Annotated in this window: 55 protein-coding genes and 1 riboswitch (2 of these 56 cut by a window edge); of the genes, 32 read left to right on the forward strand and 23 right to left on the reverse strand. The window is 50.7% G+C overall.

Annotated features, from left to right (window positions below; genetic code table 11):
- From Q8W22_RS03295 to Q8W22_RS03305, 3 genes are all read left to right on the forward strand, one after another.
- Window positions 1-921 carry the final stretch of an ABC transporter permease gene (locus tag Q8W22_RS03295; RefSeq protein WP_305451590.1) on the forward strand. Its footprint begins 1,590 nt before the window's first position, so only the last 921 of its 2,511 coding nucleotides appear in the window; the start codon falls outside the window, past its left edge; its stop codon occupies window positions 919-921.
- A 182-nt stretch (window positions 922-1,103) separates the two neighbouring features.
- A complete protein-coding gene (locus tag Q8W22_RS03300; RefSeq protein ID WP_305451591.1) occupies window positions 1,104-2,246 on the forward strand; it encodes a GTP-binding protein in 1,143 nt (380 codons plus the stop codon).
- Window positions 2,247-2,398: 152 nt separating this feature from the next.
- Window positions 2,399-4,834, forward strand: coding sequence for an ExeM/NucH family extracellular endonuclease (locus Q8W22_RS03305; protein ID WP_305451592.1), 2,436 nt, complete (start codon window positions 2,399-2,401; stop codon window positions 4,832-4,834).
- Between the two features lie 12 nt (window positions 4,835-4,846).
- Here the strand turns inward: Q8W22_RS03305 and Q8W22_RS03310 are convergent, their stop codons facing one another.
- From Q8W22_RS03310 to Q8W22_RS03320, 3 genes are all read right to left on the reverse strand, one after another.
- Window positions 4,847-5,425 carry a hypothetical protein gene (locus Q8W22_RS03310; RefSeq protein ID WP_303431763.1) on the reverse strand — a complete coding sequence of 193 codons (579 nt, stop codon included), beginning with the start codon at window positions 5,423-5,425 and terminating at the stop codon, window positions 4,847-4,849.
- Between the two features lie 14 nt (window positions 5,426-5,439).
- Window positions 5,440-5,901 carry a hypothetical protein gene (locus Q8W22_RS03315; RefSeq protein ID WP_303431764.1) on the reverse strand — a complete coding sequence of 154 codons (462 nt, stop codon included), beginning with the start codon at window positions 5,899-5,901 and terminating at the stop codon, window positions 5,440-5,442.
- Between the two features lie 71 nt (window positions 5,902-5,972).
- Complete coding sequence (locus Q8W22_RS03320; RefSeq protein WP_303431765.1) at window positions 5,973-6,341, reverse strand: hypothetical protein; 369 nt, start codon at window positions 6,339-6,341, stop codon at window positions 5,973-5,975.
- Window positions 6,342-6,975: 634 nt separating this feature from the next.
- Here Q8W22_RS03320 and rpsF point away from each other — a divergent pair.
- The 10 genes from rpsF (at window position 6,976) to Q8W22_RS03370 (ending at window position 13,473) form a co-directional block, all read left to right on the forward strand.
- Window positions 6,976-7,407 carry a 30S ribosomal protein S6 gene (gene rpsF / locus Q8W22_RS03325; RefSeq protein WP_303431766.1) on the forward strand — a complete coding sequence of 144 codons (432 nt, stop codon included), beginning with the start codon at window positions 6,976-6,978 and terminating at the stop codon, window positions 7,405-7,407.
- Between the two features lie 14 nt (window positions 7,408-7,421).
- On the forward strand, window positions 7,422-7,652 hold the full coding sequence (gene rpsR, locus Q8W22_RS03330; protein WP_303431767.1) for a 30S ribosomal protein S18: 231 nt from the start codon (window positions 7,422-7,424) through the stop codon (window positions 7,650-7,652).
- Between the two features lie 66 nt (window positions 7,653-7,718).
- Window positions 7,719-8,582, forward strand: a complete 864-nt coding sequence (locus Q8W22_RS03335) for a hypothetical protein (protein WP_305451593.1) — start codon at window positions 7,719-7,721, stop codon at window positions 8,580-8,582.
- Window positions 8,583-8,611: 29 nt separating this feature from the next.
- Window positions 8,612-9,058, forward strand: a complete 447-nt coding sequence (gene rplI / locus Q8W22_RS03340) for a 50S ribosomal protein L9 (RefSeq protein WP_303431769.1) — start codon at window positions 8,612-8,614, stop codon at window positions 9,056-9,058.
- A 183-nt stretch (window positions 9,059-9,241) separates the two neighbouring features.
- Window positions 9,242-10,627 carry a replicative DNA helicase gene (dnaB, locus tag Q8W22_RS03345; RefSeq protein ID WP_303431770.1) on the forward strand — a complete coding sequence of 462 codons (1,386 nt, stop codon included), beginning with the start codon at window positions 9,242-9,244 and terminating at the stop codon, window positions 10,625-10,627.
- Window positions 10,628-10,708: 81 nt separating this feature from the next.
- Entirely contained in the window at window positions 10,709-11,269 is a 561-nt protein-coding gene (locus Q8W22_RS03350; RefSeq protein ID WP_305451594.1) for a GNAT family N-acetyltransferase, read from the forward strand.
- On the forward strand, window positions 11,266-11,838 hold the full coding sequence (locus Q8W22_RS03355; protein ID WP_305451595.1) for a GNAT family N-acetyltransferase: 573 nt from the start codon (window positions 11,266-11,268) through the stop codon (window positions 11,836-11,838). The genes Q8W22_RS03350 and Q8W22_RS03355 overlap by 4 nt, the downstream gene beginning before the upstream one ends.
- Before the next feature lie 77 nt (window positions 11,839-11,915).
- The gene (locus Q8W22_RS03360) at window positions 11,916-12,530 is read left to right on the forward strand and encodes an RNA polymerase factor sigma-70 (RefSeq protein WP_370693330.1); all 615 of its coding nucleotides are present in this window, start codon (window positions 11,916-11,918) and stop codon (window positions 12,528-12,530) included.
- Window positions 12,531-12,532: 2 nt separating this feature from the next.
- Window positions 12,533-12,760, forward strand: coding sequence for a zf-HC2 domain-containing protein (locus Q8W22_RS03365; protein WP_303431774.1), 228 nt, complete (start codon window positions 12,533-12,535; stop codon window positions 12,758-12,760).
- Window positions 12,761-12,864: 104 nt separating this feature from the next.
- Window positions 12,865-13,473, forward strand: coding sequence for a DoxX family protein (locus tag Q8W22_RS03370; RefSeq protein ID WP_305451596.1), 609 nt, complete (start codon window positions 12,865-12,867; stop codon window positions 13,471-13,473).
- 106 nt (window positions 13,474-13,579) lie between these two features.
- Here the strand turns inward: Q8W22_RS03370 and coq7 are convergent, their stop codons facing one another.
- Window positions 13,580-14,233 (reverse strand): 2-polyprenyl-3-methyl-6-methoxy-1,4-benzoquinone monooxygenase, encoded by a 654-nt coding sequence (gene coq7 / locus Q8W22_RS03375; RefSeq protein ID WP_303431776.1) that lies wholly within the window; start codon window positions 14,231-14,233, stop codon window positions 13,580-13,582.
- A gap of 146 nt (window positions 14,234-14,379) precedes the next feature.
- Between coq7 and Q8W22_RS03380 the strand changes: the two genes are divergently transcribed.
- The gene (locus Q8W22_RS03380; RefSeq protein ID WP_303431777.1) at window positions 14,380-15,879 is read left to right on the forward strand and encodes an AAA family ATPase; all 1,500 of its coding nucleotides are present in this window, start codon (window positions 14,380-14,382) and stop codon (window positions 15,877-15,879) included.
- Between the two features lie 25 nt (window positions 15,880-15,904).
- Here Q8W22_RS03380 and Q8W22_RS03385 read toward each other — a convergent pair whose 3' ends face one another.
- The 7 genes from Q8W22_RS03385 to prmA all read right to left on the reverse strand — a co-directional run bounded on the left by Q8W22_RS03385 (window position 15,905) and on the right by prmA (window position 25,666).
- Window positions 15,905-18,244: a response regulator gene (locus tag Q8W22_RS03385; protein WP_305451597.1), complete on the reverse strand. Its 2,340-nt coding sequence runs from the start codon at window positions 18,242-18,244 to the stop codon at window positions 15,905-15,907.
- A gap of 124 nt (window positions 18,245-18,368) precedes the next feature.
- The gene (purD, locus tag Q8W22_RS03390) at window positions 18,369-19,655 is read right to left on the reverse strand and encodes a phosphoribosylamine--glycine ligase (RefSeq protein ID WP_303431779.1); all 1,287 of its coding nucleotides are present in this window, start codon (window positions 19,653-19,655) and stop codon (window positions 18,369-18,371) included.
- A 52-nt stretch (window positions 19,656-19,707) separates the two neighbouring features.
- The gene (gene purH / locus Q8W22_RS03395) at window positions 19,708-21,336 is read right to left on the reverse strand and encodes a bifunctional phosphoribosylaminoimidazolecarboxamide formyltransferase/IMP cyclohydrolase (protein ID WP_305451598.1); all 1,629 of its coding nucleotides are present in this window, start codon (window positions 21,334-21,336) and stop codon (window positions 19,708-19,710) included.
- A 90-nt stretch (window positions 21,337-21,426) separates the two neighbouring features.
- Window positions 21,427-21,741 carry a DNA-binding transcriptional regulator Fis gene (gene fis / locus Q8W22_RS03400; RefSeq protein ID WP_370693329.1) on the reverse strand — a complete coding sequence of 105 codons (315 nt, stop codon included), beginning with the start codon at window positions 21,739-21,741 and terminating at the stop codon, window positions 21,427-21,429.
- Window positions 21,738-22,727: a tRNA dihydrouridine synthase DusB gene (dusB, locus tag Q8W22_RS03405; RefSeq protein WP_303431781.1), complete on the reverse strand. Its 990-nt coding sequence runs from the start codon at window positions 22,725-22,727 to the stop codon at window positions 21,738-21,740. Before dusB ends, fis begins: the two co-directional genes overlap by 4 nt.
- 130 nt (window positions 22,728-22,857) lie before the next feature.
- Window positions 22,858-24,579 carry a DUF3426 domain-containing protein gene (locus Q8W22_RS03410; RefSeq protein ID WP_305451599.1) on the reverse strand — a complete coding sequence of 574 codons (1,722 nt, stop codon included), beginning with the start codon at window positions 24,577-24,579 and terminating at the stop codon, window positions 22,858-22,860.
- Between the two features lie 187 nt (window positions 24,580-24,766).
- On the reverse strand, window positions 24,767-25,666 hold the full coding sequence (gene prmA / locus Q8W22_RS03415; RefSeq protein WP_305451600.1) for a 50S ribosomal protein L11 methyltransferase: 900 nt from the start codon (window positions 25,664-25,666) through the stop codon (window positions 24,767-24,769).
- A 271-nt stretch (window positions 25,667-25,937) separates the two neighbouring features.
- On the opposite strand from prmA, the gene Q8W22_RS03420 reads away from it, so the two are divergent.
- Entirely contained in the window at window positions 25,938-26,522 is a 585-nt protein-coding gene (locus tag Q8W22_RS03420; RefSeq protein ID WP_305451601.1) for a copper chaperone PCu(A)C, read from the forward strand.
- 80 nt (window positions 26,523-26,602) lie between these two features.
- Here Q8W22_RS03420 and yacG read toward each other — a convergent pair whose 3' ends face one another.
- The 9 genes from yacG to Q8W22_RS03465 all read right to left on the reverse strand — a co-directional run bounded on the left by yacG (window position 26,603) and on the right by Q8W22_RS03465 (window position 37,578).
- A complete protein-coding gene (gene yacG / locus Q8W22_RS03425; RefSeq protein WP_370693331.1) occupies window positions 26,603-26,779 on the reverse strand; it encodes a DNA gyrase inhibitor YacG in 177 nt (58 codons plus the stop codon).
- Between the two features lie 106 nt (window positions 26,780-26,885).
- Complete coding sequence (gene coaE / locus Q8W22_RS03430; RefSeq protein WP_370694159.1) at window positions 26,886-27,524, reverse strand: dephospho-CoA kinase; 639 nt, start codon at window positions 27,522-27,524, stop codon at window positions 26,886-26,888.
- A 6-nt stretch (window positions 27,525-27,530) separates the two neighbouring features.
- The gene (locus tag Q8W22_RS03435) at window positions 27,531-28,421 is read right to left on the reverse strand and encodes an A24 family peptidase (RefSeq protein ID WP_303431786.1); all 891 of its coding nucleotides are present in this window, start codon (window positions 28,419-28,421) and stop codon (window positions 27,531-27,533) included.
- A gap of 2 nt (window positions 28,422-28,423) precedes the next feature.
- Window positions 28,424-29,656, reverse strand: coding sequence for a type II secretion system F family protein (locus Q8W22_RS03440; RefSeq protein ID WP_305451602.1), 1,233 nt, complete (start codon window positions 29,654-29,656; stop codon window positions 28,424-28,426).
- Window positions 29,657-29,711: 55 nt separating this feature from the next.
- Window positions 29,712-31,406, reverse strand: a complete 1,695-nt coding sequence (gene pilB, locus Q8W22_RS03445; RefSeq protein WP_305451603.1) for a type IV-A pilus assembly ATPase PilB — start codon at window positions 31,404-31,406, stop codon at window positions 29,712-29,714.
- 125 nt (window positions 31,407-31,531) lie between these two features.
- The gene (locus Q8W22_RS03450; protein WP_305451604.1) at window positions 31,532-32,005 is read right to left on the reverse strand and encodes a prepilin-type N-terminal cleavage/methylation domain-containing protein; all 474 of its coding nucleotides are present in this window, start codon (window positions 32,003-32,005) and stop codon (window positions 31,532-31,534) included.
- Between the two features lie 616 nt (window positions 32,006-32,621).
- Window positions 32,622-33,899: a hypothetical protein gene (locus Q8W22_RS03455; protein WP_305451605.1), complete on the reverse strand. Its 1,278-nt coding sequence runs from the start codon at window positions 33,897-33,899 to the stop codon at window positions 32,622-32,624.
- A gap of 57 nt (window positions 33,900-33,956) precedes the next feature.
- Window positions 33,957-36,143, reverse strand: coding sequence for a TonB-dependent siderophore receptor (locus tag Q8W22_RS03460; protein WP_305451606.1), 2,187 nt, complete (start codon window positions 36,141-36,143; stop codon window positions 33,957-33,959).
- A gap of 146 nt (window positions 36,144-36,289) precedes the next feature.
- A riboswitch (cobalamin riboswitch) is annotated at window positions 36,290-36,544 on the reverse strand.
- A 98-nt stretch (window positions 36,545-36,642) separates the two neighbouring features.
- The gene (locus tag Q8W22_RS03465) at window positions 36,643-37,578 is read right to left on the reverse strand and encodes a ketopantoate reductase family protein (protein ID WP_305451607.1); all 936 of its coding nucleotides are present in this window, start codon (window positions 37,576-37,578) and stop codon (window positions 36,643-36,645) included.
- Window positions 37,579-37,725: 147 nt separating this feature from the next.
- Between Q8W22_RS03465 and Q8W22_RS03470 the strand changes: the two genes are divergently transcribed.
- Together Q8W22_RS03470 and Q8W22_RS03475 are read left to right on the forward strand one after the other, a co-directional pair.
- Entirely contained in the window at window positions 37,726-38,211 is a 486-nt protein-coding gene (locus tag Q8W22_RS03470; RefSeq protein ID WP_303431794.1) for a YajQ family cyclic di-GMP-binding protein, read from the forward strand.
- Complete coding sequence (locus tag Q8W22_RS03475; RefSeq protein WP_305451608.1) at window positions 38,211-39,644, forward strand: AmpG family muropeptide MFS transporter; 1,434 nt, start codon at window positions 38,211-38,213, stop codon at window positions 39,642-39,644. Before Q8W22_RS03470 ends, Q8W22_RS03475 begins: the two co-directional genes overlap by 1 nt.
- A 103-nt stretch (window positions 39,645-39,747) precedes the next feature.
- On the opposite strand, the gene Q8W22_RS03480 is transcribed toward Q8W22_RS03475, so the two are convergent.
- The 3 genes from Q8W22_RS03480 to Q8W22_RS03490 all read right to left on the reverse strand — a co-directional run bounded on the left by Q8W22_RS03480 (window position 39,748) and on the right by Q8W22_RS03490 (window position 42,511).
- The gene (locus tag Q8W22_RS03480) at window positions 39,748-40,407 is read right to left on the reverse strand and encodes a metallophosphoesterase (RefSeq protein WP_303431796.1); all 660 of its coding nucleotides are present in this window, start codon (window positions 40,405-40,407) and stop codon (window positions 39,748-39,750) included.
- The gene (locus Q8W22_RS03485; protein ID WP_305451609.1) at window positions 40,404-41,771 is read right to left on the reverse strand and encodes an O-antigen ligase; all 1,368 of its coding nucleotides are present in this window, start codon (window positions 41,769-41,771) and stop codon (window positions 40,404-40,406) included. Before Q8W22_RS03485 ends, Q8W22_RS03480 begins: the two co-directional genes overlap by 4 nt.
- 125 nt (window positions 41,772-41,896) lie before the next feature.
- A complete protein-coding gene (locus Q8W22_RS03490; protein WP_305451610.1) occupies window positions 41,897-42,511 on the reverse strand; it encodes a hypothetical protein in 615 nt (204 codons plus the stop codon).
- 584 nt (window positions 42,512-43,095) lie between these two features.
- Between Q8W22_RS03490 and Q8W22_RS03495 the strand changes: the two genes are divergently transcribed.
- From Q8W22_RS03495 to Q8W22_RS03565, 15 genes are all read left to right on the forward strand, one after another.
- Window positions 43,096-44,880, forward strand: a complete 1,785-nt coding sequence (locus Q8W22_RS03495; RefSeq protein ID WP_305451611.1) for an SLC13 family permease — start codon at window positions 43,096-43,098, stop codon at window positions 44,878-44,880.
- A gap of 28 nt (window positions 44,881-44,908) precedes the next feature.
- Window positions 44,909-45,541, forward strand: coding sequence for an adenylyl-sulfate kinase (gene cysC / locus Q8W22_RS03500; RefSeq protein ID WP_305451612.1), 633 nt, complete (start codon window positions 44,909-44,911; stop codon window positions 45,539-45,541).
- The gene (gene cysQ, locus Q8W22_RS03505; RefSeq protein ID WP_305451613.1) at window positions 45,525-46,346 is read left to right on the forward strand and encodes a 3'(2'),5'-bisphosphate nucleotidase CysQ; all 822 of its coding nucleotides are present in this window, start codon (window positions 45,525-45,527) and stop codon (window positions 46,344-46,346) included. Before cysC ends, cysQ begins: the two co-directional genes overlap by 17 nt.
- A 36-nt stretch (window positions 46,347-46,382) precedes the next feature.
- On the forward strand, window positions 46,383-47,297 hold the full coding sequence (gene cysD, locus Q8W22_RS03510; protein WP_370693328.1) for a sulfate adenylyltransferase subunit CysD: 915 nt from the start codon (window positions 46,383-46,385) through the stop codon (window positions 47,295-47,297).
- 304 nt (window positions 47,298-47,601) lie between these two features.
- A complete protein-coding gene (cysN, locus tag Q8W22_RS03515) occupies window positions 47,602-49,020 on the forward strand; it encodes a sulfate adenylyltransferase subunit CysN (RefSeq protein ID WP_370694160.1) in 1,419 nt (472 codons plus the stop codon).
- Window positions 49,017-49,241, forward strand: a complete 225-nt coding sequence (locus tag Q8W22_RS03520; protein WP_305451614.1) for a glycosyltransferase family 2 protein — start codon at window positions 49,017-49,019, stop codon at window positions 49,239-49,241. Before cysN ends, Q8W22_RS03520 begins: the two co-directional genes overlap by 4 nt.
- Entirely contained in the window at window positions 49,238-49,393 is a 156-nt protein-coding gene (locus Q8W22_RS03525) for a hypothetical protein (protein ID WP_305451615.1), read from the forward strand. The genes Q8W22_RS03520 and Q8W22_RS03525 overlap by 4 nt, the downstream gene beginning before the upstream one ends.
- 2 nt (window positions 49,394-49,395) lie before the next feature.
- Window positions 49,396-50,913, forward strand: a complete 1,518-nt coding sequence (locus tag Q8W22_RS03530; RefSeq protein WP_305451616.1) for a hypothetical protein — start codon at window positions 49,396-49,398, stop codon at window positions 50,911-50,913.
- Window positions 50,910-52,511: an aldolase catalytic domain-containing protein gene (locus Q8W22_RS03535; protein ID WP_305451617.1), complete on the forward strand. Its 1,602-nt coding sequence runs from the start codon at window positions 50,910-50,912 to the stop codon at window positions 52,509-52,511. The genes Q8W22_RS03530 and Q8W22_RS03535 overlap by 4 nt, the downstream gene beginning before the upstream one ends.
- A 9-nt stretch (window positions 52,512-52,520) precedes the next feature.
- On the forward strand, window positions 52,521-53,261 hold the full coding sequence (locus Q8W22_RS03540) for a 3-deoxy-manno-octulosonate cytidylyltransferase (protein WP_305451618.1): 741 nt from the start codon (window positions 52,521-52,523) through the stop codon (window positions 53,259-53,261).
- Window positions 53,254-53,910, forward strand: a complete 657-nt coding sequence (locus Q8W22_RS03545) for an HAD family hydrolase (RefSeq protein WP_305451619.1) — start codon at window positions 53,254-53,256, stop codon at window positions 53,908-53,910. Before Q8W22_RS03540 ends, Q8W22_RS03545 begins: the two co-directional genes overlap by 8 nt.
- Window positions 53,907-54,764, forward strand: coding sequence for a 6-hydroxymethylpterin diphosphokinase MptE-like protein (locus tag Q8W22_RS03550; RefSeq protein ID WP_305451620.1), 858 nt, complete (start codon window positions 53,907-53,909; stop codon window positions 54,762-54,764). Before Q8W22_RS03545 ends, Q8W22_RS03550 begins: the two co-directional genes overlap by 4 nt.
- Before the next feature lie 78 nt (window positions 54,765-54,842).
- On the forward strand, window positions 54,843-55,451 hold the full coding sequence (locus Q8W22_RS03555; RefSeq protein WP_305451621.1) for a hypothetical protein: 609 nt from the start codon (window positions 54,843-54,845) through the stop codon (window positions 55,449-55,451).
- Window positions 55,444-56,664: a glycosyltransferase family 4 protein gene (locus Q8W22_RS03560; RefSeq protein WP_305451622.1), complete on the forward strand. Its 1,221-nt coding sequence runs from the start codon at window positions 55,444-55,446 to the stop codon at window positions 56,662-56,664. Before Q8W22_RS03555 ends, Q8W22_RS03560 begins: the two co-directional genes overlap by 8 nt.
- Window positions 56,661-57,671, forward strand: the 5' portion of a protein-coding gene (locus Q8W22_RS03565) for an O-antigen ligase family protein (protein ID WP_305451623.1). It continues 339 nt past the right edge of the window; the window shows 1,011 of its 1,350 coding nt (coding positions 1-1,011); its start codon is at window positions 56,661-56,663; the stop codon falls past the right edge of the window. The genes Q8W22_RS03560 and Q8W22_RS03565 overlap by 4 nt, the downstream gene beginning before the upstream one ends.

Genomic DNA, 57,671 nt, shown 5'->3' on the forward strand with positions numbered 1-57,671 from the left:
CAAAGCGGGCTGGTAGAACGCGGCTTTGATGCCCAGACCATTTATCCCATGGTGCCGGGACGATTACTGACCATTAATGGTCGCAGTATCCAGGAGCTGGGGCTGGAGAATATAGGTGCGATTGATCGCGATCTGGCGCTGACGGCTGATCATCAGTTGCCGTCCTCCAATCGTATTGTGGCTGGGGACTGGCAAGCGATGAGTGGTTCCGGCCAACTGTCGATAGAAGTTGAACTGGCGGAGCGGTTAGGTGTGCGACTGGGGGATACCCTGGCTTTCCGAGCCGCCGGTGTTGAGTTTGAAACCAGTGTCAGCAGTTTGCGGGAAGTCGACTGGACTTCACTCAGTCCTAACTTTTTTATGATGTTTTCCTCTGACCTGATGGAACAATTGCCGCCCAGCTACATCACCAGCTTTAACGTCCCGGAGCAATCCCAGGCCGAATTGACCAGCCTGATCCGGGAATTTCCAGCGATCAATATCCTTGATATGCAGGCGTTGCTGGGGCAGTTGCAATCGTTGTTGTATCAGGTGAGCCTGGCGGTGGAGCTGATCCTGGCGGTGGTGTTGATCGCCGCGATGCTGGTAATGGTCTCGGCGCTGGTGGCGAGCCTGAGGGAACGCTTGCAGGAAGGTGCCCTGCTAAGAACCCTGGGAGCCAGCAGTGGGATGATACGCAAGGCCCAGCTTTGTGAGTTTTCTCTGATGGGACTGATTGCCGCGTTGCTGGCGTTGCTGGCCGCCGAAGCCTTGTGCTGGGCCTTGTACACCCAGGTACTGGCTATTCCGTACAGTGGTCTGGGCTGGATCTGGTTGTGGTTACCCTTGCTGTCGGCTTTGGTACTCTCCGGGCTGGCGACGCTGCTCTTGCGCAAAACCATTCGTGTTGCGCCCTTGATTGTGATGCGCGAGTTGAGCTGACTTGCAGTACATGATCGGCATATGCCAGATCATTCGTTGATCTGGCGCTGCCAAAAGGTGTTGCCCAATGGCCTGATAAGCTGCCCGGCCTAAGCTGTGCAAGCGGCCAGGGCGAGGCGCAACAAGTCAAAATACAGCGTCTATGTTAATCTGCAACGTTTTGACCTGCTGCGGATTTTGCTATGGCCCTTCCTGACACACCAGCCACTGATCAATCTTGCTCTGCTTCCGACAAGGGAGATTCCGGTACCACGGGTTCGGTCTCTCGTGCTGGAACAGCATCAAGACCGCCACTTCCCCAGGTGCGGGTGTCTGTTATTACCGGTTTTCTGGGGACAGGCAAAACCACCACGATCTTGAATTTGTTACAGCATCGTCCAGCCGGAGAAAAATGGGCGGTACTGGTGAATGAGTTTGGCGAAGTCGGGGTGGATGGCACCATATTGAAAACACTGGGAGACGGAGTGGTGGTACGGGAAGTCCCTGGCGGCTGTCTGTGCTGTGTCTCGGGGTTGCCGTTCCAGATTGGCATGAACAGTCTGATCAGTCGGGAAAAGCCGGATGTCTTGCTGATTGAGCCAACCGGGCTGGGTCATCCGCGCCAGATTCTGAAAATACTCTCCCAGTCGGGTTATCAGGATGTGCTGAAAGTGGCAAACACGGTGACGCTGGTCGACCCGCGCCATCTGAGTCAGCCGAAATATCGCCAGCATGAGATTTACGCCGATCAGATTGCGGTAGCGGATGTGCTGGTGGCCAATAAAATCGATGTCTGTCAGCCGGAAGATCTGCGGCTGTTTGATGCCTTGGTGGCCGAACGACAATTAGAGAATCCGCAACTCCAGGCTGTCCGGATTACCCAGGGACAGCTGTCTCCCGACTTGCTGATCGCAGCCGGTGCTGAGACTGGAGCATCAGAAGCAACCGTAACGGCAAGTAATACAACACTCAGGCTCCCGCCGGTGCTGGATCTGACTCAGCCGTTGCAGTTGGAAGCTGGTGAATCTTTTCGGGCTTTGCCACATCAGGGTGATGGCTATCATGCGTTAGGCTGGTTGATTGCGCAGCCATGGCTGTTTTCGTTGGCGGCATTGCGGAACTGGTTGTATAGCCTGGAGATTGAACGAGCCAAGGCGGTACTGGCAACCGACGCCGGGGTAGTGGCATTCAATCTGCGCGAAGGCACTCTGACGGAGCAGCTGCTGGGAGACGCCAGTGTCATTGCTTTTGAAAACCGGCTGGAATTGATCGATCTGGACGTGTTGCCACAAGCGGCGCTGGAAGCTGGTTGGCAGGCCTGCGCGTTAAGCGGGATGGCATCCTAGCGTAGTGGCATCGGGCTGACGTTATCCATTGTCTGTTTATCCCGATGGCACAGGACTGCCATCGTTACCATCGCTCGTTTGGCATGCCGTAGCCTGGTGTGCCATGTCGCGGTATCCCATTCTCTTCATCTTCTGATAATAAGCAGGTCGCGATGATGCGCACGTTTTATTCGGTACTGGCGGCGGTTGGCCTTTTGCTGCTGGCACTGAGCTGTCAGGCAACACTACTGATCAATGAGGTAGATGCCGACACCGAAGGCAATGACAACGCCGAATTTATCGAGCTGTACAACGGTGGTCGTGGCGCGACGTCATTAACCGGCTACGTACTGGTGCTGTATAACGGCAGCAACGACCGCGCCTATCTGGCGCTGGATTTGTCGGCCAGGCGCACAAATGCGGAAGGGTATTTTGTGGTCTGTGGTAGCGCTGCCACGATCGCTGGTTGCGGCCTGGAAATAGGGAACAATATTCTGCAAAACGGTGCCGATGCCGTTGCCCTGTACCATGGTTCGGTGGCTGATTTCCCCAAAGGTACGGCTGTCACCGCCAGCAATCTGGTGGATGCTCTGGTGTACGGTACCCGTGATGCGGACGATCGCGGACTATTAAGCGTCCTGATGCTGGCTGACCCGGTGCAGGTCGATGAAGGTTCAGCGGGCGACAAAGACAGGCATTCTTCCCAGCGCTGTGCCACCTCCGCTCGCTCCGGTGCCGCCTTTCAGGTTGACGAAGCGACTCCCGGTGCGCGGAATTCGTGCCACGATCAGCCGGAACAATCCCGGTCCGGGCAGTGTGGTGATCCAACGGGCGTTACCCGGATCAGTGCTATCCAGGGCCGTATTCGCCATGTCAGTGACGATACCAGCCCATTGAATAATCGACGGGTGCTGGTGGAAGCCGTGGTCACACTGGATGCCCGGGTGGGCTATGGGGGCTTCTGGATACAGGAAGAAGACGCCGATGCCGATAACGATGCCCGCAGTTCAGAAGGGATATTTGTTAAAAGCAAAGGGGCGGATATTCGTGTCGGTGATACCGTACGGCTGGAGGGAACCGTGGGGGAAACGTCAGGAGTGACGCGGCTGGGTAATATCCGTGACCTGACGGTGTGTCGTCGGGATACAGCGTTACCTCGGGCGCAGCCGCTGGTCTTGCCGGTGAGGGATCTGGCCGACTGGGAAGCCCTCGAAGGCATGAGAGTGCACAGTCACACCCGGCTGCTGGTTGCCGACCTGTATGGTTCCGGTTATGGGTTAGGCAATTATGGTCAGCTGGTGGTGTCTTCCTCTTTGCATTTTCAGCCGACCGATGTCGTACCGCCAGGGTCAGAGGCCGCGGATGCACTGCTTGAACGTTATGCGCTGGACCGGTTGTTGGTGGATGACGGCATGAGTGGCCGTTACCCCACATTTATTCCTTTTCCTGATGCGACAACCGGCTACCGCGCCGATAACCCGGTACGGATCGGTGATTCATTTACCACCTTGAGCGGCGTGATCCATCATTTCAAAAACGATTTTATGCTGATTCCCGAACGATACCGTATGGCTGCCAGTCATGCCCGTACCTCGACACCAACGGTGAGTGCGGATGCCAATTTGCGTATCGCTTCCATGAACGTGCTGAACTATTTTAACGGTGATGGCCAGGGTGGCGGCTTTCCTGCCTCCCGTGGTGCCAGTACCTACGCCGCCTTCCAGTTACAAAGCAGCAAGGTGGTCGCGGCGATGGCTGCCATGGATGCGGATATCATTGGTTTGATGGAAATCGAAAACGACGGCTACGACAAGCACAGTGCCATTCAGCAATTGCTGGATGCCATGAATGCCTTGCAGGCTCCCGGCGATGAGTATGCGTTTGTGGACCCGGGCACGCCGCGTATTGGTACGGATGCCATTACGGTCGGATTGCTGTATCGGCCTGGACGTCTTCGGTTACGGGGCACGACCCAGGTGCTGTCATCGGCCAATTCGCCACGTGACCGGCAGGGCGTGTTATTCAACGACCGCAAACACCGGCCATCCCTGATCCAGTCGTTCGAGTTTCATGACTTTGTGTTTACGCTGTCGATCAATCATTTCAAATCAAAAGGCTCGGCTTGTCATGAGCAACACGAAGGTGCCGATGGCCAGGGTAACTGCAATCTTATGCGTACCCGGGCGGCTACTGGCTTGTTGCAGTATTTGCAAACACAGCCAACGGGGGTGACATCCACCGCTGTCCTGGTGATGGGGGATTTGAATGCTTACAGCCAGGAAGACCCGCTGCAGGTATTGCTGGCAGGGGGATACCACGACCTCAAGCGCTCGGATGTGGCAACCGAAGCGAAACCTTATACCTACAGTTACAACGGCTTGCTCGGCAGTCTGGACCATGCCTTGGCAACGGCCACCTTTGCGGATCACGTGGTCAGTGCGGGCGCCTGGCATATCAACTCGGTAGAAGATGCACTGATGGGTTATGAAACCGACGCCAATGGTCAGAGCTATGCGTCAGTTGATCACTATGGTCAGGCCGATAGCTATCGTTCATCCGATCATGACCCGGTAGTGATTGGATTGCGGGTCGGCAGCAGTGGTCAATAAGGGAATCGGGTGTCAGTCCAGCCTGTTGGGGTGAGGTCGTGCCATGGGCATGGTGCCACTGGATTGGTAGCGCAGCCGAATACGTTCGACCAGTGCTTCCAGCTCTTTGTCGTACAGTGGTTGTTGTCGGGTTGACAGGCCATCGGAGTAGATCAACCGGGTTTGCGGTTGCCAGCGGCATGGGTGCTGTTGTGTCAGCCATTGGTTCAGCAGCGTCATGGGCATATCGGTCAGCCCTTCGAGCAATTCAGCCCCTAGCTGTTGTAGTTGAGTACTGAGCTGCGCCAGGGCGTGCAGGCGGTCATCGTCATAGCAGAATTCGTTGCCCGTGCCGCACAGCACTACTTGTTTACCGTGATAACTCAACTCTTCCAGAATAGGCCAGGCGTCTGCCCAAGGGGTTTCTGGAGTGCCAAAAGCATGGATTGGCAGCGCCATCACCAGGGTGTGGTAGGGCTGGATATCTTCCGGAATACAGCTAAGCAAATTGCACAGCGCGACCGGAGCCCAATGGATATGGTGCTCCAGTGCGCAGGCGGTCGCCGTCGAACAACGACAGCTGCTGTCGTACAGAATAGCGATATCTGTCATTGATGTGGCTCCAGTTAAATCAGGTAGCGGGTAGAGGCTGATAAATCCTGACTCAGGCGGCGGATACAGAGACGCCCTTGTGGCTGCTGCCGATATAAATAGCGCAGGGCAAAAAAGGGCTGATACAGGCTTTCGAGGCACAGTTGCCGACATTGAGGGCTGCAGTCATCGGCAAAAGCTGTGTTACGCAGGTGGCTGTAAAGGCGACGCAGCCAGCTTTCCTGCAAGGCTGGCAGGTGACGGCTGCCGGCCTCTTCTGCCAGTTCCAAGCCGATATCCAGATATTCATTCACCCAGAGTGTCAGTAACACATCGCTGTGTTGCTGCGGAATCAACTGCTCCAGTTGTTCCAGTCGCCGGCTGTTGCTGGACCCGGAAGTCAGTTGTGGCCAGGGGTTATTGCTGCGGCTGCCGGAGTCAGGGATGGCATTGATCTGGGCAGGTTGCGTCGGAAAGGCGAGTAGCGTGGCGGACATAAGCGTGGTCTCTTTCTGATCAGGTCAAGACCACTCTAATGATAATTATTCTTATTTGCAATAGAGAATGATTATTTCCATTCGAATGGCTTTTCCTGTCCATGGGTCAGCTTGACCCAGCCTGGCTGGTCTTCGGTTTCAGATTCTTTCCAAACGCGGGCAGCACAGCGAATCTCGGTTTCCAGCACATGATGGGCCGAACGGGCACATTCGAGATCATCTGCCCATGGCGTATGGTTCTGCTTGATCCATAGACTGTCGAAATTACCTTCTGCCCGGACGGTAAACACCATGTCCATATTTTCACAACGCCAGAAGTGGCTGTTACCCTTGAGGGTTGTGTCGGTGACGGGGCCAATACTGGATTCGAGCCAGGCACGTACTTGCTCCGGTTCGGCTTTTAACAGGTAAATTTCGATATCAGGGAGAGTGGAAGTCATCGTTGTAGCTGTGCCTCTGAAGAGTCGGGATCTATTTGCGCAATATACCCCAAGGCTGTGCAGATTGCGCCGTTTGGCGTTATCCTGAATGTGACGGTGCTGGTATGAAACGCAGCGTGTGGCGAGCGGAAAGAACAAGAAAGAAAAAGGTAAAACGGTGAGAAAGCGGCAAGAAAATCGCCCGTAACCAATAACAGTGCCATTGTTGTTGGTTACGGGCGTTGCTTAGCGCAAAGGCTGAAAGCGCTGACGGAATCAGATCAGTGCCCCAGCAGATGGGAATCGAGCTACCCTCATAGCCCGCAAGCAGAATAACTCCCGGGTTATGTAGCAGCAATGTGACTGGATGCCGCAGCAAGGCCTGTGCGGTACCTGTGCTGGGTTGGCCAGCCATACCAAACACAAAAATCCGGAATAAGGGGCCGTGCATCCCGCCGCGATCACAGCACTCGCAAGGAATACGTTTCCTGTTTGTTTTTTCACCGTTATTCTGGTAAATTCCGCGCTCCTTTTTATCCGTACACTATTGTTAAATCCGCGGTGCTGTTTACAGCGCCACTGCGGCTGATAATAAAAACGGACTCCTTGTCTTACCGGATTGGCCGGAAGGCTTTTTACCCATAAGGAGCTGACAATGCGTCACTACGAAATCGTTTTTCTGGTTCACCCAGATCAAAGCGAACAAGTTCCAGCGATGGTTGAGCGTTACACCGCGACTATCGAAGGCACTGCAGGATCTATCCACCGTTTCGAAGATTGGGGCCGTCGTCACCTGGCTTACCCGATCAACGATGTTCATAAAGCACACTATATTCTGATGAACGTAGAGTGTACCCAGGAAGCCCTGGACGAACTGACCACCAACTTCCGTTACAACGATGCCATTCTGCGTAACCTGGTGATCCGTCGTAATGAAGCGGTGACTGATGTTTCTCCGATCAAAGCTGCTGAAAGCCGCGAAGATCGTCGTCGTCCTGAGCCGCGCGAAGACAACCGTGAAAAAGCGGTTGAGACTGAAGAATCTGCTACTGAAGATTCTGCCGATTCCGCCAAAGACGAAGATTAAGAGAGGAGTTACTCATGGCACGTTTTTTCCGTCGTCGCAAGTTCTGCCGTTTCACTGCTGAAGGTGTCACAGAGATCGATTATAAAGATCTGGATACCCTGAAAGGCTATGTCACTGAAACCGGCAAGATTGTTCCAAGCCGTATCACTGGTACGCGCGCCAAGTATCAGCGTCAGCTGTCTACTGCTATCAAGCGTGCACGTTATATTGCACTGCTGCCGTATTCAGACGCGCACGATAATTGATTGGTCTTGTTGGTTGGATAAACTGAGCCACAAGCCCGTTTACCTTAATCAACATGAGCATCAAGCATGAAAAATCTGGCTCAATGGGCCATGCAAAGCCGCCAGAGGGTAACTCTGGTTGCGGCCATTGCTTACGCTGTCCCCATGCTGTTTTGGCTGGGAGCAGCGTTCCAGGCGCTGGTGCTGTTGCGTCAGCCCTCCAGGGACAGTCTGCCGATGGTCCTGTGGTCTTCCTTGCCAGCATTGGCATGGATGGCAGCAGGTGATCCGACCCCTGTTCTGGTAGCAGCAGGAACAATCCTGGCTGCTCAGGTACTTCGTTATTCGATTCGTCTTGATTGGGCGATTCTGACGGCGGTGGTACTGGGAGAATTGATTTATTGGTGTTTGCCCTTGTTGTTGGCCGATGTACTGCCGTTGGTAGTGTCCAGTAGCGAGGTTGCCGTCAGTGAAGCGTTAAAATCCAGTCCGGATTTACAAGCGCGCTTGCAACCTCTGGTTGCCCCCATGATTCATGGGGTACTGGCCGCTTTGCACACACTGGTTATTATCTTGTGTCTGTTATTGGGACGCTATTGGCAGAGTGCCTTGTATAACCCGAAAGGGTTTGGCATTGAATTTCGACAGTTGCGTTTGCCGTTGGCATTCACACTGCCTGCCGTACTGGTTGTGTTTACCGCAGGCCAGTTGTTGCCGGGATTGTCTGGCATGGTACCGGTGTTAACCGTGGCCATGATGTTGGCAGGCCTGGCAGTGTTCCATGGCGTGGTGCATGGCACTAACGCCAGCTCGAACTGGCTGTTGCCGATTTATATCGGTCTGGTCGTGTTTGGGCCTTACATGTACACATTACTAATTTTCGTAGCGGTGCTGGATAGCGTACTAGATATCCGCATGCGACTAAAAGACACGGCGTCTGGTGACAAATAGCACCGACTCCCTGTAATGAGGAATCCAAGATGCAAATTATTCTGTTAGAAAAAGTCGCTAACCTGGGTGAACTGGGTGATCAGGTTAACGTTAAGCCTGGTTATGCACGTAACTTCCTGATCCCTAAAGGCAAGGCAGTTCCTGCAACCAAAGCAAACGTTGAACACTTCCAGGCGCGTCGCGCTGAACTGGAAGCGACTGCAGCAGCCAAATTGGCTGAAGCTGAATCCCGTAAAGAGAAAATCGAAGAAATCGAACTGTCTGTTGCCGTTAAAGCCGGTGATGAAGGCAAACTGTTCGGTTCTCTGGGTAATCGCGATATTGCCGACCTGGCTTCTCAAGCCGGCGTTGAATTGGCCAAGGCAGAAGTTCGTCTGCCAACAGGTCCAATCCGCGCAGTTGGTGAATTTGATGTGGCGATTCACCTGCACCCAGAAGTAGAAGCGGTACTGAAACTGCACGTTGTGGCTGAATAAGTAACTGCTGTCAGTCTGTGGATACGGGTTATACCGGTTCACCGGCTGCAAGGAAAAAGGCACTATAGGGAAAGACTCTATAGGGCCTTTTTTTATGCCTGATGCCTGGGCGCCAGGTTGCGTTTCAGCATGCCCGCGACGAGCACAGCGTGTATTGATCAGACAGTATTCAGGAAGGATGGTATGACTGACGACTATCACAACGATGACACGGCAACCACCAGCCAGCGTACCCCTCCGCATTCGGTAGAGGCGGAGCAATCGGTACTGGGGGCCTTGATGCTGGATGAGCGCGCCTGGGAGTCGGTCAGTGAAACACTGCGGGACAACGACTTCTATCGCCATGATCATCGCTTGATTTTTCGTGCTATCCAGCATTTGTCTTCGGTTGAACAAGCCATTGATGTGGTGACGGTAGCAGAAGAACTGGAAGAGCGTGGCCAGCTGGAAAGCATCAAGGGTGGTTCTTATCTGGCCCGTTTGGTCGATATGACACCGTCGATCGAGAACTGCGATGCCTATGCCGAAATTGTTCGTGAGCGCTCGCAGCAGCGCCGCCTGATCGAAGCCGCCAGCGACATCATGCAAAAAGCCTACGAGCCAGGTGGGGATGAAACCCTGACCCTGATCTCGGATGCTGAAAAAGCCATTGCCGAAATCGCCGAAGGCAATCGCAAAGACGGTGGCCCTGAAAAAATTGCCCCGATTCTGAAAAACACCCTCGATCAACTCGATCAGATGTTCAACCAGCCCGATGGCCTGACCGGGCTGACCACCGGGTTTGATCACATTGACCAGCGTACCTCCGGTTTCCAGAAAGCCGATCTGGTGATTGTGGCCGCGCGGCCATCGATGGGGAAAACCACCTTTGCAATGAATCTGGTCGAAAATGCCTTGCTGGCCAGCAAGCGCCCTTGCCTGGTGTTCTCGATGGAAATGCCATCAGAATCGATTGTGATGCGGATGTTGTCGTCGATTGGCAAGATTGATCAGAGCCGGATTCGTAGCGGCAAGCTGATTGAAGAAGACTGGCCCAAGCTCTCCGCCGCTGTCACCATGTTGAAAGACTTGCCACTCTATATCGATGACACCGCCGCCCTGACACCGCAGGAGATGCGTGCCCGCGCTCGCAAGATTTACCGTGAAAGCGGCGATCTGGCCTTGATCATGGTGGATTATCTGCAGCTGATGCAGGTATCAGGAAAATCGGAAGGCCGTACCCAGGAAATTTCCGAAATCTCACGCTCACTCAAAGCCATTGCCAAGGAATTTGAATGCCCGGTGATTGCCTTGTCGCAGTTGAACCGCTCGCTGGAACAACGGCCGAACAAGCGCCCGGTGATGTCAGATCTGAGGGAATCCGGTGCGATCGAGCAGGATGCTGATATTATTCAGTTTATCTACCGCGACGAAGTCTATAACGAAGACACGCCGGAAAAAGGCGTGGCTGAAATTATTACCGGCAAACACCGTAACGGCCCTATTGGTACCGACCGCCTGGCCTTTATTGGCAAGTACACGCGGTTTGAAAATCTGGCCCATGGTTATGATGACTATGGAGATGAATAAAGCGGTGATTGACTGCAGATATTAATACCCGTCACAGCCCGGCAGCAACAGCGCCTGTGACACGTCACTCAGGAATATTGAATGAAATTTACCCCGACGCTGAAATTTAACGGCGGCCGCCTGCGGCCTCTGGAAGCGACAGACCGAGACGCACTGTTTGTGGTTTATCAACAGCCGGAATTACCGGGCCAGCGCCCGCTGGAGCAACCTGAGCAGCTGGATCGCATGATCGAACTCAGTGTGCAAATGGCCGCCACCCAGCGCGGCATGATGTGGGCAATCGAACTGGGTGATGACAACAGTGGTTATCAGTTGCTGGGGATGGCCAGTGCCTATGACTGGCAGCCATCCCTGTTGAAAGTGGCATTACGAATCGACGGTTTACCCCGTTTAACCATGGCTGACCGGGCGGCGGCATTGACTGCCTGTATAAACTTTATGGCGGAAAAATATCACCTGCGCAGCGTTGCGTATGCCTGGATTCAGGGGCAAAGCGACGCCATTCCGGCAATGCTGGAAAGCATCGGTTTCCAGCGCTCCGTGGTGATGCGGGATGGTTGGCGTCTGGGGCAGGATGACTACTGTGACCAGACGCTTTATCACCATATTTTGCCAGCAACAACGGCGGAGGTACGGCTATGAACTGGAATCTGCAAGCGGGGCCTTTTGTAATCCGGTTACCGGTTATTGATCAGGATGGCGATGCCTTGTATGGCTTGCTCAAAGACCCTGATGCCAGTGCCCATATTCCCAAACCACCGATGTATGCATCGGTACAGTCACTGGATGAATTACGTCGTGCCTCGATGAAATTCAAAAGCCGTGAAGGGGCCTGCTGGCTGGTGGAGTGTCACAGCGGCGATGTCGATGCCCTGGCAGAACTGCTGGCGCGTGTCACACTGGACAGTATCAACTGGATGCTGAATAGCGCTCGACTGCAGTGGGAAGTCAGCCCATCCGTTGAGGTTGACGAGCTGGAAACCATTATCGGCGCGATAGAGGCTTTTTGTTTTAATGAGCTGGGATTACATCGACTGGAAGTGGCGCTGTTACCTGGTTCGACCCGGCATGAAGCCTTTCTGGATCAGCTAGGTTATCAGTATGAAGGTTGCTTGCCAGCGCAGCTGGAATTTGACGAGCAATGGCGGGATCTGAACTTGTATGCCCGATTGGCAACTGATGCAATGGTTGAGGCACCAACACCGCTCTGATTGGGCGGTGAGACAACAGGGAGCGTGTTTTTGTCTTTCCGTTTTTATGAACAGAACCAATAAATGTTCCCAGATGGATGAATACATTGACTGACACTCCTAGCAATACGCTCGCTGATCGCCATTTCCTGGAACAATTACGTCACCAGATGTTGTCGTTCGCCCGTCTGCAGTTGAATGACGACCATCTCGCTGAAGATGCCGTACAGGAAGCGCTGGCTGGTGCCCTGAAAAATGCCGATGCATTCAAACGCCAGGCGGCTTTAAAAACCTGGGTCTTTGCCATTCTCAAGAACAAAATCACCGATATCTTGCGGCAGAAGTATCGTTTGCAGGAACATATGCTGCCAGATGATGACGATGGCTGTAAGAATGGTGAGGAGTTGGACGACCAATTGTTTGACCATCGGGGGCATTGGCAAGCTGACGAACGCCCACAGCATTGGGGTGCCCCGCAGCGACTGGTTTATGAGCGGCAGTTCTGGCAAGTTTTTGATGCTTGCCTGAATCATTTGCCCGCACAGCAGGCTCGTGTCTTTATGATGCGGGAATTTCTCGAACTGAGCAGCAACGAAATCTGTTCTGCCCAGTCGGTCAGTGTCAGCAATTTGCACGTCTTGCTGTATCGGGCGCGGCTGCAGTTACGGGAATGCCTGGAAAATAACTGGTTCTCAGGGGCACAGGAGGCATAATCATGATGAATTGTCGTGAAGCAACACGGCTGATGTCGGAAGCACAAGAACGCAAGTTATCGTTGGGAGAAACGGCAGAGCTAAAAATTCATACGATGATCTGCGCTGGCTGTAAAAATTTTGGCCAGCAAATGCAATCATTACGCGGCATGATGCGTTCTTTTGCGCAGGGTGATGACCCGGAAGACAAGCCACCGGGTTGGCAGGGCCACAACAAAGACAACGAATAACGCCGTTCCAGCACTTCTTGTCAGAGGCCAAATGGTGTCGACAGCTTGATAACCCAATGAGGATTGGTACGCGCTGATCCTCTATTTATCAGACAGGAATTTTCATGAGTCTTATCGATATACTCTATCGTCCAGCCGACCGGGTCTTGCGATCGGCGCAACCACTGGATGGCCTTGCCCCTCTGTTGATGCGCCTCTATCTCGCTCCGGTCCTGATGCAGTCCGGCTGGGACAAAATGATGACATTTGATAAGACAGTCAGCTGGTTTGGCAATACAGGCTGGGGGCTGGGCCTGCCCATGCCGGAAGTGCTGGTCGCACTGGTATCGGGCTTTGAATTTTTTGGAGCCTGGCTATTGATTGTCGGCCTGGCCGTTCGCTGGATATCGATTCCGCTGATGTTAATCATGATAATGGCAGCGCTGTCAGTACATTGGCAGTACGGTTGGCTGGCCATTGCCGATGCTTCCAGCTGGTTGGCCAATGAGCGGATTATGGCATCGGCAGAACGGCTGGAAGCCGCTCGTACGATTCTGCAGGAACACGGTCATTACGACTGGCTGACAGGTCGCGGTGCCTTTGCCATATTGAATAATGGCATCGAATTCGCTGCGACCTATTTTATTATGCTACTGAGCCTGTTTTTTACCGGTGGTGGCCGCTATCTGAGTATGGATTACTGGATTGCACGCCGTCATAACCTGTTGCGCTAACGACCGACCGAATAACCCTGGTTGTTATGATGACAGCGGTTATGGCCAGAGGTATGGGCAAACACCGGATACCCCCATACACGGCCACGATAACAAACAACAAGGATCAGATCCGGTACGTCGCCCCGGTCATAACCCTGGACACGGCGCTCATGGCCATCTTGATAGGTAAGGGGAATTTGTGACCACCGGCTTCCAGAGCCGTGGTTGCGTGTCTGGCTTCGTCTTCCAGCATCTGTAATAACACCGCCTTGCTGCGTTCATCCTGCACTGGCAAGGCGCTGAGGTGAGACGTCAGGTGTTTGCATACCTGCTGCTCTGTTGCGGCAACAAATCCCAGACTGACCTTGTCACCGATCTTTCCTGCTGCGGCACCAATACCGAGGGACAAACCATAAAACAGTGGGTTGAGCAGGCTGGTATGGCCGTCCAGTTCCTTGATTCGGGCTTCACACCAAGCCAGGTGATCGATTTCTTCTGCCGCGGCTGTTTCCATTGCCTCGCGCACATCAGCCAGCTTGGCAGTTAATGCCTGCCCCTGATACAAGGCCTGGGCGCAAACTTCACCGGTATGATTAATACGCATCAAGGCGGCGGCATGCTGTCGTTCGGCGTCGGTCATCTCATGCTGCTCACGCTGTTGGGCCGGCGATGGACGTGACGCGGCCGCGGCTCCCGGTACCAGAGTACGCAGGGCCTGGTCGGCACTGGCAAGCAAACGGTCAGGCAAGGAATATTGGCGAGTGGTTGGCTGGCTCATAAAAAGTCTCTCCGCAATGCGGGTATGGCAGGCCATCCCCGGAAAACTGAATCTGCTGACAGTTTACGTTTTTCTGCGTTCTGATGCATGATTCGTATCATCGATATTCCTCCCCTTACTGACAGCCTGACAGAGAGAATCAAAGTATGCAGGATGTACACGACCTGGCCCTGATGCTGGAGCGCCATACGCCCATTCTGGTGATAGAAACCCACGAAGAACCACGGGCGCTGGATTTACTGACGCGGTTGGCGATCAAACGGGGTATGGCACTGCAACAGTGGACCCTGACCGATGGCTTGCGGCGACTGGGGTTTGGTGAAGACCCGGGACTGGAGCAGAGTGAAGTACCGGACCGGGCGCTGATGCATATCAAGCAGCAGCAGCAGGGGGGGATTTTTGTTTTTTGTGATTTGCACCCGTTTCTCTCTGAACCGGCAACGGTCCGCTTGCTGAAAGATATTGCCTTGCAGCATGCCAATGGCGGCAAGACACTGGTCTTGCTCAGTCACCGCCTCACTGTACCGGATGAGTTGATGCGACTGAGCGCACGCTTCCAGCTGCAATTGCCGAATGAGCAGCAACTGATGACCCTGGTGCAGGAAGAAGCGCGTCGTTATACCGCTCAAAGCGGGATGCGGGTCAAAACCGATGAAGCGACGCTGAAGCGGTTGGTTGCCAACCTCCGGGGCTTGACCTATTCCGATGCGCGGCGCTTGATTCGCGGGGCAATTGTGGATGACGGTGCGATTACGGCAGACGATGTGCCCGAAGTCAGCCGGGCCAAACTCCAGTTAATGGATATGGATGGCGTGATGGGGTTTGAGTACGACACCGCCCGCTTTGGCGATGTGGCCGGACTGGATACCATGAAACAATGGCTGCAACGACGGCAGCAGGCGTTCTTGCAAGCTGATGCCAATATGCGGCCCAAGGGAATGCTGCTGTTCGGGGTACAGGGCAGTGGTAAAAGTCTGGCGGCAAAAGCCGTGGCGGGGAGCTGGGGAGTGCCCTTGTTACGGCTCGATATGGGTGCCTTGTACAACAAGTTTTTTGGTGAAACCGAACGTAATTTGCGAGAGGCCCTGCAGCTGGCGGAGCTGATGTCACCATGTGTAGTCTGGATTGATGAAATCGAAAAAGCATTGGCGGGTGAAGGTGGCCAGGACAACGGCGTCAGCCAGCGTTTGCTGGGCACCTTGCTGACCTGGATGGCGGAGCGGCAACAACCGGTGTTTGTGGTCGCAACCGCCAACAATATTCATGCCTTGCCACCGGAGTTGATGCGTAAAGGTCGTCTGGATGAAATCTTTTTTGTCGACTTGCCCGATGCCGGTGTGCGAGAGGCAATTTTCCGCATTCATCTGGGCAAGCGGGGCCATGATGCCGATGCCGTTGATCTGGGATTGCTGGCAGCAGCAACAGAAGGTTTTTCTGGGGCTGAAATTGAGCAGGTGGTGGTAGCAGCCTGGTATGCCAGTTCGGAATCCGGAGTGGCCGACGGTGCCAGCTCCCGACATCAACCGCTGACCACTGCGCAATTGATCGATGCCGCCAATGCTACCCAGCCACTGTCGGTGACGATGGCGGAGCAATTACAGCATTTGCGCCGGTGGGCAACCGGGCGCTCTGTGCTGGCACATTAAGATTAAGTCTATCCAGTAAGTCTGTTCAGTCTTGTTGCGGGTGGTATTTCAGCTCCAGTAACGCCCGTTTCAAGCGTTCGCCACTGGCTGGCTTGGCCAGCAAGTGATAAATACCAACCGCATGTGCCTGCTTTCTGACGGAGCTGATACTGAGACCCGTCAGCATCAATACCCTGGGTTTGTGGGTAATGGCCGAGTCATCCTGAATACGTTGCATCAGCTCAAGACCATTCATGACCGGCATATCCTGGTCGATAATGGCAGCATCAAAAGCCTGCCCTGTGGCGGCCTGGTTGCGCAGCATCGCCAGTGCTTCCTTGCCACTGTAGGTGCTTTCCACTCGAATCCCCCAGCGTCGCACCTGTTTTTCAATCACATTCCGCAGGGAGGCATTGTCATCAACAATCAGAACGCTCATGCCAATCAGGTTGTCGTCATGATCCCGCTTTATCTGAGTCGCGGTATCTTCAGGTTCCATCGGCAGATACAGGGTGAGGGAAGCGGAGTGGTTGGACAGGCTTTCCATCTCCAGTGAGGCTTTCATAAAACGAATCAGATGCCAGCAGACACCCTGATCCCAGGGCGTGTGACTGCTGGCTTGGTTGGCATTGCTAAGCCGCTCCAGAATAATGCGCAAATCATCACGGTGAGTGATGGTGCCCTGGATCTGGATCTGGATTGATACACCATAGATCTGGCTGCGGTTATTCAGCTGTGGACTCAAGTGGGTACGGATTTCCCCCAGCTCTGTGTACGCCAGCAACTGGGAATAGAGGTTGTGCAGCAAGGTATGCAGATGATTACGGTCACCTATCAACCGGGCTGGTAGATCATCGGCCTGGTCTACCATCAGCTCAATCTGTTTGCGATTGGCTCCCAGCTGGAGGTGTTCCAGAATCTTGTTGGTGAGTGCTACCAGATCAAACGGGCGCTGATCCAGCTCCAGATATTCATCCTGAATCTTGGCCAGTACGGAAATTTCATTGGTGATATGCAGCATTTCCTGGCCAGCTTGAGTAATGGTTTCGGTGAAATCCCGCTGGACGTCTGTCAGCGGGGAGTCGGATAGCAGTTCATTCATACCGAGCACGCCGTTGATGGGAGTGCGCAGTTTGTGGGCAATCTGCGACAGAATCTCTGGGTGAATAACACCACCACGATTGGGATACTCGAGAAATTGATCACTCTGGCGGGTGATGCACAGTACCGCCATCACCATGCAGGCGGTCATGATGGACGGCAGCCACAGCGCTATCCATTGGCTGACCGAATCGAGTTCGAGCAGATTGTGATTGATCAGCAGGCCCAGTGAGATACCGATCAGGGTTATCAGGGTGCCGGCCAGCAGCCAGCGTTGTGCCGGCTTGTGATGGCTGCAGCCGGTACCCAGCAAGATTGCCAGCAGCAGCTGCAGCAGCAGTGGTGCCAGGATTTCATTGTAGCTGTATGGCAAGAAAACCAGCAGGATGGCACTCGCTATCGAGCCAATGGCCATGGCTTTCAACAGCTGTCGCACCAATTGGGCATGAGGTCCTTTCCAGCCAAGGAAGTAGGCCGTGAGCACCTGACAGCTGATGGCCGTTCCGGTCATCAGGTCGGTGATGATATTGGATTGTTCAAGCTCAAGATCAAACAGCAAGCCGAGCTGACCGAGCCAGCTGGCAATAAAAATGGTAGAGGCCAGGCAGTAGCCCGACATGCACCAGGCCAGCCAGGAGTTTCGGGTTAATGCCATATTGATAAAATAAGCCGCTGTCGCCAGCAGCCAGCCAGCAACCAGGCCGATGGAGATCGATTGTGATTGCTCGTTCTGCAAAAAATATTGTGGCGTCAGTAGACGGATATCGGTGTTCAGCAGGCTGTTACCGGAGATGGATAATAAATAGCTGCTGGTCGACATGGCGGGCAGTGTCAACAAAAACGGGTGTGCTTGCTGATAACTGCCGGACGACTCGGTAAAACCCTGGATAAACTGGATATTATCGCGATCACTGATATCAAACATCGACACTGTGGGAATGTGATTATTGGAGAGTGCCAGGATGGCCTGCTTTTCAGACGGAAACGGGTTGTACAGACTGATACGTAGCCAGAATGTAGAGCGGCTGGTACCAAAGTGCAGATGCTCGGCATGACTGGGCGTAAAGCGCAGTTGCACCGATTGACTGAGGACATCGTGAATACCCAGCAAGGAATCCGGGTCTTCCAGAATAGAAGCGTAACTGCTGATGGAGTGATTAAAATCCCCCTCAGGGATCAATACCGGACTGCTGGCCCAGCTGCTGTGATTGTAGCTGAGCAGCAGCAGACAAAGCAGCTGTACCAACCAGGATAAATCAAGTCGCCTTGTTGCCATATCAGTCATGGGGGTACCTTGGAGTCTGGCAGTGCAAGCAATGCCCTGCCAGACGGTGATAACGGTGTGGCGGTTGATATTACCACGGCCGTATCACCATTGATTATTACGTTCGGGGGAGTTTGCCGGAATTTTATTGCTGCTCGCGGGCAATGGCACGATAGCCAATATCGGTACGGTAAAACATATCTTGCCAGCTGACTTGCTGCGCCAGCTGATAAGCGGCCTGCTGGGCCTCACTCACGGTATTGCCCAACGCCGTGGCGCAAAGTACGCGGCCACCAGCGGTCAATACATCGCCATTATCCGCTGTTTTGGTACCGGCATGGAACACCTTGCTGGTGTGACTGTTGTCGGCAGGCAAGGAGATGACATCGCCTTTGCGGTAGTCCGCCGGATAGCCGCCAGCCGCCAGTACAACACCGAGGGCCGGGCGTTCATCCCAGTCGGCAATTTCCGTGTCCAGCGTACCTTCCAGCGCTGCCAGACAATGGGCAACGATATCGGATTTCATCCGCAGCATGATTGGTTGGGTTTCCGGGTCACCAAAGCGGCAGTTGTATTCAATAACCTTGGGCGTTCCGTCGGCATCGATCATCAAACCAGCGTAGAGAAAACCGGTGTAATCATTGCCTTCAGCGGCCATGCCTTGCACGGTCGGGTAAATCACCTCGGACATAATGCGATCATGAATGGCCGGTGTTACCACAGGAGCAGGAGAGTAAGCGCCCATGCCGCCGGTGTTGGGGCCGGTATCGCCATTACCAACGCGTTTGTGATCCTGGCTGGTGGCCATGGTCAACACGTTTTTGCCATCCACCATAACGATAAAGGAGGCTTCTTCACCGCTGAGGAATTCTTCGATAACCACGCGGCAACCGGCATCACCAAAGGCATTGCCAGACAGCATGTCTTGCACGGCCTCTTCGGCCTGGGCCAGGGTTTCTGCCACAATCACGCCTTTACCTGCCGCCAGACCATCGGCCTTGACTACAATCGGTGCGCCTTTTTCACGCAGATAAGCCAGTGCTGGCTCAAGCTCGGTGAAATTCTGGTATTCCGCGGTAGGAATCTGCTGGCGAGCCAGAAAATCCTTGGTAAACGCCTTGGAGCCTTCCAGCTGGGCAGCTCCGGCCGACGGGCCAAAGATTTTCAGACCGGCGGCCTGAAACCGGTTCACAATACCGCCAACCAGGGGCGCTTCCGGGCCAACAATGGTCAGGCCAATGGCGTTGGTTTCGGCAAATTGTTGCAGACCATCAAAATCCATCACATCGATGGCGACGTTGACCATATTGGCTTCGCGGGCGGTGCCTGCGTTACCGGGAGCGACAAACACCGTGTCGACCTGCGGAGATTGCAGGGCTTTCCAGGCCAGTGCGTGTTCGCGGCCACCGGAACCTATGATTAGTACTTTCATGATTATTCTCCGAACCGTCAGACGCCTGCTGGCAGGCGCCTGATCAGACTGTTTAGTGGCGGAAGTGACGCATTCCGGTAAAGACCATGGCAATACCGGCTTCGTCGGCCGCCGCAATGACTTCATCGTCGCGGATCGAACCGCCGGGCTGGATAATGGCCTTGATGCCATTGGCTGCAGCGTTATCGATGCCATCACGGAACGGGAAGAAGGCATCCGATGCCATTACGGCACCTTCGACAGCCAAACCGGCATGTTCTGCCTTGATCGCAGCAATCCGGGCAGAGTTCACACGGCTCATCTGACCGGCACCGACCCCAACGGTTTGACGCTGTTTGGCGTAAACAATGGCGTTGGATTTAACAAACTTGGCCACTTTCCAGGCAAATACCAGATCGTTGATTTCTGCTTCGGTCGGCGCTCGCTGGGTAACGACTTGCAGGTCGTCAGAGCGGATCATGCCGTGGTCGCGTTCCTGTACCAACAAACCACCGTTCACCCGTTTGAAATCGAGTGCCGGGGCACGTTCGGCAGGCCATTGGCCACAAACCAGCAAGCGTACGTTTTTCTTGGCTTCGATGACGGCTGCGGCAGCATCAGTGACCGCCGGAGCAATAATCACCTCAACAAACTGACGCTCGACAATAGCGGTTGCGGTGTCGGCATCCAGTTCACGGTTAAAGGCGATAATGCCGCCAAACGCGGACTCGGTGTCCGTGGCAAAGGCCAGATCGTAGGCTTTGCGGATGCCACCATCGGCTTCCGGTACCACGGCGACACCACAAGGGTTGGCGTGCTTGACGATGACACAGGCCGGCTTGGTGAACGACTTGACGCATTCCAGAGCGGCATCGGTATCGGCCACATTGTTGTACGACAGCGCTTTGCCCTGTATCTGTTTGGCGGTGGCGATAGAGGCTTCCTGGGGATCGGCTTCCACATAAAAAGCGGCTTGCTGGTGCGGGTTCTCGCCATAGCGCATGTCTTGCGCCTTGATAAACTGGCTGTTGAACGTTTGCGGGAAGTCCAGCCGTGTATCGACGCTGAGTTCATCTGCCGACTGGTCGATGGTGCCGAGGTAGTTGGCGATCATGCCGTCGTAAGCCGCGGTATGTTCGAAGGCTTTTAATGCCAGGCTGAAGCGGGTCTTGTAGCTCAGACCACCGGACTTGAGTTCGTCGAGGACACTGCTGTAATCGCTGCTATTCACCAGAATCGCGACATGAGCGTGGTTCTTGGCGGCAGAGCGCACCATGGTTGGGCCACCGATATCGATGTTTTCAATGGCCAGTGGCAAGTCGCAATCCGGGCGGGCGACGGTTGCGGCAAACGGGTACAGATTGACAACCACCATATCGATGGTGTTGATGCCATGCTCTGCCATTACCGCATCGTCCTGGCCCCGACGGCCGAGAATACCGCCGTGTACCTTGGGGTGCAGGGTCTTGACGCGACCGTCCATCATTTCAGGGAAACCGGTGTAATCGGAGACTTCTACTGCGGCTACCTGGTTATCACACAGCAGTTTGTAGGTACCACCGGTGGAGAGAATTTCTACTCCCAGCTCAACCAGAGACTGGGCAAATTCAACAATACCGGTTTTATCGGAAACGCTGATCAGGGCGCGGCGAACAGGCGTACTGCCTGACTGTGACGGAGCGGTCGGAGTGCTGTGGCTCATAGTATTCCTGGCAACAAGTTGGCTAACATTATTCGATATCTGAAAAACAAAAAGCGGCCTTGCAGCCGCTATGATCTGTTTGTATGCCGGTTAAAGCATGCCGTACTGCTTGAGTTTTTTACGCAGTGTGCCACGGTTCAGACCGAGCACAACGGATGCCTTGGTTTGGTTGTCGCGGGTATATTTCATTACCGTTTCGAGTAATGGAACTTCTACTTCTGACAAGACCATGTCGTAAATCCCGGCAACATCCTGGCCATCCAGTTGATCGAAATAGTTCTGTAACGCCTGTTCGACACTGTCGCGCAGGGTCTGGTTGGACGCCATTGGCGTTTCCAGTCGGATGTGCTGTTCTGCTGGTTCGGTCACTGTATCAACCTTCTTGATATAGGCTTGGGTATTCATGCGGCAATCTCCCTCGAGTTCCTGATCCCCAGGAAAAACTGACGAACGGCGTGTCCTTGTTCGTCAATGGAATCCAATTGGTTGAACTGGCGGCGAAAGTCTTCGCCACCGGGTTGTCTGGCGATATACCAGCCAACATGCTTGCGAGCGATACGCAGCCCGAGATAATCGCCATAAAAGGCGTACAGGGCTTGCAGGTGGGCTTGCAAGGTTTGATAAATTTCGTTTGGCGGTGGTGCTTCCGGTTCGGCTCCGGTGGCCAGAAACTGATTGATCTGCTGAAAGATCCAGGGGTTTCCCTGGGCGGCGCGACCAATCAACACACCGTCGGCACCGGTATAATGCATGACCTCAACCGCTTTTTGCGGTGTGGTGATATCACCATTGGCAAATACCGGAATCGATACCGATTGCTTGACTGCCCGTATGGTGTCGTACTCAACGGTATTCTTGTAGCCGCAGGCCCGGGTGCGGCCATGAACGGCCAGCGACTGAATGCCGAGTGCTTCTGCCATGCTGGCAATGACATCGGCATTACGGTGTTCGGGTGCCCAGCCCGTCCGCATTTTCAGCGTGACGGGTACGTCGACGGCAGCAACGACGGCTTGTAGAATTTCACGCACCAGACCTTCGTCTTTCATCAGCGCTGAACCGGCGGCCTTGTTACACACCTTTTTGGCCGGGCAGCCCATATTGATATCGACAATATGAGCCCCCTGGGCCACAGCATAACGCGCACCTTCTGCCAGCGATTCGGGGTCTCCCCCGGCAATCTGGATAGCAATCGGCTCGGGTTCGCCACTGTGATCGAGCCGCTGTCGCGACTTGCGGGTCGCGCGCAGGTCGGGGTTGGCGGCGATCATTTCACCAACCACCAGGCCAGCTCCGAGACGTCGACACAGGCGTCGAAACGGAAGGTCAGTGACCCCCGCCATCGGTGCCAGCACGGCGGGGCTGGTTAGCGTGTATTTACCAATTGTGGGCATGGATAGCTATGGACTGATCAAAAAGTGTGCGGAAAAAAGTGGCGCTATCATACTCGGATGAATCCGTTGAATAAAGGCCACTTTGCCAACAAATATGGCATTTTTCTTACAGCCTGTGGTTATTCCGGAATTACTGATTGTCTACCAGTTGTACCGCGTAGCTGACGGCATTTTGACCAGGGTCAAGAATCTCCAGGGCAATATGTACCGGTGTTCTGCCGGGCATGCTGTGTTGCCCTGCTACCTCTCCGGCCAGATATTCGGCGGGGGTGAATTGGCGACTGGCAATAACGTTTTCATTCAGGTCGCGGAAAATCAGTACCAGATCCGGGAACGGCTGCTCAAATTCCGAGTTGTTCAGCAGCAGAGTATCGACGACCAGGGCGTTGGCAATGGTCGGGTGAGTACGTACCACCAGGTTGCGGGTCGACATGGTGCGGACATCCTGAACATGGGGTAACTGACAGCCAAGTACGGAACAGATGGTTTGATACAGAGGGCGTGTGCCAGGGCTTCTTGACCACTGGTCAAAGTTGAAATACAGCACTTGCCCAGCCAGCAGTACCAGTAACACCATGGCGGCAATCAGCCAGCCGGTTTCTGCCCGTTTTTGCTTGTCGGTATCGAGCTGTAAGGGTGTTGCATGGATATTGCCAGCCAATTCCTGATGGCGTGACGGTTGTCCGAAACCGGGTGGCAAGCTGTTTTCGGGCGTGTCACGGTCGTTTGAGTCCGCGGGCTGTACCGGGGCCAGTTCAAAACTGATGGCCGGTTTGCTCTGGTTGAGCGTGCTGCTGGCAGTGGTTGTAGTGGCAGCCGCTGCCACGTTGGGGGCAGGGGGGCGTTGACGTGGCGCTGCCTTGCTGGTGTCAGACAAACCCAGTTCGCGAGTAATTTCTGCTGGTGGTTCGTTATCGTCGTCGTCATTCAGTAACGCTCTGGCCCAGGCTTCGTCATCGTCCTCAGCATCGTCGTCTTCGATTTCTTCTTGCAGGCTGACATCGTAGCTCAGCGGGGAGGTGCCCATGATATCGAGATCGATCAGCGAGTCGTCAATATCAAGACTGGAGCTGGGTGCCGGACGGTCGAGGTATTCGGGTTCCCGCAGACCAAGATCAGCAAAGGGGTCATCGGCAATAACGTCGTTATCATCCGGTTGATCCATGTCGTCGTGGATCAGCAGGTCGTCATCATCGTCGTCTGGCTGTTCGTTCTCAGGCTGGCTGTTGTGTTGCTCATCCGGTTGATGGCTGGGCTGTGCACGGCTTTGACTTTCCAGGGTGATTGAGTCGTCGAAACCGTCGAGCCTATCGGTATCAAGAAATTCCAGACCGTCGTCCTGGTTTTCCTGGTCATTACTGGCGCTGCCAAACAGGCTGTCGAGCAATTCGTCGGTGGAGACTTCTTGCTGGGACTCGAGGTTGATGGAACCCAATGTGTCGGTGTCGCTGGCTGCGGTTGTCGGAGTAGCCGCAGGGGTGGATGAGGTGTCACCAGAAGGAGTGACTGTCGCTTTGGGTGTGTTCGGTCTGTCTTTACCGGGTTTGGCGGCGGCCGCTGCCATTGCGGCCGCCGCTGCCGCTCCGGCGATGGTCTGGTCAGTCCGTGGTCTGGCGGTGTTGGTTGCTGCTGTTTTGGGGGCTGATACGTTGGGTGTGCCTGTGCCTGTGCCTGTGCTGGGTTTGGTTGATTTGAGAGCGTCTTCATCGGTCGGGCTGACCAGATGGTTCAGGGCGTTGAAAATCTGCAGGCAAGAGCCACAGCGGACATTGCCTTTGGCGATCGTGAGGTGTTCGTCGCGGACGCGAAAACTGGTTTGGCAATGTGGGCAGCGAGTCACATGCGTGGCCATGATGAATCCTCAGGGTTATTCCGGTTGTTCAAAACAGTAAATGCGCCAATGGCGAATGCCGGGATGCTTTGGCCACTTGATACCCTATGGTGTGTATCAAGTGGCTGCTACAAGGCAGGCGATCGGATGGGCGCGTGAGCTCCGTGCTCCTGGTCGGCACTGCCAAACGGACTCAGCAAGCGGCGGCCTATCCCTGGCGACGGGTGCCAGAGATAATAACCCAATCTTCTTGTTGCTTTGGTGTATCCATCACAAACCACTCGTTATAACGCTGAATAACCTCGTTTGCCTGTTGTGAGAGCAGGCCGGACAGCGCTAATTTACCACCGGCGCGTGTTAATTGGGCCAGAACCGGTGCCAGTTCGTTTAATGGCCCGGCCAGAATATTGGCCACGGTGACATCTGCCTGAACCGCAGGTGCTTGCGGTGGCAAGTACACCTCAAAGCGCTCTGGCGCTATATCATTACGTTGGGCGTTGTCGCGGGTAGCGGTCAGTGCCTGGGGGTCGATATCGATACCCACCATCGAACTGGCTCCCAGCAGGAGTGCCGCCATACCCAGAATGCCGCTGCCACAACCAAAGTCGACCACCAGTTCATTCCCCTGAATCTGTTCATCCAGATAGCGCAAGCACAGGGCGGTGGTTGGGTGGGTGCCGGTGCCGAAGGCAAGGCCGGGGTCGAGCATCAGATTAACGGCATCTGGCTGGGGTGGCTTGCACCAGCTTGGACAGACCCACAGTCGTGGGCCAAATTGCATGGGTTTATAGGTATCCATCCAGGCTCGGACCCAGTCCTTGTCTTCGACCTGCTCCCACAACAAGTCAACCGGGCCACTGCCGCCTTCGGCAGCAAACATCAGCGGAAATTGTTCCACTACGGCATCGGTATGGGTCTCGGCATCAAACAGACCGATAATCTGGGTGTCGTCCCATATCGGCGTCGTGCCCAGTTCAGGCTCCAGAATCGGTTGGTCGGCATTGTCTTGCAGAGTCACTGACAAGGCTCCCAGAGCCAGCAGGGCGTTTTCACAGGCTTCTACTTGTGCTGCCTTGGCTTGAATGCGCAGTTGAACCCATTGACTCATGATCTGTCTCCGATGCTGGGCCGGGGAGTCATCAGGAAATACGTTAACCCGGACTCACGGCAAAGCGCGGAGTGTGCCGAAAATATCCACAAGCGTCCAGTGGAGCGGCAAGGCCGGTGAGGTATGACGCTGTACCGGTGAGGCTGACTTCAGCCTGTGACATTTTGTCGCTGTATGCCGTGATGGCGGTCACCAGCATCCCTTGGTTTGCTTGTTATACTCGCCAGCTTATCAATAAAGACTATCAATAAAGACAACCAAGGATACCGTTATGATTCGTTGCCGCCAGGTGCGCCCGTTATCGACTCACAGCCAGCCTCTTTCTATCGCCCAACGCGGCGTCAATTCGCTGCGCTGGGCCAGTCTGGCACTGGTATTGGCTGCCACCAGTCTGACTGTACAGGCGGATGGCAAGCACGACGACAAGGGCCATGATATGAGTCATATGAAGGGTATGGAAAGCGTGGAGCATAGCGCCGGTGGCAAGCTGGACATCAGTCATGCCACGGTACGCGCCCCCATTCCAGGACGGGCCATGAGCGCCGCGTTCATGACGTTGACCAACAAGAGTGCCAAACCGGATCGGTTGGTGAGTGCCAAATCCAGCTGGACTGACCATATCGAAATACACACGCACATCCATGAAGACGGGGTGATGAAAATGCGTCAGATTAATGGGTTGGATATTCCTGCTGGACGTGTGGTTACCCTGAAACCCGGTGGTTTGCATCTGATGTTGTTTGGGCTGAAACAACCCTTGCCTGCCGCTATTGGAGGGTCGTTACCGTTGACGCTGTGTTTTGAGCATACAGGTTGCCAAAACATCAGCGCCAAGTTGGTGGATATGCGTCAATAACAGCGCCAGACCAATGTCGCTGCTGGCTGGGTTCTGCCTGGCCAGCGCTTCGCCTGCAGGCCGTGATTCACTGCGGTGTATTAATACAAATCGTCCGACATCAAATCATTCTCATCCTGACTGCCGGGAATCCGATGGGATTCACTGGCCCACTCCCCCAGGTCAATCAGCTGGCACCGCTCACAACAAAATGGCCGGAATCGGCTGGCGGCTGTCCAGGGAACGGATTTCTGGCAGGTTGGACATTCAACCGCCAGCACGGCATCGTTGGCGGCAGAATGGCTGGTGGTCGGTGTGGCGGTGGGGGAATTGCTCATGCTGGATGCCTCGTCTGGCGAATCAATGGTCGTTGTCCTGTGATGTTTAAGAGGGTCGTACCGAAGACGCCAACGACAGATAGCCTTGATGCAGCTGGTCGAGTTGCTGCTGCAGGTCTGTCAGCGGGCCAGAATTATCGATAATGTCATCCGCCCGTTGTAATCGCTCATTCCGGCTGATCTGCGCTTTGATGATACGGCGGATCTGTTCTTCGGAATTGTCATCACGCTGGCTGGCGCGTTGCAGCTGCAGGGATTCTGGCAGGTCAATCACCAGGGTACGATGCACCAGCGCCTGCTGGCCACTCTCGAATAACAAGGGTGATGCCAGAACGGCATACGGCCCCGCCGCCTGCGCCAGTTGTTGCAGCGTGTGCTGGCGTATGACGGGGTGAGTCTGTTGCTCCAGCCAGTGGCGCTCTTGTGGATGTTCGAAGATCCGGCTGCGTAACCAGGCGCGATTCAGTTGCTGGTCAGGCTGCAGTACCTCGTCACCAAAGTGCGCCACAATCGCCTGCCAGGCCGGTTGGCCGGGTTCAACAACCTGACGGGCGACCTGGTCAGAATCAACCACATGGATGCCTTTATTGGCAAGATAGTCCGAAGCGGCGGTTTTGCCAGAACCGATACCACCCGTAATGCCCAATACCCAGTTCAATGGCATGGCTCCTGTCTGTCGTTTCATCGGGAATCAGTGCATACCGCCCAGGTACCAATGAATCAGGTCATTCCCCCACAAGGCCGCAATCCAGCCAGCCATGGCCAGATAGGGGCCAAACGGGATAGGCAGGTTTTTGTCGCGGCCAAGAATAATCACCCCGGCAATGCCAACCACTGCGCCCACGGCGGACGACAGTAAAATAATCAGCAGAATACTTTGGTAACCCAACCAGGCTCCCAGTGCTGCCAGTAGTTTGAAATCACCAAAACCCATGCCTTCTTTGCCGGTGACCAGCTTGAACAGCCAGAACACCGACCAGAGGCTGAGATAACCAATGGCAGCTCCCCATACAGCAGAGTTCAGATCGGTAAACAGCCCCTGGGTATTCACCAGCAAGCCCAGCCAGAGTAATCCCAGTGTCAGCGTATCGGGCAGGATCTGATGATCAATATCAATTACCGACATGGTAATCAGCAGCCAGGTAAACACCAGCATGGCGGCCAGCTGCCAGCCCCAGGGAAAGGCGATGATCAGCGTCAGGCTGAATAGCGCAGTGACCAGTTCAACGATGGGGTAGCGCCAGCCAATCGGGTTGGCACAGCCAGCGCAGCGGCCCTTTAACAGGAAAAAGCTGAGAAGCGGAATATTCTGCCAGGCCTTGACGGGCGTTTGGCACTTGGGGCAATGGGAATGAGGCGTTACCAGGTTATACGGTTTGTCCAGATCATCCAGTGCCGGGTGAGCTGGCAGCTGGTCGATATCCTGGCATTCCAGCTTCCAGGCCCGGAACATCATGATTGGCAAGCGCAGAATAACCACATTCATAAAACTGCCGAGTAATAACCCCAGCACACCAATAAACAGAACCTGCAGCAGCCAGTGACTGCCGATCAGGGCAAACAGTTGTGATAGATTTTCCATGGTTACATGACCGATCCCATTTGGAAAATCGGCAAGTACATGGCGATAATCAAACCACCGACCACTACCCCGAGGAACGCCATAATCATCGGCTCCATCATGGCGGTCAGGCCATCGACCGATTCATCCACTTCAGTTTCATAATATTCGGCAGCTTTATCCAGCATGGCATCCAGGGATCCGGATTCTTCACCGATACTGGTCATCTGCACCACCATATTCGGGAATACACCGGTAGAGCGCATGGCAAAGTGCATTTGCTGGCCGGTAGCCACTTCCTGGCGCACTTCCAGTACCGCATCCCGGTAGAGTTTGTTACCCACGGCACCAGCAACGGATTCCAGTGCCTCAACCAGTGGGACACCGGCGGCAAAGGTGGTCGATAATACCCGGGCAAAACGAGCTATTGCAGCCTTGTGCATGATATTGCCAAACACGGGTAATTTCAGTGTCAGATAATCCATTTGGTCACGGAAGGTTTGTGAGCTTCTCATCATGTATTTGAATGCGGTGACCAGCGCCATAATAATGGCTAGTGCGTACATCCAATAAGCCTGCATTGCGGCGGAAATATTCACTACAAACTGGGTTGGTGCTGGCAATTCGGCACCAAAACTTTTGAACATGCCTTCAAACGTTGGTACCACCTTGATCAGCAGAATGGCGGTCACAATCGCAGCTACTACCAGTACCGTAATGGGGTAACCCATGGCTTTTTTGATTTTGGACTTCAGAGCCTCGGATTTCTCTTTGTAGATAGCCACCTTGTCGAGCATGGTCTCCAGGGCACCGGATTGCTCACCGGATTCCACCAGGTTGCAGGTCAGCTCATCAAAATACTGGGGATGCTCTTTCAGTGCCGAGGCAAAATCATTACCGGCGGATACGGTATCACGCAGTTTCAGGATCAGGTCTTTCATATTAGGGTTATCGACCCCGTCGGAGACAATCTCGAACGACTGTACCAGTGGTACCCCGGCTTTGATCATAGTGGCCATTTGGCGGGTAAAAAAGCTGATGTCAGCTGTTTTGATTTTTTTGCCTTTGGCAGCAGCGCCGCCGAGGCCAAATAACGGTTGGGGTGCGCGCTTGACCTTGCTGGGCTGAATACCCTGCTTGCGCAGCTGGGCCTTGACCATGGCCAGATTCTGGCCGGACAGGGAACCATTTATTTTCTGGCCGCGTTTGTTGACGCCTTCCCAGACAAAATCAATACTCTTTGCTTGCTTGGCCATAACTGCTGGAACGCCTCTGCAAAATCATTTGGCTACCAAAGATAGCAGCCGCTGGTTAGTCTGTTGTCACTCGATTGGCTTCTTCAAGGCTGGTAACACCTTGGGCGACCTTTTGTAGGGCAGATGTGCGTAAGTCGTTAAAGCCTTCCTGGCGGGCAACATCAGCAATTTCAATCGAGTTGCCTCCCTCCATGATAATACGAGACAAGGCATCGGTTATTTTAACCACTTCGTAAATTCCGACACGACCTTTATAGCCGTGCTTGCATTGATCACAGCCAACGGGCTGATAAATTTCTGCGTTTTCGAGCATTTCTTCGGTAAAGCCGGTTTCAAGCAGGGCTTCCCTGGGGATATCGGCTGGTATCTTGCAGGACTTGCACAGCCGTCGTGCCAACCGCTGGGCAATAATCAGGGAGACCGAGGTGGCAATGTTGAACGATGGCACCCCCATATTGGCCAGACGGGTGATGGTTTCCGGGGCATTGTTGGTGTGCAGGGTTGATAACACCAGGTGACCGGTCTGTGCTGCCTTGATAGCGATCTGGGCAGTTTCCAGGTCCCGGATTTCCCCTACCATGATGACATCCGGGTCCTGACGCAAGAAAGAGCGTAACGCGGCAGCAAAGTCGAGGCCGACCTTGGCACTGACGTTACACTGGTTAACCCCTTCCAGGTTGATTTCGGCAGGGTCTTCCGCGGTTGAAATATTGGTGCCTTCAACGTTAAGGATATTCAGGCCGGTATACAGTGATACGGTTTTGCCGGAGCCGGTGGGGCCTGTCACCAGAATCATCCCCTGGGGTTTCGACAGGGCGTGCATATACAGCTCTTTCTGTAGCGGCTCATAACCCAACATATCGATACCCAGCTGGGCTGACGAGGGGTCGAGAATCCGTAACACGATTTTTTCGCCAAACAGGGTCGGCAGCGTATTAACGCGGAAATCAATGGCCTTGCTTTTGGAAAGCCGCATCTTGATACGGCCATCCTGGGGAACCCGCCGCTCGGAAATATCCATCTGTGACATCACCTTGAGCCGGGCAGCAATCTTGCCGGTCAGCGTGACTGGTGGACTGGCGACTTCGTGTAATATGCCATCGGTGCGGTAACGTACCCGATAACGTTTTTCATAGGGTTCAAAGTGAATATCGGACGAGCCCATCTTGATGGCATCGAGCAGCATTTTGTTTACAAAACGCACGATCGGGGCGTCGTCTTCTCCAGAGGATGTCGCCGCTTCCTGGGCCTTGTCGGCAGCGTCCGGGTCTTCCAGATCGACGTCATCCAGTTCACCATCAAGGTCATTCATGCTGGTATCGCTGGCGGCCAGTATTTGGGTGACCCGCGCTTGCAGCTTGTTAAACTCAACCACCACTGGTTCGATGGTCATGCCGGTGCTGAACTTTATTTCGTCAATCGCCTGTATCTGGGATGGGTCACTCTGGGCTACAAACAGGCGGTTGCCTCGTACCATTAATGGCAGGGTGCGGTGTTTTTCCAATTGTTCATTGCTGATCAAGTCACCAGGAATCAGATCAATATCAAAGGCTTCCAGATCCAGTAGTGGCAAGCCAAATTCTTCGGCTGCAGCGGTAGCGATTTGTGCTGGCGTGATTTTGCCAGATTCTGCTGCCACCTGGATAAAGGGCTGTTTTTTGTCGCGGGCCAGAGTCAGCAATTCCTGCAATAGAGCAGGTGCGATGCCGGATTCTGAAAGACGTTTTGAAATACCATTAAGCGAGATCATGATTCACCTGAGACAAATCCATATTCAGAGAGCAACATAGCAAAATTGGTTGGGGTCGGCATCTGTGGTTTGGGCGAGACATAAAAAAGCCCCGCAATGGCGGGGCTTTAACTAGTCAGACTGGATTACAGCTTAGGATCAAAACCTGCTGGGAGAGTATCAGTGAGGGCCCAGCTGACTGATTCATTACCAACAGAAGCGGTGGCAGCAGTAGCAGTTGGAGTCAATGTATAGGTGTTGTTATTTGCTTGAGTCAATAAAGACGAGGCTTCACCAGAAACAAATGTAACAACAATTGCCCACGTTGCATCGGCAATAGTAACTGTCCACTTAGCATTGTTGGATATATCATTTGTGAATGTATATGCAACACCGGTGTATTCTTGCAGTTTTGTTGCATCTGCTGGCAGTGCACCATAACGACCAACATAGTCTTCGATTGCCAGTGTCATGCCTCGAGTGTCACCCAGGGATGTCTGAACTTCAGTACGAGCGATATAGTTCTGATACTGAGGAATCGCCACAGCGGCCAAAATACCGATGATCGCAATTACGATCATCAATTCAATCAGGGTAAAACCTTTTTGCATCGTTTTCATGGAAGTCTCCACTCTCAAAATTTTAGGGTTGTGCAATATTACACGTGTTATGCAATGACTATTATGAGGGGTTTTGCCATGGGAAACATCCCAAAACATCCCAACACTTCGTTGTCGAAGCACTTGGTGGGTTCGGGAAATCGAAGAGGGGGTCTTCCCGGACTCAAGCCACTGGCTTCTGTGCATCTATCACTGGATACGCATACATAGAATATCAAGCTAATATCGTGCCAAGTATGTTTTGGCTGAAATAAACAGATTTATGTGACCTGGTTCACTAAACCATCGGTGGGTGTTGGTTGAATCGCCTGCCTTGCAGAAAAGCGGGGTATCCAGTTGAGTACAATATGACAAATATTGTCACTCGGGTATGTGGTTGTCAGATATATCTGGCCATATTGGCGGTAGTGACTTTTGTGGTCTTGATGTGTGGGCCTGATGGATACCGTCAAAGGATACGGACAGGGCCGGTTTGGGCAGAGACAGAGCAGGTCACCGGGGAGAAAAGGGTGCAGATAGCAGGCACGGATGGATATGGCTGGGGTTTTGGGGGGGTTGGAGAGTGAGGGATGTGGGGTACGGGCAGCACCGGCCCCCACGGCTCAGACAAAAGGCATTACTCGGACACTTCATCCGTCAGGAAAGTGATTGAGGCAGGTACCAGATCGAGGTTGATAAAGTCACCGTTGATGCTGTTGGTGTCGGTATCCAGCACCAGCAGGCCAGGCTGGGTAGCGTTGGTGATGCCGACCCACAGGCGCTGGTTTTCATCCAGGGTGATATCGCCGAGGGTATAGCTGTCTTCCGGGTCGCTGACGTTGCTGGCCATCAGGCTGTTGATATCAATGGCAACCGGGTCGCTGCTGCTGTTGGGGCTGATTTCATACAGGTAGCTGGCAACAGTGCTCCATCCGGCTTCAACATTGATATTGACGTAGGCCTTGTCTTCGCTGACAACGGTGATGTCTTTGACATGGTAGTACTGTGCCGGTGAGACGCTGGTGTCGTTTAACTCGGCGAAGGTGGTGCCATCGATGATATTGCTGATCGCATAGGTGGTGGTATCGATGACATCGACGCCGCCGCTATTGTCGTCGTAGTCACCACGGGCAGCGATATACAGCTGGCCATTAAGCAGTTCCATGCTGGTGGGGTTGGTCACGGTCAGAGGAATGCCTTTCAGGCCATCGGTGCTGGTGTCGGTATCAATTTCAATAAGGGTGTCGAGGTCGTACACCACGACGTAGGCGGTGTTGTTGCCGTCATAGCCGTAACGCTGGGTCAGAACAAACAGTTGGTTGTTGTCGATGGCGGCATCGACCATCCCCGGTGTGGTGCTGTAACCGCTGACGCTGTAATCGGACAAGTCGATGGTGTCGACCTTGAAGTCGTCTTCGCTGCTGGCGGTGGTGTCGACTTTCCAGGCAGTTTCCGCGCCGTAGCGCATCAGCCAGCCGTATTGGTCGTCCTGATGTACCAGGGTATAGACGTTGGCGCTGCTGTCGCCATCATCGTTGGTGGTGTAGGTCCATTCCGGGCTGCTGAGGCTGGCGGTGGCGTCGTAGCGGCTGATGGTATCGACGTAATATTGGCCAATCCGGTATAGCCAGTTGGCTTCGCTGGTGATGGTGTAGTTGGTGTTGGTGTCGCTGAATAATTGTTGCTGGACGCTGCGGTCGCCGGTGATATTGCCGATGGCAACATGGCCACTGCTGTAGTCGGCAGCGGTGGTTTGTACCGCATAGGCTCCTTCTGCAATGGGTTGGGCGTCGTCGTCGTCACCGGCACAGCCACTCAGCATCAGGGTCGCAGAGAGAAGCAGTCCGGCGGTGCTGAACGGGGACAAACAGGTGCGGGATAATGTTGTTGGGTGATCAGGCAGACGGTTAGGCATAACAAAATTCCTTGGGTGTCGTTTGGCAAACTTGTTGGTTGCTGGTGATATGAATATTCAAAGCGAGTAGCTCAGGTACAGTGTCCATTCCCGGCCACGAGCCGGGCGCCCACTGAAGTCGTTAAAACTGTGATTAAACAGGTTGTTAATCCGCAAACCGGCGTGGGTCGGCAATAGTGACGGTCTGGATGGCACTGGCCATTGGTAGCGGTAATGGATGTTCCAGAGGCGACGTTGATCCCCGGGTACGCTGTTGTAGCGGTCGAGGTAGAGGTCGTCAGCCAGCTCGGCATGGAGATCGATACTGTGGTGCCGGGTGGTCATGGAGGATTGCCAGAGTAATCCGGCAATCAGCCGCAGGTGATAGATGCCGGGCAAGTATTTGTTATCAAAGCCAACGATATCGCTGCTGCTCTGGCTTTGGTAATGGCTGCCTGCCAGCTGCAATTGCCACATCCCCAGGCTCTCTGCTGCGGGTGCTGCGGTCACAGGGCGGTTGAGCTGACTGTGCAGCTGCCATTCCAGCCCGGCCATAGTGGCATCACTGGTATTTTCATAGCGACCAGCCCCGGTTGAGGGGTCATACACGGCGACGATGGCGTTTTCCAGTTGGCGGTGGAACAGGTTGAGGCTGAGCTGCTGGGGACGTTGTTGCCAGTCTCCGCTCCAGCTGATGTTTAACGACAGTGTTTGGCTTTGCTCTGGTTGAAGGTCGTCGTTGCCCCGGGTCAGGCCGCGGTTGCCGAAGCGTTCATACAAACTGGGTATTCTGAGTGCCTGTTTCCAGCTTAGTTGCAGCTGGCCGTTGCCGGTATCGCTGAGCCAGTATTGTTTCAGGCTGACCAACCCGGAGGTCCAGGACTGCTGCTGATGGGTGTTGTCGCTGTCGCTGCTATCGGTAGCGCTGGTTTGCAACAGGCTGTTTTGCTGGTGGTGGCTGCTACTGAGACTGAACTGGCGTGTACTGTCGCTGTTTTGCCATTGTGCCCGACCACTCAGTTGTACTTGCCGCAGCCAGGAATATTGGTCGCAGCGGCTGCTGAGGGAGTCACAATCACCGCTGTCGCTGTCAATCAGGTAGCGGCTGCGATAGCTCTGCTGGCTTATCTTGATACTGCTGCCCAAATCCCAGGCGTGCCATTGTACCTGGCTGCCAAGTTTGGCCTCGCTGTGTTGGTAGCGATAACGGTTGTTGCTGTCGACATAACCGAATACTGCGGTTGGATCGTAAAATGCCTGACGGTTCAGCGAGTGCCAGAGTTGCCAGTGCTGACGAAAATCTTGTCCCCAGTTGCCCGACAGTTGTACGCCCAGTTGCTTGCTGTCCAGTCGGGAGCGGTTACTCGAGGAGTTGCGATAATACTGTGGCAGTTGTTTGGATTCATCTTGCCAGTACAGGCTGGCAAACAGGCCGGGTTGCTGATGTTTCAGTGTCAGGCGGTCGCGACGATAGGCGGCATTGTTGAGTGCTTGTTGTTGTCCGGCTGGTTGGCTGGTGTCTTCCGGGCTGCTCACCGGGTAGCGGTAATTGTTGTCGCTTTGTTGGTGGTCGATCAATAAATCTGTAGTGCTGTGAGGCTGAGTCCGTAACGGTTGTTGCAGATTCAGGGTCGCCGTACCGTAGCTGCCAGCCGCGGCGGATAGTTGGGTAGGCCTGCTGCTGGTATTGGATGGGCTGCGACGGGTCACGATGTTGATGGTACCGCCGATCGCTTCATCACTGATCAGGCCATTGTCGTCGACATCGCTGCCGCTGGTCAGGACATCGACTCGCTCAATGGAAGCCAGCGGGATGGCATTAAGATCGTACTGGCCGTATTGACCTGTGGTTACGTCAACGCCATCGATCAGTAGGCGGGTTTGTTTGGCATCAGCCCCTTGCATGGAAATCAGTACCGGGTCGCCCAGCCCTCCCAGGGATTGCACCTGCAGGCCGTTGATACGGCTTAGAAATTCCCCCAGGTTCTGATAACCAGCCGCCAGGGCTTGCTGATCGTAGAGTCGGTAGCTGGTGTCTGTGGCGGGTTCTTGATGGCCATAGACAACCAGCTCATCATCGGCGACCGGCGTATCGTTTGTATCATCGTTGTGTGTCGGGGTTACCGAATCGGCAAAACTGGCAGGGGCAGACAATAACAGGCTCAACATCAGGCTCGACAGCAATGATGGTGTCCTTGCCTGTTGGAGGTGGCAAGACAACGGCTTGCGAAAGGCATAACACCAGAAGGGCAAACGTAATGTCATGGAAGTCCTGAGTACCGGGTCAGAATATAACGGCAAGAGCAGGGGGAGCAGACCGGGCAAGCAATCATTGCTTCCGCCGATGGCGGAAGACATCGCCGGGGCGGCGATTGGCGATTGGCACAAATCCCTCCCGCTGCCCTCCGCAACGTCGGTTGATAAAAACAGGCCGGTATCCGGGCTGACGACCTGAGCAGATGCTGCTCGTTCATAACGCCTTCCCACCGGTGCCTGTTGGCTGGCTCGGCAGTGGCTGGTGTCCTGTATGGGCAGGAACCTGTTATTGAATGGGTCGATCACCGTTGCGGGGGCAGCGCCGGTTTATGTTTTTACATCACCGGTCTTCCCGTTTAACCCGAGGCTGAATGATTCAGCCCATGGGCACCTGATTCTGGGCGCAGAGTAGCGGTGGTAATAGCAGGCGTCAAGAATTGCAAAGTAAAATCGTCGAGTCAGGCGCCGTCTGTGGCCGTGGTTTGCCTGTAAGCAGGGAAGGGTGTCTCTAGGTGGGGAGACCGCTGCGGATATTAAGCTGATCCATTAATGCCCGGGTTAAGGGCAAATCGATTTTTGCCGCGCTGGCCTGGGTCAAGAGATAGCCACAAATATGATCCAGCTCGGTTGGCCGGTTGGCCAGTACGTCTTGCAGGCTGGATGAGCGGTTATCCGCCGTCGACAGGGCAATCTGTGTTACCCGCTCTGGCAGTTGATCTGGTAATGGCCAGCCTTGATGTTGATACAGCTGTTCTATTTCGATGGCCAACGAGTGTAACGGCGCACGGTATTCAGGGTTGCTGATTAATGCGCCATTGAGGCAGCGGTAGCAGGCGGTCAGGGGATTGATCACTGCGTTAATTGCCAGCTTTTGTCGTTGCCGTGTAAGAATATCCGAGACAACCTGGGTATGAGGCAAGTGGCTGGTGATCTGTCGCGGTAATCCATTTGCCTGTGCCGAAGGCAGACCAATCCAGACATCACCCAGTCCGGCATATATGACGCTGTTGTTTTCCAGGCGGTAAGCGCCGTCGGTGGAGATGCCGTGCCAGAGCTCGCAGCTCTGCCCTTGTTCTTTGAGCCAGTGAGCGACTTGTTCATGCTGGCCCATACCGTTTTGTAGCAGCAAAATGCGGTCAACCTGATGCAGTTTGCTGGCATAAGGTAACAGGGCATCCAGGGTGTCACCGGCTTTGGTGGTGATCATCAGCCAGTCCAGCCGCTGATGGTTCCATGGTGGCAGTGACAGGGTCAGGGTCTCTGGCCATTCAGGATGACTCGCACGAATATCTGGCCCGTATTGCAGGGTACGTTCCAACGGCGGGGTGGCCATTGTCGGGGATTGTGGTGAGCGGCCAAGCACATAAAGACGGTGCTGACGCCAGTAGCTGGCCATGACGGTGCCAATGGCACCCAGGCCAAGCAGGCCGATGGATAATGTCATGGCAGGATTATAAGTCGCTTGATGAGCTGGAGCCAGAGCGGGCGGATGACTTTTGCTTTTCAGTGCTGACAGAGGTATACAGTCCGGCTTATTGCCATGCTTATGACTGTATATATTTATTGACAGGTTATTGACAGGAGAAGCCCAATGCCATCGTTTGATGTCGTTTCCGAAGTGGATAAACACGAAGCCCAGAATGCCGTTGATCAGGCCAATCGGGAATTGTCCACTCGGTTTGATTTTAAAGGGGTTAATGCCAGCTTTGAGTTAAAAGATTTTGCTGTCACCTTGACGGCTAATGAGGAATTCCAGATCGAGCAGATGAAACCCATGCTGGAAAGCTCTTTGATCAAGCGCAAGATCAAGGTCAGTTGTCTGGAATATGGCGATCTGGCCGGTGCAGGCAAGCAGGTCAAAATGATCGCAACCTTGCGTCAGGGTATCGACAAGGACCTGGCTCGTAAAATGGTCAAGATTGTCAAAGACAGCAAATTAAAAGTGCAGGCATCGATTCAGGGAGAGATGGTGCGGGTACAAGGTAAGGCGCGAGATGATTTGCAAGCGGTGATGGCGCTGTTTCGTAATGACGATTCCATCGAGATGCCGCTGGCGTTCAAGAATTTCAAAGACTGATGTCTGACCGTAAGGTAACGGATCACTCTTCTGTTCAATCCAGCCTGGATTCTGCCACGACTTCGACGTCTTTTTTCGGCTGGTGGCGTGATGCCCGGAAAATTTACACCCGTAAGCCGGTACTGGCGATTGCCTTGTTGGGTTTTGGTGCCGGGCTGCCATTTTTGTTGGTGTTTTCGACCCTGACAGCCTGGTTGCGGGATGCGGAAGTGGAGCGCACGACCATCGGCTTTTTTGCCTGGATCGGTATGACCTACTCGATCAAGGTATTCTGGGCACCGGTCGTGGATCGCGTCAGTATCCCCTTGCTGAGCCGTTGGCTTGGGCAGCGACGCAGCTGGATTCTGGTTGGGCAGGCAGGGATTGCCAGCGGTTTGTTGTGGATGAGCCTGCTCGACCCGCATACGGATTTATGGTGGATTGCGGCCTCTGCTCTCCTGGTGGCGTTTGCCTCTTCGACCCAGGATGTGGCGCTGGATGCGTACCGGATTGAAGCGGTTGACGATGAGTATCAGGGTGCCATGTCGGCCAGTTATATTTTTGGCTATCGGGTGGCCTTGCTGTTTTCCGGAGCCGGAGCCTTGTATTTGGCGGACTGGTACAGCTGGAGCTGGTCTTATATCGGTATGGCAGCGTTGATGCTGGTGGGGATTGCCGCCACGTTCTGGTGCGACGAACCCAACCACCTGGATGCAGAGCAACGTGGCCGTATGGACGCTGAGTTGATCGATCGTTTGATCGGGCGTCCTATGCATCTGATGCAACGTCCGGCCTGGCAGCGCTGGCTGCTGGGGGCGGTGATTTGCCCGTTGCTGGAGTTCTTCCAGCGTAATGGCTGGTTTGCGTTGCTGATTCTGTCGTTTATCGCCGTTTTTCGTTTGAGTGATATCACCATGGGGGTGATGGCCAATCCGTTTTATCTGGATATGGGGTACAGCAAATCAGACATTGCCCGCATCGCCAAAATTTTTGGTTTTGTGATGACGGTGGTCGGGTCGGGTGTCTGTGGTGTTATGGTTGTCAAATGGGGCATGTACCGGCCCTTGCTGCTAGGTGCAATCCTGGTAGCGAGTACTAACCTGTTGTTTGCTGTGATGGCCATGACCTGGGATGGCAGTCGCCCGCCACTCAGTTGGCTGGCAGTAGTCATCAGTGCTGATAATCTCAGCGGAGGGATTGCCAGCACCGCCTTCGTGGCTTACCTCTCCAGCCTGGCAAACAAGAGTTATACCGCAACGCAATATGCCTTGTTCAGTTCGCTGATGACCTTGCCGGGCAAGTTTATCAGTGGCTTTTCGGGCTGGGTTGTTGATGGCTGGGGTTACAGTGACTTTTTTATTATCGCCGCTGCATTGGGGATTCCTGCGGTTTTGCTGGTGCTGGTATTGATGAAACAGCAGCCGGAAGCGCGTAACAAATCACTTCCAGGCTGAGTGCTGGGTACGGTGTCTGTGGGTCTGTGGGTCTGTGGGTCTGTGGGTCTGTGGGTCTGTGAGTCTGTGAGTCTGTGAGTCTGTGGCTTCGAGCGCTTCGGACTTACAGCTCCTTGATAATAAAATCCTTACCTTGATAAACCCCTGGTTCAATGTATATCCGGTTGCCCAGGTGCAGCTCGCCATCACTGATGTTATGGCCATGAATAACCACATCAATGCCGTCAATGACGTGCTCAGAACGCTGCTGGAATTGTGTGCGTGACCAGATAGTCCGTAGTGCTTCATCGGCATCCAGCTGTTCCAGATCATCCCAGTGGGTGAAGGGATATTCAGCATGAATAATGCCGTAACGAGTGCCAGACTTTCCTGAGACCTCGATTGCCAGAGGCAGCTGTTCGATCGTCTCAAACCAGGCTGGCCAGTCATTTGGGGAGGTCTGGGCGATCCAGTCGCCACCGTGAGTCAGCCAGGTCATGCGATGTTCGCTGTGCTTGTATTTCATCGCACAGACCATCAGGTATTCATGGTTGCCCAATACAGAATAAAACCAGGGTTGATCCAGCAAAGCCAGTGCCTGAGGTGATTCCGGGCCACGATCAATCAGGTCGCCAACACAGATCACCCGATCTGAGTCCGGGTTAAACTGCAACTGATCAAGTTGGCCCATCAGTTTTGAGACATGACCATGGATATCACCAACAACAAAATCACGTCCTTGCTGGTTGGTCTCAAGGCGCAAGAGTCTGGCTTGTACTTTCATGGGTTGGGTGTCTCTGTTGTGGCGTGTGTGACATGGTGTTTGGCGCGTTTGGGGGTTCTTTGAGCGCTGGAGTGCGCTCGAGGGCCATGCTCTGCCCAGCGCGCAATATTAGCCAGTGCCAGTAAAAACATAAACATATAGGCATTGGCGGGTATTTGCAGGTTGAAGTCGACCGCAGAATGTATCCCTATGGCAATGATTCCCATGGTAGCGCCAAACCCGGCACCTTTAAGTAATTCATTACGCCGGATGCTCATCGCGCGGATTGCTCGCCATAAAGAGACCAGCACTACACCCAGCATGACAACAAACGTTGGAGCACCAAACTCCGCCAGGAACTGAACATAGTCGTTGTGGGCATGGTTATAGACGTTGGGGTCTACAACGTCAGGGGACTTGTATTTGGGGAATGTGGTCTGAAAGCTGCCGGCACCAATACCTCCAAATGGTTGTTGCTGCCACATAAGGAAGCTGTCTCGAGCTACCTCGTCGCGATTTTCGGTATCGACGGACGAGTTTTGCAAGCGCTCGGCGACCTTGTCGACGCCAAAAAATGTACCCACAATAGCGATATCAATAACCAGCAGGCTGGTTAACAGGATTGTGGTCGATTTTGATTTATGGCGCATCAGCACCAGAGCCAAGGCACCGGCAATCATCATGCTGGCAAAAAACGCTGTATTACCCATGCGTGAGCGAGTCATCACCAGGGCAATCACCATAATGGCTAGCAACAGTCGCAAGATAACCTTGCTGCTCAGCAATACCTGTATGGCCTGCCGCAGTCGTTGCCTTAGCGATCCCTGATAAACCGTTGACTGCGCCAGTAAAAAGCCGATTCCCAGTGCCAGTGCCATTTCAAGGTATCCGGCGATATGGTTACGATTGACAAAAGTACCGGTTGCGGTGCCTATGTATGCCCATTTGGCTTCAAAAAAGCCGTATTCCCAACCTGTCAGTACCATGAGTGAACCGTACGAAGCCTGGAAAGCAGCGGCCAATACAATCGTCCAGATTGCTTGCTGGATACGATTTTGCGAATGAACAAGCAGCAAGGTCAGCATAAAGAAGCCGGCATAACCAAAGCCTTTGAACAGGTACATCCAGGTATCATAATGAGCAGAGCTGATCCATAGCGCTTGAGCGGCAACCCAAAGCTGGATAAGCAACAAACCGACCCAGAGCCAACGACTGCGTACAAATGCAACCGGGAGTGTTGTGAGATTCTGAGTATGTAACCGAAGTTCCAGCAATAGCAGACCGCCGGTAATGGCTGTGTATAACGGCCAGGCCCAATCGGTATAGCCACCAAATGGCAAAGGTAATACAAATAGCAAAAGCAGATAAGCACGCCAACGAGTCATGGTACTGCCAGTCCTTGAAATAGAAATCACCGGTGGGAACAACAAACAAAAAAAGCCCGGAAAACCGGGCTTTTTAACTGATCAGTATAAACCCGCCATATCTAGCCGGTTTCTAATCTACAGGATTAGAATGGACTTGTCGCTGGAGGCGTAGTGTTGCTGTCTTCGTCAAGTGCCACTGAGATCACAGATGTCGTCGTACCTGTTGTCGCCAGTAACGTTCCGGCTGCAATATCACTTGAAGAGAAACCAACAGAAGCCGCTGCTGCTGTTACTACCGTGCTGGACTGGCCACTGCTGACCACACCGGCAACGATTACTTCTGCAGGAATACCTGCAGCAATGCCTGCCTGCATTACGGAGGACACCGGTACGTTGTTGGCAACAGCAGCCTGGGTAACACCAGCAATCGCATCGATGGCGCTAACGCCGTCAATTTGTATCACTGCTGCCATAATATCTTTGGTGCTGATGCCAGCTTCAAGAGCTGCAGAGGCTGCTGACTGGATAACAGACACTGGAGAAACACCAGAAGCGATAACGGCAGCAATGATATCGCTGGCACTGTAACCAGCAGCGGCCAAGTCGGCAGCCAGCTGGGCATCGCAAGATCCACCACAATCTGCAGAGGCCTGCAAGTAGGCATCTCCCAAAGACATGACAGACAGGTAGTCGGTGATAGCGGCAGAAGCAGACATGCTGCTCAGGCCGATAATGGCACCCAGTAAAATTTTTCGCATGGTCGTAATCCCTGTGAATTTATAAAATCTGGTTAATTGTACCCCGAGGGCAAAGTGGCTGCAAAGCCTGGTTGGCTAAAAATGGTTATATTTTATACAAACAACGTTTTGCGTCGTGGTTGTTGGGAATTGTTCAGTGGTTGCTGGGTGGTGGTTGGAGTTGTGTGTAAAGAGAGTCTCTCGTTGCTGCCGTTGCCGCAATGACACGGCCTACTAAATTTGGCTTATTTTGAGACATCGTCCCGTTTATTTTGTTGATTTTGCGTTTGGGATAATTGGGTCACATGTTTTATATAAAGAGTACAGAAAAGCGAACTTGTGGACTGGTTATCACTCAGTGTTGCATCCCACGCAGTGACCTTACTCATTGATTCACCTTACAAATGGAGCAAATCATGAAAAGGTAACCGTGGTGAAATTTGTGCGAGCTATCGTGGTTACAAATTTTTACAAGGCATGGCGATTTATCCTGTGATCGTGCAGAATGCGCCTTCGCTCAGTAAGGTTATTCCCTACGGCACTTGTACTCCGTGCTGGATGAGGCAAAAGGCTTTGAAGCCCTGAATTAACGGACTGGAATCACTATGGATCTGGGGAGCAGCAACAGTCTGGTGGATACTGTCTTTGTGGCCGGTTTGTTAATGGTAGTGCTGGTCGGCCTGTCTCTGAACGTCGCTTCGGCAGAAAAGCTGTTTACCGCCGCATTGATGCTTTTGTTGTTGGCTGGAGTGTTAGCGCCAGCAGAGGCCTTTGTCGGTTTTTCCAACACCGGCATTTTTACCATCGCTGCATTATATGTGGTAGTGGGCGGGTTAAAGGAATCCGGTGCAACTCAGGTGTTGCGGCGTTATCTGGTTGGCAACCCCAAAAATCAGACATCTGCCAGTCTTCGCGTTTTGCCTGTGACAACACTGTTGAGCGCAGTGGTTAATAACACCCCGGTGGTTGCCATGTTCACTACGTTATTGCAAAGCCAAAGCAAACGCTTCTCCATTCAGTTATCCAGTATCCTTATCCCGGTTAGTTACGCTTCGATCCTGGGAGGAACCTGTACTCTGATCGGTACCAGCACGAACCTGGTAGTTGATGGCATGCTGCGACAGGGGGGGTACACAGGTTTTGGCTTGTTTGAAATTGCCTGGGTGGGGATTCCAATTGCTATTTTGGGGTTGATTTATATCTTTCTGGCTGGTCGTTACCTGTTACCAGACAGAGAAAGCTCCGTTGAGCAATTTGATCAGGTGCGTGAATACCTGGTTGAAATGATGATTCAACCGGGCAGTGAGTTGGTGCGTAAAAACATCCAGGAAGCGGGTTTGCGTAACTTGCCGGGGCTTTTTCTGGTCGAAATAGAAAGAGAAGAACAAATTATATCGGCTGTTCGGCCGCGTACTGTACTCGAAGCCGGAGACCGGTTGGTGTTTGCCGGTAGCCCGGAATCCGTACTTGAATTGCGCAATATTCACGGTTTGGTCCTCGCTAATGACCAGCGCTTCAAACTGAATGGTGCCAGCTCGGATCGACGCCTGTTCGAAGCTGTGTTATCGCCTTCCAATCCCATGATTGGCCAAACTATCCGCGAAGCGCGTTTCCGTCATCGGTATAGCGCTGTTGTGCTAAGTGTATCGCGTCATGGCCAACGGTTGCGTGGTAAGTTGGGCGAACTTGTTCTGTGCGAAGGGGATACTTTACTGGTAGAAGCACAGAAAGGCTTCTTGATGCGGCATCGTAATAGCCGGGATTTTTTATTGGTCAGCAAGTTAGGCACACCGCCATTGGCAGATGAAACCAAGGCTTTGCCCGCATTGGCGATCTTTACAGTCATGTTAATCGCTTCAGGCACTGGAATGACCAGTATTCTTGTTAGCTCGATAGCGGCAGCAGGCGCTATGTTGGCGATGAAATGTATAACGTATGAAGATGCAGGCAAGTCAATCGACTACTCAATCTTGTTAGTCGTTGCTTGTGCTTTCGGGTTGGGTGCTGCGGTTGAAAAAGTTGGCTTGGCCAAGGATATTGCCAGTGGTTTGCTGGCCGTTGCCGATTCGCCGCTCAGTGCCTTGATTGCCGTGTATCTGGCGACGGTATTACTTACCGAAATGATGACCAACAACGCAGCCGCCATCATTATGCTGCCAATATGTTTAAATACTGCCGAAGTGTTAGGTGCCAATTATGAACCATTTGCAATTGCAGTGATGGTTGCAGCTTCTGCCAGTTTTATGACTCCTACCGGTTACCAAACCAACTTGATGGTAATGGGGCCGGGGGGGTATCGTTTTATGGATTACGTTAAGTTTGGAACGCCGCTCAGCATTATTGTTGCGGTTACGTCTGTCAGTGTTATACCAGTGGTCTGGTCATTTTAGAGATGGGCTGTTTTTACAAGGAGCCAGAGTGAAAAACGAAAATATAGTGTGGCACAACCATGCGGTGGATAAATCCATTCGCTCCTATATGAAAAAGCAGCAACCTTGTTTGCTCTGGTTTACCGGTCTGAGTGGGTCGGGAAAATCGACGATTGCAGGGGCCGTAGAAAGCATGCTGGCTGAGCGTTTACAGCACACGTATCTGATGGATGGTGATAACGTCCGCCACCGTTTATGTGGCGATTTGGGTTTTAGTGAAGAAGACCGCATCGAGAATATCCGACGGGTTGGAGAGGTCGCGCACCTTATGGTTGATGCCGGGCTTATTGTGCTGACGGCATTTATTTCTCCGTTTAAAAGTAACCGGGAAATGGTTCGCCAGATGTTATCAGGTGGTGAGTTTATCGAGGTTCATATCGATACTCCCATCGATGTGTGTGAAACCCGTGATCCCAAGGGTTTGTACAAAAAGGCCCGTGCCGGAGAAATCAAGGATTTTACGGGTATCGATTCTCCTTATGAAGCTCCAGAAGCTGCAGAAATTTGTATCAAGAATGACAACATCAGTATTCAAGACGCTGCGCAACAAGTGATTGACTACCTCGATCAGCATGGCTACCTCAAACCCGTAAAGGAAGGTTCCGATGCCATTATTGGTTAATCAGGTTATCGATATTGCCCGCACCGCTGGAGCGGCAATTCTGGAAATTTACAACACTGATTTTGCACAGTACGAAAAGAGTGATTCCAGCCCGCTCACAGAGGCCGACCTCGCCGCGCACCATATTATTTGCGATCGCTTGGCCAGTATTAGTGACTATCCTGTGCTATCAGAAGAGTCTGATAAAGAAGATATAACCTGGGAAAAACGCAGTCAATGGAACACGTATTGGCTGGTTGACCCGCTGGACGGCACCAAAGAATTTATCAAGAAGAATGATGAATTTACCGTCAATATTGCCTTGATCCAAGGTGGACGAGCTGTTCTGGGGGTGGTGTATTGCCCACCTCTGGATCGTATGTATTATGCCGCCGATGAAATTGGTGCCTATCGCCAGGATGGTACCGCGGAAGCTGTCAAGCTAAGTGTGGCTGATGAACCAGGTACTGATGAAGCATGGAACGTTGTCGGTTCCCGTAGCCACGGCGCGGAAGCGCTGTCTGCCTTTTCTCAGCAACTGGGGGAAGTTAACCTGGTTTCGATGGGCAGCTCTCTGAAGTTGTGCCTGGTTGCTGAAGGTGCTGCACATCTTTATCCGCGACTGGCTCCAACGTGCGAGTGGGATACGGCCGCAGCGCAAGCTATTGTGGAACATGCTGGGGGGCAGGTCTTAACTCCGACATTGAAAAAATTACAGTACGGTCAAAAAGAAGACTTACTTAACCCGTATTTTATTGTTTGTGCTGAGGCCGGTGAGCGCTGGAGTGCAGTGTTTACCGAACTGGCTCAACCTGAACAAGCTTAAGCCTAGTGTCAGCCCATATTCGAAAAAGTGACGATTATGACTATCAGTAAAAAACGCCTTACTCACCTCAAACAGCTTGAGGCTGAAAGTATCCATATCATCCGTGAAGTGGCTGCCGAGTTCGATAACCCGGTGATGTTGTACTCCGTTGGTAAAGACTCTGCTGTAATGCTGCATTTGGCCTCCAAGGCTTTTTTCCCTGGCAAACCACCATTCCCTTTGATGCATGTGGATACCACTTGGAAGTTCAAGGAAATGATCAGCTTTCGCGACACCATGGCTGCCAAAGTCGGTATGGATCTGATTGTGCACGTTAACCAAGATGGCGTAGATCAGGGTATTGGCCCGTTTACTCATGGTTCCTCGGTACATACCGATGTAATGAAAACCCAAGGGCTGAAACAGGCGCTGGATAAATACGGCTTTGATGCCGCCTTTGGTGGTGCGCGTCGAGATGAAGAAAAGTCACGTGCCAAAGAAAGAGTGTATTCCTTCCGGGATAAAAACCATCGCTGGGATCCGAAAAACCAGCGTCCTGAGCTGTGGAATATCTACAACGGCCGTATCAACAAAGGCGAAAGCATTCGTGTCTTTCCGCTCTCTAACTGGACTGAGCTGGACATCTGGCAATATATCTATCTTGAAAGTATCGAGATTGTACCTTTGTACTACGCTGCCATGCGTCCGGTTGTGGAACGTGATGGCATGCTGATTATGGTTGATGACGAGCGTATGCCGATCCAAGATGATGAAAAAGTCCAAGAAAAAATGGTGCGTTTCCGGACTTTGGGTTGTTATCCGTTGACAGGAGCCGTTGAATCTGAAGCTGCCACTCTGCCAGAAATTATTCAGGAAATGCTACTGACTACTACGTCCGAGCGTCAGGGGCGTGCTATCGACCACGATTCATCCGGCTCGATGGAAAAGAAAAAAATGGAAGGATATTTCTGACTATCCATACCGTTCAGATAAAAGAACCTACTTCTTCCTACTTGCAGACAGTAGGGTATTGCCCACAACAACACCCGTCGGAAAGTGAGTGGTGAGGGTTGCAAGAGGGAAGAGGGAAGGTTGCAAGTAAAACGTAGGGTAGTCACTTTCCCCGATGTTATAAGAACTTATCTGAACGGTAAAACATAGGCCTTTTATCCTGATACGTCACACAACAGGCCAGCAGAAAAATAAATTCATGGTTTGGCCACTGTGTGACCTGATCGAAATAAATTTAATATGTGGATACTCCAGCAATGCTGGAATGCAAAAAGGTAATAAAATGGCTCACGCATCCGATATGATCGCCGATGACATTCTCGGCTACCTGAAGCAACATGAAGAAAAAGACATTCTACGCTTCCTGACCTGCGGTAATGTTGATGATGGCAAATCCACTCTGATCGGACGGATGTTGCACGATTCCAAACTGATTTTTGAAGATCAACTTGCTGCGATCAAAAATGATTCACAGAAATTTAACACCACTGATGGTGAATTTGACCTCGCCTTGCTGGTTGATGGACTGCAGTCCGAGCGGGAGCAAGGCATCACCATCGATGTTGCCTATCGTTATTTCTCTACTGAAAAGCGCAAATTCATCATCGCCGATTGCCCAGGGCACGAACAATATACGCGCAATATGGCAACCGGTGCTTCCAGTTGCGATGTTGCCGTTATTCTGATCGATGCCCGAAAAGGTATTCAGACACAAACGCGCCGTCATAGTTATATCGTCAGCTTGTTGGGTATTAAAAACGTCATTGTAGCCATTAATAAAATGGATTTGGTCAATTTTGATCAAACCATTTATGAACAAATCAGTAAAGACTATACCGAATTTGCGCAATCGTTGGGTTTTAATAACATTCATCCAATCCCATTGTCTGCTTTAAAAGGTGACAACGTAGTCGATCGCAGTATTAACACCGACTGGTATACTGGCCCAACCATGGTTGAGCTATTAGAAACCATTGAAACCAATAAAGCGGACGAATTTGAAGGTTTTCGCTTGCCTGTACAATACGTTAACCGCCCGAATCTCGATTTCCGTGGTTTTTGCGGTACCATTGCAGCAGGTGAAATTCATCCAGGTGACACAATCACTACTTTGCCATCTGGTAAGACCAGTAAAGTAGATCGCATTGTTACTGCGGATGGTGACCTTGATTTGGCCATTGCAAGCGAAGCCATAACCCTGACACTGGAAGATGAAATCGACATCTCCCGTGGTGACTTGATTTACACAGGTAAAGCCCCGTTATTTGGCGATAGCTACCAGGCTGAAGTGGTATGGATGCACGAAACCCCGATGAAAACAGGCAAAGAATACCTGTTCAAGGTGGGTACCAAGAGCGTTTATGGCATGGTAGATAGTGTTCAGCATCGTGTCGATGTCAATACGATGGAACATCTCGACGCGACTGAACTGAACCTCAACGAAGTTGGCTTGGTCAGCATCTCTCTAAATGCCCCCGTTGCACTGGACGAATACAGACAGGTTCCAGGTAATGGCTCATTGGTTATTATTGATCGTATATCCAATATTACTATTGCTGCCGGTATGGTTCGTGAATTAGCAGAAGGCGGTGTTGCCAAATCGATTGCTGATATGAGCTATGAAGAACGGCTGGCGGAGTTTAATCGTGAAGTAGATACTTTGGTTCGGAGGTATTTCTATTGAATGATGTAAATCATCAAGATTCAGGCGGAATGCCTCTTGTAAGTGTGGGTGTTACTACTAAGAATAGAAGGTGTTTAGTAAAAATAGCTCTTCAGTCTGTTGCTAATCAAAGCTATTCAAATATAGAAATCATACTGGTTGATGATAGGACAGAGGATGACTATTCTTCAGTTGATGAGTATTTTGGAAGAAAATTTTACTATAAGGTATTAAAATCGTGATTTATAAAGCTGCTCTCATAGAAGAAAGAAAAAGCAATTTATTTTATGTAAAGATAGTTCAAAAAAATGTCGCCATTGCTGGCTGTATAACTGACGGTTTGAGTGGTGTCGCAAATAATGGCGATTGCCATAATTTGTTTGGGATGGATTGATCGTGGCAAACTCTACTGCAATAGGCAGAATGTTTTCGGCAAGTCTTGCTAACTGGGTTGGTATCGGTGTTAGCTTGTTAAGTCAAATAGCTTTTGTTCCTATCTTTTTGAGCCATTGGGGTGCTGAAACGTATGGTGTCTGGTTACTTTTTTTAGCTTTTTTAGGCTTCGCAGGACTAATACAAGGAGCTCATAGAGATTTCATTTATTATGAAAGCTTAAAGCTTGGTAAACAGAATATTGATAAGGTTTGTCTGCAATTATCTTCAGCATTGCCGATTGTTGTGTTAACCTCATTTGTTGTATTCCTGGTTGTTTATTTGCAATTTGAATATTCAATTATTGATTCCTCATTTGGTCTTTCTGAGGAGTTAAGACAAGATTTTTTGCTTTCAGCAATGATACTGGTTTTGGTTCTTATGGTTTCTAGTAACTATTATGGATTTTTGCTGGGGCCAGTTATTTTGCTGGGGTATTATCCTTTTATTACCTGGTCTAAAGTGATTATGGCCTTTGTTGTGTCAATTACACCTGTCTTTGTTGTTGTTTTTGGTGGGGGATTAATTGATGCTGTAATAGGATGGGCTATTGCTACTTTTTTTGTGAATATGATAGCTATTTATATTGTGTTGGGTTTATATAAAAAAGAAAATATAAAACTTTCAAAACCGTGTTTTAGATTGGGATTAAAGCAGTTTTCAAACTCTATCTGGGTGTTGGTAAAATATACTAGCGACATGTTTAGGCAGGCTGGTATACGTTTTTTAATTATAAATTTTGTAGGTGCAACAGCGGTTGCCCAATTCGCAACAAATCGTACGGTTGCAAATGTGGCCCAACAAGGCATAGGATCACTGGTTGGACCAATATTGCCCGAATTAATGCGTTACGTGCATGAAAAAAAACAAGTGGAAATTCAGGCAACGCTGGCCTTGTTGTGGCTGATGCTGTGTTTTTTTATTGCACCGGGTTTTGTTATTCTACAGCTTTTTGTAGAGCCTTTGTTTGAAATATGGACGGCTGGGGCGATTAAATTTGATCCCGTATTATTTGCTGTTCTTTCATCTTCGATACTTGTGGTGGTTTTAGCGCAGTCTTCTGAAAGTATCCTTCGAGGAAATAATCTATATAAGATCCAACTGGTAATATCATTGACTGTTTTGCTAAGTTTATTTCTAGTGGTTTATTTTTCTTCGCATGCTCTGGGGGTGTTGTCAGCCGGCCTTGGCTTGCTAGTGTCTGAAACAGTGGCGATGTGTTTATCAGTCTGGAGAGCCAAAAAATGGATGGCGAGTAAACAGTTAAAGTGGCCTTGGCAATATTTTTTGCTATCGAGCTTGAGTGTTGGTTTGACTGTAACTGGTTTATTACTGATAGCTTATAATGTGGTACCCAATATGGCAGTTGTTTTTATTTTATTGCTACAATTTATTATTGCTATAAAATTTTGGCAGCTAATGCCTTTATTAGCGAAAGAAAAAGCTTACAGACTGTTAAATAAATTAGGAATAAAAAAATGATCAAATTACTGGACTGTACGCTCAGAGATGGTGGTTACTACAATGTGTGGAATTTCTCCCCAGAGTTGGTTACTGATTATCTTGAAGCAATGGACTCACTTAATGTTGATTTTGTTGAAATTGGTTTGAGAACCTTAAAAAATAATAGTTTCAAAGGTGGTTGTGCATTCAGTAGCGAGTTTTTCTTATCCAGTTTAAATATCCCCAAAAAACTGGAAAACAGAATCGGGGTGATGGTTAATGGATCAGAGTTGGCAGATAAAGAAACTCAAATAGACTCATTGGAAAAGTTGTTTGATCATAGCTCAGACTCACTTGTTTCCCTGGTACGTATAGCCTGCCATGTCCATGAGTTTGAAGCCTGCTTACCTGTGTCAAAATGGTTGAAAGACAATGGATATTTGGTCGGCTTCAACTTGATGCAAATTGCTGAAAAAAGTCTGGAAGAAATTACTGAGCTTGCCAAGCTTGCCAGTGGCTATCCTATTGATGTGCTTTATTTTGCCGACTCAATGGGTAGTTTGAATCCAAATCAAGTCAGTCAAATCGTACAGGCATTCAAAGAGGGGTGGACTGGGGATTTGGGAATACACACACACGACAATATGGGACAAGCGGTTACCAATACATTGGAGGCCATTGATAACGGCGTTACATGGGTTGATTCAACAGTAACAGGTATGGGGCGTGGCCCCGGTAACGCCCAGACAGAATACTTGTCATTGGCAATAGAAAATTCAAGAAATCAAGCTGGTAATCCAACCAAATTACTTGAAGTAATTCGTAAATACTTTAGACCTATGCAAGCAGAATTTGGCTGGGGTAGTAATTCTTATTATTATCTTGCTGGTAAATATGGTATCCACCCAACCTATATTCAAGAAATGCTTCAAGATTCACGCTATAGCGATGAAGATATTATTGCGGTGATTGATCATCTTAAAATAGAAGGTGGGAAAAAGTTCAGCTTGGATACCCTGGAATCAGCGCGCCACTTTTATTCTGGAAAACCACGGGGAAGCTGGAACCCAAGAGATGAAATAGAAGGGAAATCTGTCTTGATTATTGGGGCTGGTCCTAGCGTAAAAAGATATCAGTCATTAATTGAAAACTACATTAGTACTTATAAACCTTATGTAATTGCATTAAATACACAAAGAGGTATAGATCAATCCTTGATAAATATCAGAGCAGTCTGTCATCCAGTCAGACTGCTTGCGGATTGTCAAGAACATCTGGCACTGCCTCAACCCTTGGTTACACCTTTTTCCATGTTACCTGAGGATATTAAGCAAGCACTGCATTCAAAAGAAGTCTTGGATTTTGGATTGGACGTTATGCCTCAAAAATTTGCATTGGATAAGCATTATTGCACTCTGCCCAACTCATTGGTAATTACTTATGCCCTGGCCATTGCAAACAGTGGGGGAGCAAATAAAATTAATCTGGTTGGGTTTGATGGTTTTGGTGCAGAAGATCCACGCAATAAAGAGATGGAAGAAACATTAAAGACTTATTTGGAAGCCAAGGGTTTGCCTCTTTGCTCCCTAACACCTACGCGTTATGATATACCAACTCAATCAATTTTTGGTTTTTAAGGGCGAGTCATGAAAACAATTATCGTTATTCCTGCAAGGTATAAATCCAGTCGCTTTCCTGGTAAACCACTCGTAAAACTAGCAGGCAAGCCTATGATCCAGTGGGTAGCGGAATTGAGTGCAAAAACGGTTGGAATGGAAAATGTCTTTATCGCAACAGACGATAAAAAAATTGAATCCTCTGTTCAGGATATGGGCTATCAAGTCGTTATGACTTCTGAAAACTGTTTGACTGGTACAGATCGACTTGCTGAAGTTGCGCAAAAAATTGAAGCTGATATTTATATTAACGTACAAGGTGATGAGCCTTTGGTTAATCCGGAAGATATTCTAAAAGTAATTGATGCAAAAAAAGCCAACCCAAATGATGTAATTAATGGTTATGCCGTTATTGGGGCTAATGAAGATCCTGAAAATGTTAATATTCCAAAGGTAATATTCACGGAAGATAAGCGCATGATTTATATGTCGCGAAAGGCTCTGCCAGGGTTCAAGGATGACAAAAACAAGCCTGCACAGTATTACAAACAAGTTTGTATCTACGCATTTAATCGACAAGAACTGTTGAGTTATGGCGATTTTGGTCGAAAGAGCAAACTTGAGCATTCTGAAGATATCGAGATTATCCGTTATATGGAATGGGGACAAACCATTCGAATGGTTGAAACCAGACCCGGTAGTTTAGCGGTAGATATACCTGGTGATGTGGCCAAAGTAGAAGCAGCATTAAAGGAACTACATAATGCCTGAACTGGATATAACCCAATATCAAACACTCGTTTTTGATTGTGACGGCGTGCTTTTAAACTCGAATAAAATAAAAAGCCAAGCATTTTACAAGGCTACCAAACACTTTGGGCATGAGTCAGCACAGGCTTTTGTGGATTATCATATGCAGAACGGCGGTATTTCACGTTATGCCAAAGTGAAATATTTTATCAAAGAGATTTTAAAACAAGAATTTGATGAAACGCTTTATCAAGATCTGTTAGCTCGTTTTGCTCGAGCTGTAAAAGATGGGCTAATGGCATGTGATATAGCGGAAGGGTTATCGGAGCTTAAAACCAAAACCAAATCAACATGGTTTGTTGTGTCAGGTGGAGACCAGAATGAATTAAGAGAGGTTTTTTCTGCCCGTGATCTTGAGAAATATTTTGATGGTGGAATTTTTGGTAGCCCGGATAGTAAAGATATTATTCTGGCGCGAGAGATTTCAGCACACAACATCACTAACCCTGCTCTTTTTTTAGGGGATAGTAAATATGACTATCAAGCTGCATCTCTTGCAAATATCGATTTTGTTTTTCTACATCAATGGACTGAAGTCGATGATTGGGAGGTGTTTTGCAAAACTAATGGTTTGAAGAGTGTTTCTTCACTGAAGGATTTTGTAGTATGAGCCACCAACAAACGATTGAAAAAATAAAAAAAGATTTGTCAGACAATGTATTTGTTATTGATGCATTGAGAGATACCTTTAAAGGAAAAACTGCACTGGTTATCTCTGCTGGGCCATCAGCGGAAAGCTGGAAAGAAATTTATGAAAAAGAAAAGCATAATTGCCCTGTAGTGATATGTATAAAACAGACTCTAAATTTAATAGATGTACCGTGCGATATTCATTTTATTAATTCTGCTAATTTAATTAAGTATGAATATCAATCAAATACTCTTTCGGTTATGACCAGAAACTCTAAAGCTGCCCCTGTTTTTGGTAAGTATGATGTTGGATTTAAAATAATGGAAGGCTTTAATTATAAGCCAAGATATTATCTTGCAACCAATAAATGTTTTGATTGTTATACGCTTGATAAAACAGGAATTTATAGGCCGCTAGGACCAGGTATAATGCACGAGAGTGTTTTTTATACATTGGTGCATATGGGTTTTAAACGAATTGTTACTATTGGATGGGATGTTGCTGATTCAACAGGGGGGAATCGACATTTTGGTGAGGTGAAAGATAAAGGCCAAGATAAACCTTATGAATCTTCTAAAGTTAAAATTAAAATTAAAAAAATATTGAGCTACTTTAAACTTGAATCTATATATGGAAAAATAGGTTTTTCGAAACGATATGTAAAAGGTTTTATAAATTACTATTTAGGAAATAAAGTAAATTTGGCAGGGATGGCTATCGGTGAAGCAGAAATTGTTTCTTCTAGTATAGAGAGTTTGAAAAAATGGTTGCAGAAAAATGATGTTATTCTAGATATTAATTCTCATTCTGGGTGGGTTAATAAAGGAAAATGATTTTTTAATTCCATTCTTCCAAAAAATTTCACCTCTCGTAGAAAGCTTGAAAAATTGACTGCTTTTGAAGGTAATTTTATGTCAACAATTAAATTTTTGTTTGTAAATCGAGAGCGCCCAAAAAACTTTAAACGGGGAGCTATTCTAGTAGCTAAGCGAGGGTTTCTTTTTCCTGCACTAATGAGAATAATTATAAAAAAAAACAGGCTTATCAAAAAAGGGGCTAAAATTGGCCGTTTAACAATTATAGGTGAAGCCAAAATTGAAGGAAGAGATTTAAGTTCTCTCTCAATTTGCGAACAAACAAGTATAGGTAGAGCTGAAATAACATTGCATGATAAAGTGAGTATTGGGAAAAAAGTAGTTATTAATGATGGTGCTATTTTGCTTACAGCAACGCATAGATTGACCGATCCTAAGTGGTCATTAAAGAGTGGGCCTATATTTATTAATGACTATGCATGGATTGCAACAAACGCGATTATCCTGCCTGGTGTTACAATAGGAGAAGGAGCTGTAGTTGGAGCAGGAGCGGTTGTGCGTGAAGATGTGCCTGATTATGCAATAGTTTTTGGCAACCCTGCAAGAATTATCGCTGGCCGTTATAGAACTAACAATTTGGATTATTCTCCAGTATTATTGAATGCCCCATATGAGGCTTGGATAGGTAAAAGTTTTGATGAATAAATATATCCTTGTGGTTCACCCAACTGGTAATCAAAATTCAAAATCTGTGGCTCATGGTTTGGCTGAAGAAAATTTATTGTATGCTTTTATTACAGCATTACATTTTAATTCCAATAAATGGAATTGGCTTCCTGGCAAACTAGTAACCGAAATAAAACGCCGTGATTTTAGTGAAATAAAATCTCCTATTATTTCCGGTTCACCTTTTAGAGAGGGGCTGCGATTGCTTGGGAGTAAATTAAAATTAAAATTTTTAACTCAACATGAAGTTGGCTTTGCTTCTGTCGATAAAATATACCATGCTACGGACTGTTTTGCGTCTAAATATCTTAAAAAACATGCTGCTGAAATATCGGCGGTTTATTGTTATGAAGACGGTGCTTTGGAAACATTTAAAGTCGCTAAAAAATTAAACATAAAATGCATTTATGAATTGCCAATTGGTTATTGGCGATCACATCATCGTTTAAATCAAGAAGAATATGCATTGCAGCCAGAATGGGCTAATTCCTGGAATGCAATCCAAGACAGTGAAATTAAACTTGCTCGTAAAGATGAAGAGTTGGCATTGGCTGATCAAATAATAGTAGCAAGTAGTTTTACCAAAAAAACACTTGAAGATTATCCAAAGGCGTTAGCTCCGATTATAGTTGTACCTTATGGTTGCCCTAACAATGAAATCCTGGATCGAAACTGGTTTCAAGCCAAGGGTAAATTAAAGGTGCTTTATGTAGGAGGATTAAGTCAACGTAAAGGCTTATCTTATCTTGTTGATGCGATTGATACTTTAGATAATAAAGTCGAATTTTCATTTATTGGTAGTGGCACTGCTGTAGAATTAGTACAAGGAATATTACCTCGTGCATCTTATCTAGGTACTATGCCCCACTCTCAAGTGCTTGAAGTAATGCGAATGCATGATATCTTGGTTTTTCCAAGTTTATTTGAAGGTTTTGGTATGGTAATTACAGAAGCTATGTCACAAGGGATGGTAGTGATAGCAACTAATCATACGGCTCTGCCTGATACAGCAGATGAAAACACAGGAATACTTGTGCCAATTCGTGATTCCAGTGCAATAGCGGATGTACTGATTGACCTGATTGATAACCCTGAAAAAGTCAAGAAGATTGGCCAGGCAGCCATGATGTTAGCGCAGTCATATCAATGGCATGATTATGAGTCGAAAATAGTCAAAGCGGTGACAAAATGAACAGGATTGCAAGCGCAGACGGCAAGACAGTCACTTGGCGCAGTCTTCATCCTGTTGGCAAGTTTTTTATTGCGATATTTATGGTTGTTTTGTTTGAAGGTGCCATTCGTAAATGGGTTTGGGGTAGTGCAACCATTCCTCTACTTGGTTTGCGGGATTTTCTTGTTGTATATGCTGTTTTTTGGGGTATTCTCTATCGTTATTTTGATATTCGTGCTATTGGCGAATCCATACTGATTTTTTGGACACTCCTTGTTTTTGTTTGGACGAGTATTCAAATGATCAGTGGCTTTCAGCCTCCGATAGTAGGAGCTATTGGTTTTAGATTCTGGGTGCTTTATTTATGGTTTGCCCTGTTGTGTGCCAGAGCACTCAGATGGAAAGATATTGAATATCTTTTTAAGATTTTTGCTTTGACTTTGTTATTTATGGTGCCCTTGGCATTGGTACAGTTTATGTCACCTCCTACTTCCTTTATTAACCGGCAGCCTGGGGGGGCTGATCAATATATTTTTACTGTTACTAAAGATATTGTTCGTACCACAGGAACTTTTTCATTCACCGCTGGCTACACTATATACTTATCTTTTGTAACACCTGTTGTTTTATGGATAATGTCTGGTGGATTGAAAGGCTCTTTAAGCTCCTTGTTGAAACTATTTATTGTTGGGCTCTTTTTTGTTGGTGCTTTGATCAGTGGTTCTCGAGGTGCAATTATGACAACTATTTTCTTTACTGGGATGTGGTTTTTGGCACTTGTACTCGCGAATAAAATCCCTAAGATATCACCAATAAAAATGCTGTTTGGATTAGTGGGAATAATTGTTTTGTTGGTCTTGATTTTTCCTGTTTTAGAGAGGTCTTATGAAGCAAATACCCAGCGCTTTGAAAATGCGGCCGCATCGGAAGATGTAAGTAAGAGAATTATAAGAATGTATATTGGGTCTGATGAAACCTGGGATCAATTTTCTATCTTTGGCTATGGAATAGGTGCTGGTGCAAATGCC

The sequence above is a fragment of the Oceanobacter sp. 1_MG-2023 genome (genome assembly GCF_030689025.1).
GTDB lineage: Bacteria > Pseudomonadota > Gammaproteobacteria > Pseudomonadales > Oceanobacteraceae > Oceanobacter.

Coding starts and splice junctions, on each gene's coding strand:
- rpsR (WP_303431767.1), top strand. CDS start 7,422: ATGGCACGTTTTTTCCGTCGTCGCAAGTTCTGCCGTTTCACTGCTGAA.
- Q8W22_RS03350 (WP_305451594.1), top strand. CDS start 10,709: ATGAAATTTACCCCGACGCTGAAATTTAACGGCGGCCGCCTGCGGCCT.
- Q8W22_RS03300 (WP_305451591.1), top strand. CDS start 1,104: ATGGCCCTTCCTGACACACCAGCCACTGATCAATCTTGCTCTGCTTCC.
- Q8W22_RS03385 (WP_305451597.1), bottom strand. CDS start 18,244: ATGACTGATATGGCAACAAGGCGACTTGATTTATCCTGGTTGGTACAG.
- Q8W22_RS03370 (WP_305451596.1), top strand. CDS start 12,865: ATGAGTCTTATCGATATACTCTATCGTCCAGCCGACCGGGTCTTGCGA.
- coq7 (WP_303431776.1), bottom strand. CDS start 14,233: ATGAGCCAGCCAACCACTCGCCAATATTCCTTGCCTGACCGTTTGCTT.
- Q8W22_RS03320 (WP_303431765.1), bottom strand. CDS start 6,341: ATGACTTCCACTCTCCCTGATATCGAAATTTACCTGTTAAAAGCCGAA.
- dnaB (WP_303431770.1), top strand. CDS start 9,242: ATGACTGACGACTATCACAACGATGACACGGCAACCACCAGCCAGCGT.
- coaE (WP_370694159.1), bottom strand. CDS start 27,524: ATGAAACGACAGACAGGAGCCATGCCATTGAACTGGGTATTGGGCATT.
- Q8W22_RS03305 (WP_305451592.1), top strand. CDS start 2,399: ATGATGCGCACGTTTTATTCGGTACTGGCGGCGGTTGGCCTTTTGCTG.
- Q8W22_RS03365 (WP_303431774.1), top strand. CDS start 12,533: ATGATGAATTGTCGTGAAGCAACACGGCTGATGTCGGAAGCACAAGAA.
- Q8W22_RS03460 (WP_305451606.1), bottom strand. CDS start 36,143: ATGACATTACGTTTGCCCTTCTGGTGTTATGCCTTTCGCAAGCCGTTG.
- Q8W22_RS03465 (WP_305451607.1), bottom strand. CDS start 37,578: ATGACATTATCCATCGGCCTGCTTGGCCTGGGTGCCATTGGCACCGTC.
- purH (WP_305451598.1), bottom strand. CDS start 21,336: ATGAGCCACAGCACTCCGACCGCTCCGTCACAGTCAGGCAGTACGCCT.
- Q8W22_RS03560 (WP_305451622.1), top strand. CDS start 55,444: ATGAATAAATATATCCTTGTGGTTCACCCAACTGGTAATCAAAATTCA.
- rpsF (WP_303431766.1), top strand. CDS start 6,976: ATGCGTCACTACGAAATCGTTTTTCTGGTTCACCCAGATCAAAGCGAA.
- cysQ (WP_305451613.1), top strand. CDS start 45,525: ATGCCATTATTGGTTAATCAGGTTATCGATATTGCCCGCACCGCTGGA.
- Q8W22_RS03360 (WP_370693330.1), top strand. CDS start 11,916: ATGAATACATTGACTGACACTCCTAGCAATACGCTCGCTGATCGCCAT.
- Q8W22_RS03355 (WP_305451595.1), top strand. CDS start 11,266: ATGAACTGGAATCTGCAAGCGGGGCCTTTTGTAATCCGGTTACCGGTT.
- Q8W22_RS03475 (WP_305451608.1), top strand. CDS start 38,211: ATGTCTGACCGTAAGGTAACGGATCACTCTTCTGTTCAATCCAGCCTG.
- rplI (WP_303431769.1), top strand. CDS start 8,612: ATGCAAATTATTCTGTTAGAAAAAGTCGCTAACCTGGGTGAACTGGGT.
- cysD (WP_370693328.1), top strand. CDS start 46,383: ATGACTATCAGTAAAAAACGCCTTACTCACCTCAAACAGCTTGAGGCT.
- Q8W22_RS03435 (WP_303431786.1), bottom strand. CDS start 28,421: ATGGAAAATCTATCACAACTGTTTGCCCTGATCGGCAGTCACTGGCTG.
- Q8W22_RS03410 (WP_305451599.1), bottom strand. CDS start 24,579: ATGGCCACGCATGTGACTCGCTGCCCACATTGCCAAACCAGTTTTCGC.
- purD (WP_303431779.1), bottom strand. CDS start 19,655: ATGAAAGTACTAATCATAGGTTCCGGTGGCCGCGAACACGCACTGGCC.
- Q8W22_RS03450 (WP_305451604.1), bottom strand. CDS start 32,005: ATGAAAACGATGCAAAAAGGTTTTACCCTGATTGAATTGATGATCGTA.
- Q8W22_RS03485 (WP_305451609.1), bottom strand. CDS start 41,771: ATGACTCGTTGGCGTGCTTATCTGCTTTTGCTATTTGTATTACCTTTG.
- fis (WP_370693329.1), bottom strand. CDS start 21,741: ATGAATACCCAAGCCTATATCAAGAAGGTTGATACAGTGACCGAACCA.
- pilB (WP_305451603.1), bottom strand. CDS start 31,406: ATGATCTCGCTTAATGGTATTTCAAAACGTCTTTCAGAATCCGGCATC.
- Q8W22_RS03495 (WP_305451611.1), top strand. CDS start 43,096: ATGGATCTGGGGAGCAGCAACAGTCTGGTGGATACTGTCTTTGTGGCC.
- Q8W22_RS03420 (WP_305451601.1), top strand. CDS start 25,938: ATGATTCGTTGCCGCCAGGTGCGCCCGTTATCGACTCACAGCCAGCCT.
- Q8W22_RS03555 (WP_305451621.1), top strand. CDS start 54,843: ATGTCAACAATTAAATTTTTGTTTGTAAATCGAGAGCGCCCAAAAAAC.
- Q8W22_RS03315 (WP_303431764.1), bottom strand. CDS start 5,901: ATGTCCGCCACGCTACTCGCCTTTCCGACGCAACCTGCCCAGATCAAT.
- Q8W22_RS03550 (WP_305451620.1), top strand. CDS start 53,907: ATGAGCCACCAACAAACGATTGAAAAAATAAAAAAAGATTTGTCAGAC.
- Q8W22_RS03545 (WP_305451619.1), top strand. CDS start 53,254: ATGCCTGAACTGGATATAACCCAATATCAAACACTCGTTTTTGATTGT.
- Q8W22_RS03380 (WP_303431777.1), top strand. CDS start 14,380: ATGCAGGATGTACACGACCTGGCCCTGATGCTGGAGCGCCATACGCCC.
- Q8W22_RS03455 (WP_305451605.1), bottom strand. CDS start 33,899: ATGCCTAACCGTCTGCCTGATCACCCAACAACATTATCCCGCACCTGT.
- cysN (WP_370694160.1), top strand. CDS start 47,602: ATGCAAAAAGGTAATAAAATGGCTCACGCATCCGATATGATCGCCGAT.
- Q8W22_RS03490 (WP_305451610.1), bottom strand. CDS start 42,511: ATGCGAAAAATTTTACTGGGTGCCATTATCGGCCTGAGCAGCATGTCT.
- Q8W22_RS03470 (WP_303431794.1), top strand. CDS start 37,726: ATGCCATCGTTTGATGTCGTTTCCGAAGTGGATAAACACGAAGCCCAG.
- Q8W22_RS03480 (WP_303431796.1), bottom strand. CDS start 40,407: ATGAAAGTACAAGCCAGACTCTTGCGCCTTGAGACCAACCAGCAAGGA.
- Q8W22_RS03310 (WP_303431763.1), bottom strand. CDS start 5,425: ATGACAGATATCGCTATTCTGTACGACAGCAGCTGTCGTTGTTCGACG.
- Q8W22_RS03540 (WP_305451618.1), top strand. CDS start 52,521: ATGAAAACAATTATCGTTATTCCTGCAAGGTATAAATCCAGTCGCTTT.
- prmA (WP_305451600.1), bottom strand. CDS start 25,666: ATGAGTCAATGGGTTCAACTGCGCATTCAAGCCAAGGCAGCACAAGTA.
- Q8W22_RS03335 (WP_305451593.1), top strand. CDS start 7,719: ATGAAAAATCTGGCTCAATGGGCCATGCAAAGCCGCCAGAGGGTAACT.
- dusB (WP_303431781.1), bottom strand. CDS start 22,727: ATGCCCACAATTGGTAAATACACGCTAACCAGCCCCGCCGTGCTGGCA.
- Q8W22_RS03535 (WP_305451617.1), top strand. CDS start 50,910: ATGATCAAATTACTGGACTGTACGCTCAGAGATGGTGGTTACTACAAT.
- Q8W22_RS03440 (WP_305451602.1), bottom strand. CDS start 29,656: ATGGCCAAGCAAGCAAAGAGTATTGATTTTGTCTGGGAAGGCGTCAAC.